At 73.6% G+C, this 57,671-nt stretch carries 48 protein-coding genes and 2 pseudogenes (1 of these 50 running past the window's edge); 22 read left to right on the top strand and 28 right to left on the bottom strand.

The annotated features are described in order from the left end of the window. Window positions 1-2,317, bottom strand: the start of a protein-coding gene (locus BL253_RS24625) for a diguanylate cyclase (protein ID WP_076819510.1). The gene continues 2,618 nt to the left of window position 1, outside the view; 2,317 of the gene's 4,935 nt are visible here — the first part of the coding sequence; its start codon is at window positions 2,315-2,317; its stop codon lies beyond the left edge, outside the window. 612 nt (window positions 2,318-2,929) lie between these two features. Here BL253_RS24625 and BL253_RS24620 point away from each other — a divergent pair. Next, window positions 2,930-4,012, top strand: a complete 1,083-nt coding sequence (locus BL253_RS24620; protein ID WP_076819509.1) for an aromatic ring-hydroxylating oxygenase subunit alpha — start codon at window positions 2,930-2,932, stop codon at window positions 4,010-4,012. Window positions 4,013-4,116: 104 nt separating this feature from the next. Here BL253_RS24620 and BL253_RS24615 read toward each other — a convergent pair whose 3' ends face one another. The 6 genes from BL253_RS24615 to BL253_RS24590 form a co-directional block, all read right to left on the bottom strand. Next, entirely contained in the window at window positions 4,117-4,605 is a 489-nt protein-coding gene (locus tag BL253_RS24615) for an SRPBCC family protein (RefSeq protein WP_241835084.1), read from the bottom strand. Between the two features lie 144 nt (window positions 4,606-4,749). Beyond that, complete coding sequence (locus tag BL253_RS24610) at window positions 4,750-6,141, bottom strand: FAD-binding oxidoreductase (protein WP_076819507.1); 1,392 nt, start codon at window positions 6,139-6,141, stop codon at window positions 4,750-4,752. 153 nt (window positions 6,142-6,294) lie between these two features. Continuing rightward, window positions 6,295-7,185: a cytochrome c biogenesis CcdA family protein gene (locus BL253_RS24605; RefSeq protein WP_076819505.1), complete on the bottom strand. Its 891-nt coding sequence runs from the start codon at window positions 7,183-7,185 to the stop codon at window positions 6,295-6,297. Between the two features lie 73 nt (window positions 7,186-7,258). After that, window positions 7,259-7,849, bottom strand: coding sequence for a redoxin domain-containing protein (locus BL253_RS24600; RefSeq protein ID WP_198946383.1), 591 nt, complete (start codon window positions 7,847-7,849; stop codon window positions 7,259-7,261). Between the two features lie 90 nt (window positions 7,850-7,939). Continuing rightward, window positions 7,940-8,704: an ABC transporter permease gene (locus tag BL253_RS24595; RefSeq protein ID WP_076819504.1), complete on the bottom strand. Its 765-nt coding sequence runs from the start codon at window positions 8,702-8,704 to the stop codon at window positions 7,940-7,942. A gap of 33 nt (window positions 8,705-8,737) precedes the next feature. Next, window positions 8,738-9,697 (bottom strand): ATP-binding cassette domain-containing protein, encoded by a 960-nt coding sequence (locus tag BL253_RS24590; protein ID WP_076819503.1) that lies wholly within the window; start codon window positions 9,695-9,697, stop codon window positions 8,738-8,740. A 238-nt stretch (window positions 9,698-9,935) separates the two neighbouring features. Here BL253_RS24590 and BL253_RS24585 point away from each other — a divergent pair, with 238 nt between their 5' ends. Beyond that, complete coding sequence (locus BL253_RS24585) at window positions 9,936-11,051, top strand: MarR family winged helix-turn-helix transcriptional regulator (RefSeq protein ID WP_076819501.1); 1,116 nt, start codon at window positions 9,936-9,938, stop codon at window positions 11,049-11,051. Window positions 11,052-11,075: 24 nt separating this feature from the next. On the opposite strand, the gene BL253_RS24580 is transcribed toward BL253_RS24585, so the two are convergent. Continuing rightward, a complete protein-coding gene (locus tag BL253_RS24580; RefSeq protein WP_076819499.1) occupies window positions 11,076-12,137 on the bottom strand; it encodes a PaaI family thioesterase in 1,062 nt (353 codons plus the stop codon). A gap of 151 nt (window positions 12,138-12,288) precedes the next feature. Next, entirely contained in the window at window positions 12,289-13,161 is an 873-nt protein-coding gene (locus BL253_RS24575; protein WP_241835083.1) for a DUF5995 family protein, read from the bottom strand. Window positions 13,162-13,950: 789 nt separating this feature from the next. Here BL253_RS24575 and BL253_RS24570 point away from each other — a divergent pair. From BL253_RS24570 to BL253_RS24540, 7 genes are all read left to right on the top strand, one after another. Beyond that, window positions 13,951-16,419: a PAS domain S-box protein gene (locus BL253_RS24570; RefSeq protein ID WP_096336083.1), complete on the top strand. Its 2,469-nt coding sequence runs from the start codon at window positions 13,951-13,953 to the stop codon at window positions 16,417-16,419. A gap of 299 nt (window positions 16,420-16,718) precedes the next feature. After that, on the top strand, window positions 16,719-17,912 hold the full coding sequence (locus BL253_RS24565) for an agmatinase family protein (protein ID WP_096336080.1): 1,194 nt from the start codon (window positions 16,719-16,721) through the stop codon (window positions 17,910-17,912). Window positions 17,913-18,030: 118 nt separating this feature from the next. After that, window positions 18,031-19,197 (top strand): ABC transporter substrate-binding protein, encoded by a 1,167-nt coding sequence (locus BL253_RS24560; protein WP_096336079.1) that lies wholly within the window; start codon window positions 18,031-18,033, stop codon window positions 19,195-19,197. Between the two features lie 175 nt (window positions 19,198-19,372). Next, window positions 19,373-20,293: an ABC transporter permease gene (locus BL253_RS24555; protein WP_076819496.1), complete on the top strand. Its 921-nt coding sequence runs from the start codon at window positions 19,373-19,375 to the stop codon at window positions 20,291-20,293. Further along, window positions 20,290-21,318, top strand: a complete 1,029-nt coding sequence (locus BL253_RS24550; protein WP_198946382.1) for an ABC transporter ATP-binding protein — start codon at window positions 20,290-20,292, stop codon at window positions 21,316-21,318. Before BL253_RS24555 ends, BL253_RS24550 begins: the two co-directional genes overlap by 4 nt. 246 nt (window positions 21,319-21,564) lie before the next feature. Then, entirely contained in the window at window positions 21,565-22,218 is a 654-nt protein-coding gene (locus tag BL253_RS24545; RefSeq protein WP_076819495.1) for a PadR family transcriptional regulator, read from the top strand. A gap of 253 nt (window positions 22,219-22,471) precedes the next feature. Continuing rightward, window positions 22,472-23,761, top strand: coding sequence for an FAD-dependent oxidoreductase (locus tag BL253_RS24540; protein WP_076819494.1), 1,290 nt, complete (start codon window positions 22,472-22,474; stop codon window positions 23,759-23,761). 348 nt (window positions 23,762-24,109) lie between these two features. Here the strand turns inward: BL253_RS24540 and BL253_RS24535 are convergent, their stop codons facing one another. Beyond that, the gene (locus tag BL253_RS24535) at window positions 24,110-24,562 is read right to left on the bottom strand and encodes a hypothetical protein (RefSeq protein WP_076819492.1); all 453 of its coding nucleotides are present in this window, start codon (window positions 24,560-24,562) and stop codon (window positions 24,110-24,112) included. A gap of 10 nt (window positions 24,563-24,572) precedes the next feature. Next, window positions 24,573-24,986, bottom strand: a complete 414-nt coding sequence (locus tag BL253_RS24530; protein WP_158230409.1) for a hypothetical protein — start codon at window positions 24,984-24,986, stop codon at window positions 24,573-24,575. A 151-nt stretch (window positions 24,987-25,137) separates the two neighbouring features. Here BL253_RS24530 and BL253_RS24525 point away from each other — a divergent pair, with 151 nt between their 5' ends. Both BL253_RS24525 and BL253_RS24520 read left to right on the top strand, forming a co-directional pair. After that, entirely contained in the window at window positions 25,138-25,794 is a 657-nt protein-coding gene (locus BL253_RS24525; protein WP_076819489.1) for a response regulator, read from the top strand. 7 nt (window positions 25,795-25,801) lie between these two features. Continuing rightward, a complete protein-coding gene (locus tag BL253_RS24520) occupies window positions 25,802-28,033 on the top strand; it encodes a sensor histidine kinase (RefSeq protein WP_076819487.1) in 2,232 nt (743 codons plus the stop codon). Window positions 28,034-28,166: 133 nt separating this feature from the next. Here BL253_RS24520 and BL253_RS24515 read toward each other — a convergent pair whose 3' ends face one another. The 10 genes and pseudogenes from BL253_RS24515 to BL253_RS45175 form a co-directional block, all read right to left on the bottom strand. Beyond that, on the bottom strand, window positions 28,167-29,129 hold the full coding sequence (locus BL253_RS24515) for an alpha/beta hydrolase fold domain-containing protein (RefSeq protein ID WP_076819485.1): 963 nt from the start codon (window positions 29,127-29,129) through the stop codon (window positions 28,167-28,169). A gap of 6 nt (window positions 29,130-29,135) precedes the next feature. Beyond that, window positions 29,136-29,282: a DUF1059 domain-containing protein gene (locus BL253_RS24510; protein ID WP_007513791.1), complete on the bottom strand. Its 147-nt coding sequence runs from the start codon at window positions 29,280-29,282 to the stop codon at window positions 29,136-29,138. 200 nt (window positions 29,283-29,482) lie between these two features. Continuing rightward, window positions 29,483-29,932 carry a monovalent cation/H(+) antiporter subunit G gene (gene mnhG, locus BL253_RS24505; RefSeq protein WP_241835082.1) on the bottom strand — a complete coding sequence of 150 codons (450 nt, stop codon included), beginning with the start codon at window positions 29,930-29,932 and terminating at the stop codon, window positions 29,483-29,485. Further along, complete coding sequence (locus BL253_RS24500) at window positions 29,929-30,225, bottom strand: MrpF/PhaF family protein (RefSeq protein WP_076819484.1); 297 nt, start codon at window positions 30,223-30,225, stop codon at window positions 29,929-29,931. Before BL253_RS24500 ends, mnhG begins: the two co-directional genes overlap by 4 nt. Then, entirely contained in the window at window positions 30,225-30,860 is a 636-nt protein-coding gene (locus BL253_RS24495; protein WP_076819482.1) for a Na+/H+ antiporter subunit E, read from the bottom strand. The genes BL253_RS24500 and BL253_RS24495 overlap by 1 nt, the downstream gene beginning before the upstream one ends. Then, window positions 30,857-32,476, bottom strand: a complete 1,620-nt coding sequence (locus BL253_RS24490) for a Na+/H+ antiporter subunit D (protein ID WP_076819481.1) — start codon at window positions 32,474-32,476, stop codon at window positions 30,857-30,859. The genes BL253_RS24495 and BL253_RS24490 overlap by 4 nt, the downstream gene beginning before the upstream one ends. Further along, entirely contained in the window at window positions 32,473-33,135 is a 663-nt protein-coding gene (locus BL253_RS24485) for an NADH-quinone oxidoreductase subunit K (protein ID WP_241835081.1), read from the bottom strand. Before BL253_RS24485 ends, BL253_RS24490 begins: the two co-directional genes overlap by 4 nt. Continuing rightward, on the bottom strand, window positions 33,132-36,320 hold the full coding sequence (gene mbhE / locus BL253_RS24480) for a hydrogen gas-evolving membrane-bound hydrogenase subunit E (protein WP_076819479.1): 3,189 nt from the start codon (window positions 36,318-36,320) through the stop codon (window positions 33,132-33,134). The genes BL253_RS24485 and mbhE overlap by 4 nt, the downstream gene beginning before the upstream one ends. A 585-nt stretch (window positions 36,321-36,905) precedes the next feature. Beyond that, the gene (locus BL253_RS45180) at window positions 36,906-37,076 is read right to left on the bottom strand and encodes an alkyl sulfatase C-terminal domain-containing protein (protein ID WP_338013747.1); all 171 of its coding nucleotides are present in this window, start codon (window positions 37,074-37,076) and stop codon (window positions 36,906-36,908) included. Window positions 37,077-37,158: 82 nt separating this feature from the next. Beyond that, window positions 37,159-38,514 (bottom strand): annotated as a pseudogene (locus BL253_RS45175) (alkyl/aryl-sulfatase); the annotation flags it as partial. An 838-nt stretch (window positions 38,515-39,352) separates the two neighbouring features. Between BL253_RS45175 and BL253_RS24470 the strand changes: the two are divergent. Both BL253_RS24470 and BL253_RS24465 read left to right on the top strand, forming a co-directional pair. Next, window positions 39,353-39,748, top strand: a complete 396-nt coding sequence (locus BL253_RS24470; protein WP_076819476.1) for a Zn-ribbon domain-containing OB-fold protein — start codon at window positions 39,353-39,355, stop codon at window positions 39,746-39,748. A gap of 141 nt (window positions 39,749-39,889) precedes the next feature. Then, a complete protein-coding gene (locus BL253_RS24465) occupies window positions 39,890-41,089 on the top strand; it encodes a thiolase family protein (RefSeq protein ID WP_076819474.1) in 1,200 nt (399 codons plus the stop codon). Window positions 41,090-41,101: 12 nt separating this feature from the next. On the opposite strand, the gene BL253_RS24460 is transcribed toward BL253_RS24465, so the two are convergent. Beyond that, complete coding sequence (locus BL253_RS24460; protein WP_420801709.1) at window positions 41,102-41,917, bottom strand: polysaccharide deacetylase family protein; 816 nt, start codon at window positions 41,915-41,917, stop codon at window positions 41,102-41,104. A 367-nt stretch (window positions 41,918-42,284) separates the two neighbouring features. Between BL253_RS24460 and BL253_RS24455 the strand changes: the two genes are divergently transcribed. Beyond that, window positions 42,285-43,697, top strand: coding sequence for a helix-turn-helix domain-containing protein (locus BL253_RS24455; RefSeq protein WP_158230408.1), 1,413 nt, complete (start codon window positions 42,285-42,287; stop codon window positions 43,695-43,697). A 10-nt stretch (window positions 43,698-43,707) separates the two neighbouring features. Further along, complete coding sequence (locus BL253_RS24450; RefSeq protein ID WP_076819473.1) at window positions 43,708-46,527, top strand: toll/interleukin-1 receptor domain-containing protein; 2,820 nt, start codon at window positions 43,708-43,710, stop codon at window positions 46,525-46,527. A 148-nt stretch (window positions 46,528-46,675) separates the two neighbouring features. Here the strand turns inward: BL253_RS24450 and BL253_RS24445 are convergent, their stop codons facing one another. Together BL253_RS24445 and BL253_RS24440 are read right to left on the bottom strand one after the other, a co-directional pair. Continuing rightward, window positions 46,676-47,116 (bottom strand): nitroreductase/quinone reductase family protein, encoded by a 441-nt coding sequence (locus BL253_RS24445; protein ID WP_338013746.1) that lies wholly within the window; start codon window positions 47,114-47,116, stop codon window positions 46,676-46,678. 231 nt (window positions 47,117-47,347) lie between these two features. Beyond that, window positions 47,348-48,322, bottom strand: a complete 975-nt coding sequence (locus BL253_RS24440; protein WP_081438647.1) for a YqjF family protein — start codon at window positions 48,320-48,322, stop codon at window positions 47,348-47,350. 191 nt (window positions 48,323-48,513) lie between these two features. Here BL253_RS24440 and BL253_RS24435 point away from each other — a divergent pair, with 191 nt between their 5' ends. From BL253_RS24435 to BL253_RS24425, 3 genes are read left to right on the top strand one after another with little or no spacing between them, the layout of a single operon-like run. After that, the gene (locus tag BL253_RS24435) at window positions 48,514-49,353 is read left to right on the top strand and encodes an ABC transporter permease (protein ID WP_076819472.1); all 840 of its coding nucleotides are present in this window, start codon (window positions 48,514-48,516) and stop codon (window positions 49,351-49,353) included. A gap of 6 nt (window positions 49,354-49,359) precedes the next feature. Further along, window positions 49,360-50,280 (top strand): ABC transporter permease, encoded by a 921-nt coding sequence (locus BL253_RS24430; RefSeq protein ID WP_338013745.1) that lies wholly within the window; start codon window positions 49,360-49,362, stop codon window positions 50,278-50,280. 17 nt (window positions 50,281-50,297) lie between these two features. Further along, the gene (locus BL253_RS24425) at window positions 50,298-51,458 is read left to right on the top strand and encodes an ABC transporter ATP-binding protein (protein ID WP_081438646.1); all 1,161 of its coding nucleotides are present in this window, start codon (window positions 50,298-50,300) and stop codon (window positions 51,456-51,458) included. Window positions 51,459-52,170: 712 nt separating this feature from the next. Here the strand turns inward: BL253_RS24425 and BL253_RS42430 are convergent. Next, entirely contained in the window at window positions 52,171-52,914 is a 744-nt protein-coding gene (locus tag BL253_RS42430; RefSeq protein WP_158230407.1) for a hypothetical protein, read from the bottom strand. Window positions 52,915-53,249: 335 nt separating this feature from the next. On the opposite strand from BL253_RS42430, the gene BL253_RS24415 reads away from it, so the two are divergent. After that, complete coding sequence (locus BL253_RS24415; protein WP_081438645.1) at window positions 53,250-53,855, top strand: protein kinase domain-containing protein; 606 nt, start codon at window positions 53,250-53,252, stop codon at window positions 53,853-53,855. Here the strand turns inward: BL253_RS24415 and BL253_RS24410 are convergent. After that, entirely contained in the window at window positions 53,852-55,030 is a 1,179-nt protein-coding gene (locus BL253_RS24410) for an ISAs1 family transposase (RefSeq protein WP_198946381.1), read from the bottom strand. The genes BL253_RS24415 and BL253_RS24410 overlap by 4 nt on opposite strands. Window positions 55,031-55,226: 196 nt before the next feature. Here BL253_RS24410 and BL253_RS42425 point away from each other — a divergent pair, with 196 nt between their 5' ends. From BL253_RS42425 to BL253_RS43990, 3 genes and pseudogenes are all read left to right on the top strand, one after another. Then, entirely contained in the window at window positions 55,227-55,382 is a 156-nt protein-coding gene (locus BL253_RS42425; protein ID WP_158230406.1) for a hypothetical protein, read from the top strand. A 221-nt stretch (window positions 55,383-55,603) separates the two neighbouring features. Next, window positions 55,604-56,017 (top strand): annotated as a pseudogene (locus tag BL253_RS43995) (phosphotransferase family protein); the annotation flags it as partial. Beyond that, window positions 55,939-56,520: a phosphotransferase gene (locus BL253_RS43990; RefSeq protein ID WP_241835080.1), complete on the top strand. Its 582-nt coding sequence runs from the start codon at window positions 55,939-55,941 to the stop codon at window positions 56,518-56,520. The pseudogene BL253_RS43995 and the gene BL253_RS43990, both read left to right, overlap by 79 nt. 28 nt (window positions 56,521-56,548) lie before the next feature. Here BL253_RS43990 and BL253_RS24400 read toward each other — a convergent pair whose 3' ends face one another. Both BL253_RS24400 and BL253_RS24395 read right to left on the bottom strand, forming a co-directional pair. After that, window positions 56,549-57,079 (bottom strand): hypothetical protein, encoded by a 531-nt coding sequence (locus BL253_RS24400; protein ID WP_076819469.1) that lies wholly within the window; start codon window positions 57,077-57,079, stop codon window positions 56,549-56,551. Between the two features lie 196 nt (window positions 57,080-57,275). Further along, window positions 57,276-57,671, bottom strand: a 396-nt coding sequence (locus tag BL253_RS24395; RefSeq protein WP_131831556.1) for a transposase, incomplete at its 5' end; no start/stop codon positions are given.

The following is a 57,671-nucleotide window of genomic DNA, read 5'->3' as shown; positions in this document are numbered from 1 at the left end:
GGCCGAGGCTGTACAGGGCGGCGTGCCGGCCGGTGCGGACCGCGACCAGCTGGTCGGTGTCGGCCGGGTCGACGAGCCTGACCGCCGCGGTCAGGAACCGCTCCACCAGCGGGTAGTTGCTCAGCAACCGTGCCTCGTCGGCGGCCTGCCGGAACAGACTGACCACCAGCCGCCGTTCCCGGGTCGCGTGCACGGCGTCGGCCACGTGCAGGTACTGCTCGGCGGCGACGGAGAAGAACTCGGGCCGGTCGGCCAGGCGTCGGGCCAGCCGTAGCCGCATGGTCTGCCGTTCCCGCGGGGTGAGGTCGCCCAGGACGGCCTCCTGCGTCCGGTCGTGGCGAAACCGCATGCTCTCGGGAGCCTCGGACTCCAGCACCAGCAGGCCGTCGGCGAACGCGGGGGCGAGTCGTCGGGAGACCTCGCCCGCCGTCAGCCCGGTCGCGGCCTCGAGGAGGTCCAGTTCCACCCGGCCGGCCAGGCACGCCATCACCGCCAGCATCTCCCTGGTCGCCGGTGGCGACGCGGCCAGACAGGCGGCCAGCAGCCCGGTCACGTCGGCGCGCTTCAGCCTGCGGCGCAGACTGGTCCGGTCCCATCGCCAGCCGCCCTCGCCGCTGGCCAGCACGCCGTCGTGGCGTAGCGCGTTGAGCAGCTCCACCGTCTCGTACGGATTGCCGCCCGTGGCTGGCGCGATCATCTCCGCCAGCTCCGTGGCGGCCTCGGGTGCCAGGTGCAGCAGGTCGGCCACCAGGGCCGCGTGGCCCTCCGGGGGAAGGTCGTCCAGCCGCAGCTGACGCGGACCGGCTGGCAGGCGGCGCCAGCGGGCGATCATCGGCGCCAGCGGATGAGCGGCGTCCACGTCGTGCTCCCGGTAGGCGCCCACGAGCAGCACCCCCTCGACCTGTTCCTCGCCGCCGAGTACCAGGTCGAACAGGCCCAGCGGGGTCCGGCCGGCCCACTGCAGGTCGTCGACGAAGAACACCACCGGCCGTTTGCGAGAGGCGACGGCGCGCAGGATCTCGAGAGACGTGCGCACCGCTCGTGCCTGCGCGGTCATCGGGTCCCCCGGCTTCGGGAGGACCCCGAGCAACGCCGCCAGCTCCGGCACGACGGCGGCGGCCAGCCCGGCGTTGGGTCCCAACCCCCGCAGCATCCGGTCCCGCACGGTCGCCACCTGCTTCTCCGGCTCGGCGAGCAACAGCCGGCCCAGCGCCCGGAACGCCTGCCGGACCCCGTCGTAGTCCTGGTCACGGCGGTACTGGTCGAACTTGCCCGCCACGAACCAGCCGTCTCTGTCGGCCACGATCGGCCGCAGCTCGTTCGCCAGTGACGTCTTGCCCACCCCCGGCGCGCCGTGGACGAGGAGGCCGGTGCAGCGGCCCGCCATCGCCTCGGCGAACACGGCTCCCAGCGTCCCGATCTCCTCCGCGCGCCCGGACAGCCGGGACGGCATCAGCGGCCGCGCCGGGAAATCGCACTCGCCAGGACGCGCGGGCGCGGCGCCGCGGCGTACCAGGGCGAGATCGCGCGTCAGCCCGTCGGCGCTCTGGTACCGATCATCCGGTTCCTTCTCCAGCAGGTGCATGATGATCGCCGACACGGGGGCCGGCACCGCCGGGTTCACCGTCGTCGGCGACGCGGGCCTCCGCGCCAGGTGGTCATGAACGATGCGCAGCGGGTCGCCGGTGCCGAACGGCGGCGCTCCGGTGGCCAGCTCGTACAGGGTGGCGCCGACCGCGTACAGGTCTGCCCGCTGGTCGACCGGGCGACTGGTCCGGCCGGTCTGCTCCGGCGCCAGATAGGGCACCGTCCCGACGATCTCGCTGGGATGGACGAACCCACCCTGGATCGCCGTAAAGGTGGTAGCCAACGCGAAATCGATCACGCATGGCATGCGCAGGTCGTCACTTACCACGATGTTCGCCGGATTGATGTTCCGGTGGAGGACGCCCCGGCGGTGCATCTCCGCCACGGCACGCGCGAGCGATTCGGCCAGATCGACCAGCGTGGCCGGGTCCAGGAGAGCGGTCCGCTCGGACAGAGCCGTGCCATGGATGTCGGCCAGCAGGATCGCCCCCGGGCACAGTGGCGTCCCGTCCGCCAGCTGCGCGACCCCCACGACTCCCGACAGCCGCTGCAGGATGGCCACCTCGTGCCGCAGCCGTTGCCGGGCGTCCGGCCCCAGCGGGTCCTTCCGGATCACACTCCCGGTCGAGGACACCAGCCGCGTCACCCGGGTCCGGTCCGACGCGTGGAGCAGCTCGGCCCGCGCCACCTCCGGTGGATCCCGACCTGGCGTCGCTCGCTGGGCACCCATCTGCCGACCTCTTCATCGCGTCACGCGCGGCTCACATGCGGAGTCTGCCCCGATCGTGTCCAGAGCAACGAAGTAGTCGCCCACCGCTCGCGGCCCCCTGGGTAGTCCTGCGTCTCGGCCTGGCGGCCGGTGGCCGGGATCGTTCGCGCTCCGCGGGCGACCACGAGATCGAGTGGTGATTTTTCTTGCGCTCGGACATGGAACTCGCGGCGGATCGGCTGGCCATGTCAGCTGTCCGACACGGCGGTGAGCCGGGCCTGGGGCCGTCTGCCGGAGCGGGTTCACCGAGAGGGCAGGTGCCCTGGTCGGGCGGCTGGGCCACCTGGACGGGGCAGGCGGGTCGGATGGCCTGGCGGGGAGGGGTGGATGGGCCGGGGACGATGTGTCCGATGCCGGTCAAGCTGGGCATGTGACCTGGCGTTAAGGTAGGGCGTAGGGGGGCAAAGGTGCCGCCGCGAAACGCCAGCAGGCTCGCCGACGGCGTCGGCGGTCATGATCGCTCGCTGATCAGAATTCATCATCGCCGCGCCAGGGAGGCTTCCGATCGACCGCAACGAGCTCATCGACATCACGCGGCGAGCGCTGAAGATCGCAGATGACAAGACGACGGACATGATGCCCAGCGAGCGCATCCTTCCGGCCGCGATCTACACCAGCCAGGAGCTTTTCGAGCGCGAACGCGAATTCGTGCGCAGCTCCCCGCAGCTGGTCGGCTACCGCTCCGAACTGCCCGGCCCGGGAACGTACACCACCAAGACGGTCATGGACGTCCCGGTGCTGCTCACCCGCGACGACGACGGCACCGTCCGGGCGTTCCAGAACATCTGCGCGCACCGGCAGGCCAAGGTCGCCGAGGACAGCGGCGAGGCCACACGCTTCACCTGCCCGTACCACGCCTGGAGCTACAACAACAAGGGTGCGCTGGTCACCTGCCCAGGCCGGGACGGCTTCCCGGCGACGATGGCGGACAAGCCCGGCCTGACCGAGCTGCCAGCCGCCGAGCACTCCGGTTTCCTGTGGGTCGGTCTCGACCCGGACGGCGGCCCCCTCGACATCGACGGCCACCTCGGCGAGCTCGGCCCCGAGCTGGCCTCCTGGGGAATCGGTGACTGGAACCCGGTCGGCGAGAAGGTTCTCGACGCGCCGGTGAACTGGAAGCTCGCGCTGGACACGTTCGGCGAGAACTACCATTTCCCGACGGTGCACAAGAACACGTTCGCACTGCTGGTACGCGGCAACTGCGCACTGTTCGACACCTTCGGACCGCATCACCGGCTGATCTTCCCGATGCAGAACATCACCGAGCTCGCCGACAAGCCGGAGAGCGAATGGGAACCGCTGCACTACTTCGTGGTGATCTATGCGATCTTCCCGAACATCGTCATGTCGGTGACATTCATCAACGGTGAGATCTTCCGCGTCTACCCGGGCAACGGGCCAGGCAATTCGGTGACCGTTCACCAGAACGCCACCACTCTCGACACCTCTGACGAGGCGGGTCGCGCGGGCGCGGACGACATCTTCGAGTACGCCCACGCCAGCGTCCGCGACGAGGACTACCCGCTGGCCGCCAACGTCCAGGCCGGCATGGCGTCCGGCGGGCGGCCTCAGCTCGTCTTCGGCCGCAACGAGCCCGGCCTGCACCACCGGCACGCCAGCATGGAGACGGCCCTGGGGATCAGCCTCGACGCCTGAGCGCCCGCGCCGGCCACAGCCGCGCCCGACGCGCCCCAGGACAGCCCCGGCTGGCCTGGGGCGCATTGGTCTCGGGGCCAACCGGGTTCCGTGGCCCGACAGCGCTAGTCGATCTGCGCGGTGGGCCCGCCGGCCAGGCCGGCGTGCTGCTCAGCCCGGCGACGGGTGGCCGCGAGCAGGCGGCGCAGGCCGACGACGTGGCCGCGGGAGCCGATGACGAGCAACCGGTAGGTGCGGCCGAGCACGCCTGGGAAGGCCGCCCTGGTCTCGGCGCGCAGGCGGGTGCGGCCGCCGCCGGCGTCGTCGAGCCGGAAGGTGAGGGTGTAGTCGGAGTAGCGGTGGCGCCCGGCGAGCATCAGCCAGGAGCCCGGCTCGGCGGCGACAACCCGGAAGCCGACGATCGTCGACCCGGTGGCGAGCGGCCGCGGCCCGGACGGTGCCCATTCGGCGCAGCCGACCGCGCGGGCGTAGCGTTGCGCGCCCGCGCCGCCGAACGACCGGTCCAGCCGCTCGGCGAGCGCCAGCCAGACATCCTCGGCGCCGGCGTCGACGACCGTCGTGTGCTCGTCGACGAACGGCGGCTCGGAGGTCACTTCGGCGATTCTCCCAGCTCCGTGCCCGCCGGGAAACCGTTTCACCGCGGCGGCTTTGCTCGCGGCGGACGCTGCCACGAGAAAGCTCCGCGCGCGGTGAGCTCCGCGCGCGCTGGAGCTCTGCCCGCGGTGGAGCTCTGCCGGTTAGAGGTGTCCGCCGGGCGCGAAGACGGCGCCGGGGTTGAGGATGCCGAGCGGGTCGAGGGCCTGCTTGACGCGCAGCGACAGGTCGAGGACGTCCTGGCCGACCTGGGGGAGCAGCCATGGCCGCTTGAGCCGGCCGACGCCGTGCTCGCCGGTGATGGTGCCGTCGAGGCTGATCGCCAGGTCCATCACCTCGCCGAACGCGAGCCGGGCCCGTTCGGCCGCGGCCGCGTCGGCGGGGTCGACGACGATCAGCGGGTGGGTGTTGCCGTCGCCGGCGTGCGCGACGACCGCGATCGTGACACCGCGGGCGGCCGCGATCGCCTCGACGCCCGCGACCAGCTCCGGCAGCCGGGGCACCGGGACACCCACGTCCTCCAGGAGCACCGGGCCGAGCCGCTCGATCGCCGTGATCGCGGCGCGGCGGGCGACGACGAACGCCTCGCCCTCGTCCGGGTCGTCGGTGGCGAGCACCTCGCTCGCCCCGGCGTCCTCGCACGCGGTGACCATGGCCCGCAGCTCCTCCTCGCCGGCCCGGTGGGGCGCGTCGGTGCGGGCGAGCAGCAGCGCCGCGGCGTCGCGGTCAAGGCCCATGATCAGCATGTCCTCGACCGCGTTGATCGACGTGGAGTCCATGAGCTCGAGCATCGCCGGGCGCAGCGCCGAGGTGATCGACAGGACCGCGGCCGTGGCCGCGGCCATGGTCGGGAAACTCGCGACCAGCGTTCTCGCGGGCGGCTGCGCGGGCAGCAGCCGCAGGGTCGCCTCGGTGACGATCCCGAGCGTGCCCTCGCTGCCGACGAACAGCTTGGTCAGCGACAGGCCGGCGACGTCCTTGAGCCGCGGCCCGCCGAGCCGCACCGCCGTGCCGTCGGCGAGCACCACCCGCAGGCCGAGGACGTAGTCGGTCGTCACCCCGTACTTCACGCAGCACAGGCCGCCGGCGTTGGTCGCCACGTTGCCGCCGATCGAGCAGATCTCGAACGACGACGGATCCGGCGGGTACCACAGCCCGTGCTCGGCGGCCGCGCCCTTCACCTCCACGTTCAGCGCCCCGGGCTGGGCGACCGCGATCCTCGTCACCGGGTCGACGCGCACCGCCCGCATCCGCTCCGTCGAGAGCACGATGCCGCCGGTCACCGCCGTCGACCCGCCGGACAGGCCCGTGCCGGCGCCGCGCGGCACCACCGGCACCCGGTGGCGCGCCGCCCAGCGGACCGCCGCCTGCACCTGCTCGGTCGACTCCGCCCGCACCGCGGCGAGCGGCATCCCGGCGTCGGGATCCGCCGCCCGGTCCCGCCGGTACTTGTCCAGCAGGTCGGGGTCGGTCGCGACGACACCCGCTGGCAGCTCGTCCACGAGCTCGGCGATCTCGGCGACGGTCACGCCCACGGCCTGCCCCCTCCCGCCTCGGCTGTGTCCCGTCAGACGTTAGGTCGCCGGAGGCGCCCTGTCAGACCGTGCGACCGAGCCAGGAAACCTGGTCGCTCAACTGCCCGCACGGGATCCCGGGCGTCGTGTCAGACGTGAGGGGACGGCCGGGCCTCAGCCGGCCGGCGGAGACCCAGGACGGCGGTCGCGGGCCCATGGTCGCCGCGCCGCTGCCGTCAGCGCGACGACGAGGGCGACCAGGACGGCCAGGGTGACGAGCAGGACGGTGGCGCCCGCGGCGCGAACCCAGTCGGCGAGCGTGCCCTGCAGGCGGGTCGCGGCGCGGACCACGGGGTCGGCGGCGTCGGCGCCGCCGAACACACGCAGCTCGTAGACGCCGTAGTAGAGGACGTAGCAGCCGGCGGCGACAAGCAGCGCGCCGCCCGCCCGGCCGGCGTAGGCCTGGGCGTGGCGCAGCCAGCGGGTGGCGCCGTCGCGGGCGAGCGCGGCGGCGACGGTGACGACGCCGACGACCAGGCCCATCCCGGCGGCGTACACGACGAACACCGCCACACCGGCGGCCAGGTTCGCCGAGGAGAAGGTCGAGGTCGTCACCGCGAGAAACGGCCCGACCGTGCAGGACAACGAGGCCAACGCGTACGACACCCCATACAGCGCCGTCGACCAGACCGTCCCGTCGACCCGCGCCGAACGAGGCTTCGGCAGCCGCACCCATGCCTGGCGCCCGGCCGCCATCGCGGCGCCGAGCCCGACCAGCCCGGCACCGATGACGATGGTCACCCACGGCAGCCACCGCCCGACCGACAGCGCCAGCGGGGTCACGACCAACCCGAACAGCCCGAACACCAGGACGAACCCGCCGGTCATCGCCGCGGTCATCCCGGCGGCGCGCCGCAGCGCGCCGAGCCGGGCTGGCGGGGCGCCCGGCCGGGTGTGGTCGACGACGACGAGCGAGACGTAGCCCGGCAGCAGGGCGAAGCCGCAGGGGTTCACCGCGGCGACCATGCCGGCCGTCAAAGCCAGTGCGTAGGGGGCCCCGGCCATCAGTTCGCACCCATAGCCGGCGGCGCCGAGCCGCGCTCGCCGCGCCGGGCGGATCGTCGTCGGCCGGGGTCGGTCAGCTCGTCACCAGCTGCTCGGTGTACATGTTCAGCTCGGCCTCCGACAGCAGGCCCTGCAACGTCCTGACCTCGCCGTCGGCCGTGACGAACGCCAGCGCGGGCTGCTCGTCGACGCCGAACGAGGACCACAGGCGGCCGTTGTCGTCGACCGCGTGCGGGAACGCGCCGAGCCCGGTGTCGGCGACGAACTTCCGCATCTCCGGGACGGTCCCGAGCCCGGCGACGCCGACGAACTGCACCTTGTCGCCGAACTTCTTCTGCGCGCGGGCGATGTCCGGCGCCTCGCCGTGGCAGATCGGGCACCACGGTGCCCAGAACCACAGCACCGCCGGCCGCCCGGCGAGCGACGCCCCCGAGATCCGCCCGCCGTCGACTGTCGCGGCGTCGAACCGCAGCTGCGCGGGCACCGAGCCCCCATCGGCCCGGCCGGCGCCGGCGGCCGCGGGCGTGCCCGTGCCGCCCCCGCCGCACCCCGCCACGGCCGCGAGCGCGGCCACCGCGAGGCCGACGGCCACGAGCCTCGCCCGCGCGAGCCTTCGCATCAGCCTGGCCGGGCGGGCCACCCGCGGGCGCACCTTGAAGTCCACCCGTCCATCGTCGCTCGCGCGGTGGCCCCTGGACTGTCGCCCAGCCGACGCCCCTGTTCACGCCGCGCCGGGCGGTTTGCCGCGAAGGGATCAGGTGATGCGCACGTCCTCGGTGTTGCTGAAGCGGCGGGTGCCGAAGACCACGAGCAGGGCGCTGAGGGCGACGGTGACGACGATGCCGAGCCAGGCGCGGCCGGAGCCGAGCGTCAGGGCGCGGACAGCGTCGACGGTGTGCCGCAGCGGGTTGGCCTCGGCGGTGTTGTCCAGCCAGCCCGGCGCGAGCGTGAGCGGCAGGAACACCCCGGACAGCAGCAGCACCGGCAGCGACACACCCTGGACCACGGGCGCGAGCGCGTCCTCGCTGCGCAGGATCAGCGCGAGGCCGTAGCCGAGGCAGGACAGGCCGATCCCCAGCGTCAGCAGCACGAGCGCGGCGATGATCATCCCGCCGTGGACGTGCAGCCCGAGCGGGACGGCGAGGCCGACGAGGATCCCACCCTGGATGACGACGAGCGTCGCGTCCCGGCAGGCACGGCCGAGCAGCAGCGCGGGCCGGCTGATGGGTGTCACCGACAGCCGCTCCAGCACGCCCTGTCGCATCTCGGAGAGCAGGGCGAACCCGTTGAACGCGCAGTTGAAGAGGACCAGCTRCACCAGCAGGCCGGGGACGAAGACGTCCCAGCTGCTGGTGCCTRCCGGCCAGCCACGGGTGGCGCCGCTGTTGTCGAGCAGCGGACCGAACAGGTAGAGGTAGAACAGGGGCTGAGCGAGCCCGATGATGATCCAGCTCGGCTCCCGCAGCACCGCCCGGCACGCGCGGGCGTAGGTGAGCCGGACATCGGAGAAGAAGCGCATGGGACGGCGTCCTTTTCGGGGTGAGGGCGGTGATTAGACGCCGGYGGTGGCCAGCGGGTGGCCGGTGGCGGTGAGGAAGACGTCGTCGAGGCTCGGGCGGGTCAGCGTCAGCGTGATGACCGGGGTCGACAGGCCGTCGAGCAGGCGCAGCAGGTCGGTGACGGCGCGGGAGCCGTCGTCGACGTAGACGCGCAGCGTCTTCGCGTCGACCTCGTCGACGCCGCGGCACCAGGGCTGCTCACGGACCACCGGGGCGACCGCCTCGGGCCTGCCCGGCGGGAGGGTGACGACGATGCCGTCCCCGGCGACCTGGCTCTTCAGCTCCTCCGGGCGCCCGGTCCGCGCGACCCTGCCCTCGTGGATGATCGCCACGCGGTCGCAGAGCTCGTCGGCCTCCTCCAGGTAGTGGGTGGTGAGCAGGATCGTCGTGCCCGCGTCCCGGACCGCGCGGATCTCCGCCCACACCTCGGCGCGGCTCGCCGGGTCCAGCCCGGTGGTCGGCTCGTCGAGCAGCAGCAGCTCGGGGGAGTTGACCAGCCCGATCGCGATGTCGAGCCGGCGGCGCATGCCGCCCGACCAGGTACCGAGGCGCCTCCCGGCCGCGTCGGTCAGGCTGAACCGGCCCAGCAGCTCGTCCGCCCGCGTGAGCGCGTCGGCCTTCGACAGGCCGAACACGCGTCCCTGCATGACGAGCTCGGCGTGCGCGGTCTCGGCGGAGTCGGTGCCGCCGCCCTGGGCGACGAACCCGATCCGCCGCCGCACCGCGGCCCGTTCGCGCGCCACGTCGTGGCCGGCGACGATCGCGGTGCCGGAGGTCGGCCGCAGCAGCGTCGTGAGCATGCGCATCGTGGTCGACTTGCCGGCGCCGTTCGGGCCGAGCAGCCCGAAGACCTCGCCAGGGTCGACCTTCAGGTCGATCCCGTCGACGGCGACGACGGGCTCGGCGCGCTTCGACCGGCGGAACTCCCGGCGCAGCGCATGGGTGGCGATCATGTGACGTCCGTTCGTCGGGGTGGTGGACCCAGCCGCTCTCCAGGCTCTCGACGCCATCGTGACCGCCACCACCGACAGGCTCGGGGCCGTGACGAGCGGGCGAGACGGCCGGACCGCTCCGCCGGAAACCGCGGGGACAGCGCCGACTTCCTCTGCGCGAGAACTTGTCTGAGCGAGTAAGACAATGCGATAGTGAGAGAGTGACGGTCAAGGTGTCAAGACGTTTCGAGGACCGGCGGTGACGGCCGGCCGCGCGCGGGACGGCGACGGCGCCATCGGCGACGACGTCGACCTGGACGCGCTGCTGCGCGAGCTCGTGTCGGCGGCGCAGCTGTTCCAGGCGGCGGCCGGCGTGCGCGCCCGCCTCACGCCGACCGAACTCGCCGTGCTCACGATCCTGCGGTCCAGCCCGCGCCTGGCCGGCCAGCTCTCGGCGGCCACCCGGCTCACCACCGGCGCGATCACCAAGGTGCTCGACGGCCTGGAACAGCGCGGCTTCGTCACCCGCGCACCCGACCCGGGTGACCGGCGACGGGTCATCGTGACGGCGGTCGCCGAGCGGGTCGCCGCACTCGACGTGCTCCTCGGGCCCATGACCAGCGCCGCCGCGACGATCCAGAGCACGTTCAGCCCCGCCGACCAGCGCACCGTCGCGCGCTTCCTGGCCGCGACCACCGAGATGCTGCGCGACCAGACGCAGTTCCTGCGCGACGGCCCGGGCACCGCGGCCTCGCCCGTCACGCTGGGGGCGCCACTGGGCACGGCCCCCCGGGCTCGGCTGCACCTGGCCGGCGGGATCAGGCACCTGGCGGTCGTGGCCGGCGGCGCGGACCTGCCTGGCGACAGCCTCTACCAGGGCAGCTTCCTGGGGGTGGCGCCGACCAGCCAGGTCACCACCCGCCCGGACGAGAGCGAGGTACGGATCCAGTTCGGCCGCAACCGGTCACTGTGGCGGCCGGGGACCCGTGTGTCGACGCTGGCGCTCAGCCCGCGCGTCTCCTGGTCCGTCGATGTCCGTGGGGGAGCCGAGAACCTCACCGTCGACACCACCGGGCTCACCCTCACGTCGTTCTCGCTGACCGGGGGCGTCAACAACCTGACGCTGCGGCTCGGCGCACCACGTCGGCCCGGCCGGATCTCGGTGACGGGCGGGGCGAAGGGGCTGCGTGTGGAACGACCGGCCGGTGTGCCCGTCGACCTGCGGCTACGCGGCGGCGCGAGCCATGTCGTCGTCGACGGGGAACACCTGGGTCCCCAGGGGACCTGGTCGCGGTCCGGTGCCCTGGGGAAGGACCGCTACGAGCTGGCCCTCACCGGCGGCGTCAAGCACCTCGAGATCGCCCCGCTCGGCTGACGCGAGGCCCTGGCGCGGCCCGCGTCAGGGCAGGCGGGAGCGGGTGACCGTGGCGACGGTGTAGGGACGGCCGGCGGAGCCGTGGGAGACGACCCGGTACACGCTCACCGAGCGGCCGCGGTTGACGACGCTGGCGGTGAAGATCACCGGCTCGCCGAGCAGCGCCGGGCGCAGCAGGTTCAACCGCAGCGACGTCGTGTAGTCCGCCGCGCCCTGGGGGCCGAGCGCGCCGGCGAGCCCCGCCGCGGCCAGGTCCGTGCCGGCGAACAGCAGGCCGCCGTGCATCGTCCCGCTCGCGTTCCCGAACGCCTCCACCGGAGGTACGACCAGCTGGGCGGTCATCGGCGAAGCCGGCGGCGCGGACGGCCCAGGGCCCGCGGCCGGGGCGGTACCCGCGGCCGGGGCGGCACCCTCAGCCAGGGCCGCGCCCGCGGCCTTCCCGTCGTGGGAGACGGCCGCGGCGACCTGCGCCGGCCAGTCGTCGGCGGTCGGGCGCGGGGCGGGGACGCGGTTCTCGGCGCTCGGCTGGCCGATGGGCGGCGGCAGGCGCGGGCCCGTGTCGGCGTCGCCGCCGAAGCCCAGGATCAGCGAGCGCCCCAGGTCCGAGATGTCGAGGACCTCGAGGATGGTGCGGTGGTCCGCCGGCTCGATCCGGTCCGGCGGCTCACGCTCCACCTCGGCGACGTCGGCGTGGATGCCGATCGCGGGAACGAACCGGCTGCGGCCGCTCGCGATCGCCACCACCCGCCCGTCGCCGTCGCGGACCTCGCCGCGCGACACCCCGTCCGCCGGCCCGGCGCCGGCCAGGCGCGACGTGGCCACGAGCTCCGGGCCCGGCCACGGCGGCGGGAACACGACGTCCAGCGACAGCTCGGTGGTGACCGAGTGGGTGCCCGCCGGCCGCTGGTTGTGGACCTCGATGCCGATGGCGTCGTCGACGATGACCCCGAGCGCGGCGGCGGTCTGCTCGCCGCCGGGGGCCGTCATCCACGGCCCGACCGTCATCGGCACCCGCATGCCGTTGCCCCGGTCCATCGGCCCGACCCGCAACCTGGTCTCCGGGTACTCCCGGGCCGCTGCCCTCACCGCCGCTCTCCTCCCACCATCACGCCCACCCGGCCCGGTGACCGCGAGATCGGGCCGTACACGGCGTATCCGTCACCACCAGCTCTATCACCATCGGCGATGGTCTCCCRCTCCCGGCCCCACCGGACGGGCGTGTGCCCAACAACTCACCTCAGCCGTGATGGCTGGCGCAGTAGCTGTCGCGGACGGAMGTCTGGGCCGGCGGGTGGAGGAACACCGTCCGCAGGGCGATGGCGATGGCCGTCGCCGTCTGGTCGATGGACGCCTCGACCAGGGCACGCTGCCCCGGGGCCGAGGCGCCGACCAGCCGCCGGCCATTGATCCAGGCGGCCTCCCGCCAGCCGGCGATGATCTGCATGAACACCTTGTAGGTAATGCCGTGCGGGCTTTTCAGGTCGTTGATGGTCGGGTCGAGCCGTGCGGCGGCCTCGTCGAGCATCGACTCGGCGACCTGGTCGAGGAGGATGTTGACGCGTTCGTGGTCGTCGTGGCGACTTGTTCCGTCCGGCGAGACCAGGCCGAGTCCGGCCAGCACGTAGGGCAGGTCCCGGTTGATGTGGGCGTTCATGCCGAGCAGGATGTCACCGAGCCCGGAGACACTCCTGTCCCKCGCCGCGGAGAATGCCACCTGCCAGGCTCGGGGTACCGCGGACGTGTTGTTCGCGTTCCAGTTGTCATAGGCGCTGAAGAAGTAGGAGGCGAAGAACACGTCCTCGACGTTGACGAACGCCGGGTCCTGGAAGAACCCAGGCGTGGCGGCGGACTGTTGGTACTGCTGGGTCGTACGCAGGTAGGCGAGCGTGAACGGCGCCCGGTGGTCGCAGGTCGCGGCGAGCTGGCTGAGAATCGCGTCCATCCGCGCGACCGTGACGGGGACGCAGTCGGGGTTCCCGCCCAGGCAGTGGTCGATCTGGCCCGGGGTGTACCACGCCGACAGCGATGGCCGGTACGCGGGAACGCCGGTGAGCTCCACGGGCATGTCCGCCCGAGCCGGGCCGCCCCCGAGGGCCGCCGTCGCGGCCATGGTCACTCCGAGAACAAGGGCCGCTGACGCCCGCGCGCCCGGTCGGCGCCCCGGCACCCGGTCTGTTGGAATGTGGCGCTCGCGCCTGGTCGAGAACGGCATGGCGCCACCCTAGGGTCGGGAACGCTTCACCAGAATGCGTCTCGGCCGCGACCACCCGGGGATCACGCTGGCAATTCTCCGCGCATTTACGCGGGACAGGGTGGCCGCCCCCGTGCCTGGCTGGGTGATGTCCACCAGGACCGTGGCATGAATGTGTCCGAAGGTTGTCCGCGAGCGTCGGGGAAAATAATAATCTGTATACAGAATGTGTGTCCGGTACTTGCCGGTCTGTCGGGGAGCGGCAGGGGTGAATTCGACCGGCGGTGAGAATCGTCCGGGTTGTGTCATACCCTTTCGGGCCGGCCGCCGGCCGCCGTGTGGCCTCCGGTGGTGTGYTGCCCGCGCCGGCCCGGGATAAGTCCCGCCTGGCCGGCTCTAAGGTGTGAAACGGGTGTGGTGCCGTACGGATCCGCACCCGTGTCGTGACGGGAGCGGGGTCAGCGCGTACGGTGTCGAACGGTATCGAGACGCGCACTGTCAAGTGCGGCGTCCGGCTGGGGACGACCGCTGGGTGCTGACCGAGACCTTGCCGGGGCCGGGGGGAGTCTGGGGATGGCGTGGGCATGAGGGACGTGGCGCGTGCCGAGGCCGGACGGGCGGACGAGACCGCGGGCCGGCCGGGCCACACGGTCGGCGCGGCTGTGGAGATGCCCGTCAGCCAGGGTGGGCGCGGCTCGGTGCCAGCTCATGAATGACGAGCCCGGCGCGAGAACCGACCACCACGCGGGCGCCGACAGCGCGTCCTCCGACGGCCGCGGCTACGGCGAGGGCGCGGGCCACACCCCGGAGGCGGGCCTCGACTTTACCGGGCCGAACGCCGCCGTCGGTTTCGGCGCCTGGCGGGCCACCATGGCCGACGCGAGCAACGGCCTCCCGGACGGCGGCCAACCCGGCGCGAGCCCAGCTGGCGCGGACCCGCCTGGCGCGGACCCGCCCGGCCGTGACGGGGGCCCTTACCGTGGCCACGCCGAAGGCGCCCGGCCCGGCGGTGGCGAGTACGACCGCGGCCATCCGCTCGGCCACGTCCAGCCCGGCCACGTCGGCGACCAGCTGAGCCAGGACAACCGGCGCGGCGGCCCTGACGCCCGGCCCGGCGGCGCCGGTCGCATGGGCGTCGTGCCCGGCGAGTCCGGCGAGTCCGGCTCGATGACGCCAGCGCCGCTCAGGCACCTCTCGCCGATCCGCCGCCCAGCGCCGCCCGAGGTGAGTTCCGGGCCGACCGGCACCGGAACGGCGCGGCTGGGTCGGCCTACCCCCACGCCCGGCCGGGCACGGCCAGAGGCGGGGCCATACCCGCCTGCCGGCGCCCGCGGGCAGGAGCCCGCCGCTCCGAGCGCGTCGATGTCGCCGGTTCCCCCGCGTCGGCCGTCGGCCCCGGCCGGGCCGCCCGCGTCGACGGTCAGGCACCCGGTCCTGGACGGCCCGACCATGCCGGCCGCCCGTACGTCGATGGCGGCCGGTCTCGACGCCCTGAACCTCCTCGACACCCTTGCCGAGGTCGTGTTCCGCACCGACGCCGAAGGGTGCTGGACCTACCTGAACCCGGCCTGGACCCGGCTCACCGGGTTCAGCATCGCCGAGAGCCTCGGAAACCGGTTCATCTCCTATGTCCATCCCGAGGAGATCGAGCACACCATCGCCCTGTTCATGGCGGTGGTCGTCGGCGGAGCGGACCACTGCCATCACGAGACCCGTTACCGGATCGCCGACGGGACCTACCGCCGGGTGCAGATCCGCGCGCGGGTGCTGCGCGACGACGACGGCGAGGTCGTCGGCAACATGGGCACGATCATCGACGTCACCGACGCCCGCTTCGGCGCGGAGATGGCCGGCGAGCAGAGCGCGCTGCTGGAGCTCGTGCCCACGGGCGGCAAGATCGACGACCTGCCGGTCGGCGTCGTCATCTACGACCCCGACCTGGCGGTGCGCCGCGCGTCCCGGGTGGTCGACCGGCTGGTCGGTACCCCGACCCGGTCCGGCGACCCGGTCGACGAGCTGTCCCTGCGGCTGCGCCCGGCCGCGCCCGGCGGCCCGGCGCTCGGCGGTGAGTGGGGCCTCGTCGCGACGGCCCGCCGCACCCGGCAGGCCCAGATCGGCGACCTCGACGTACTGCCGGCCCGCGCGGCCGCCGCCCAGGACGCCGCCGCCGGGCGGCCCGCCACGGGGGAGCCCCAGGAGGTCTCCCTGGGCCCGGTGCGCTCGCTGCGCGCCACCGTGATCCCGATGCACGACGACAGTGGTACCCAGGTCGCCGTCGTGTTCTCCGACATCACCGACCTGCGCCGTGCCGAGCGTCAGCAGGCGGCGCTCGCCTACCTCGGCCAGCGCGCACTCACCACGCTCGACGTGGCCGCCCTGCTGAACGAGGCTGTCGAACTGGTCGCCTCCACGCTCGCCGTCGAGCGCTGCGACCTCATCGAGTGCATCGAGCTCGCGACCCAGACCGGTGGCCGGGCCAGCCGCGCCGGGTTCGGTGAGGCCCACGACGACGTCACGGCCGTCCCCGATGGCGCCGGCGGCGCCGGCGGTGTCGTGGGCGTCGCGAGGATCGCCGACGTCGGCGGCAGCCCGCGGCCGACGAGTGATGTCCAGGCGCATGTGCGTGCCTGCTACGGGCGCTACGGCGGCTCGTGGAACGCCGGCCTGGTCTCCGCCGCGCCCGGCTCGTACATCTCGAAGGTGCTCTCGTCCTGCCAGCCGCTCGTCGTCGACGACCTGTCCGGCCACCCCGACATCGCGACGGAGCGCTGGCTGCAGGGCGACGGCGCGGTCGCCAGCGTCGGCGCGCCGATCGGCGTCGGCAGCAGGGCGTTCGGCGTGCTGGCCGCGCACAGCGGCACCCGCCGGTGGTTCACCAAGGACGAGGCGCACTTCGTCCAGTCGGTGGCCAACATCATCGCCGCCGCCGTCGAGCTCGCCCAGATGCAGGAGGACCGCGCTCGCCTCGCGGTCTTCGAGGACCGTGACCGGATCGCCTGCGAGCTGCACGACCTCGTCATCCAGCGGCTGTTCTCGGTGGGCCTGCGGCTGCAGTCGCTGACCCGCCTCGTCGCCGAGCCGGGCGTCGAGCGGCTGTCCGCCGCGATCTCCGACCTGGACCAGACCATCGACGAGGTCCGCCGCACCATCTTCGACCTGCGCCCGCCCTACGCCTAGGCGCCGTCGCGACCGCCGCGGGTCCGCGCGGCCGGGATGTTCACGCAGTCGCAACAGTGGTGTTCACGTTCGGTGACACCGGAGGGCTTTGCTGATCTCGACTCACCACCACAGGTGAGGCGCGCCTAGGGTTCCGTCGCGGGAGCGGGCCTGGACCGAGAGGCGAGGCGGGGCGACCGGTCGGCGTCCGGGCGGACGAAGGTATGCCGACGCGGTCGCTCCGTTCCACGGCGGGACAAAAGCCCGGGAGGCCAGCCACGCCTGGCTGCCTCCAGCCGGGCTCCGCCATAAGGAGCTTCGTGGGCCACTCACATCCCCACTCCCATGGGCAGGGCCATCCCCACCGCCATCTCCCGGAAGGCTTCTCCACCGACGCGCTGCACGAGAACTACGGCCCCGAGGCCCGTTACGCGGTCGCCGCCGAGGAGGCGCTGCCGACGACGAAATGGGACGAGGAGATCGCCCGCGGGCTGGAGTTCGGCCTGCAGGGCGCCGACTCGATCGTCGACCGGCGGATCCCGACGTTCTCCCGCGGCGAGCTGCCGCACTTCGCCGGCATCAACACGTTCCTGAAGGCGCCCTACGTCGAGGACGTGCGCAGGTGCGGCGAGTACGACGTCGTCGTGCTCGGCGCGCCGTTCGACGGCGGCACGACCTACCGGCCGGGCACCCGGTTCGGCCCGCAGGGCATCCGGAAGATCTCCGCGCTCTACGGCCCGTACAGCTTCGAGCTCGGCGTCGACCTGCGCGAGTCCATCACGATCGCCGACGTCGGCGACGTGTTCACCATTCCGGCCAACATCGAGAAGACCTTCGACCAGATCACGAAGGCCGTCTCGCACGTCTACGCCTCCGGCGCCTTCCCGGTCGTCCTCGGCGGCGACCACTCCATCGGCTACCCGACGACCAAGGGCGTCGCCGAGAACCTGGGCGGCGGCAAGCTGGGCATCATCCACTTCGACCGCCACGTCGACACCCAGGAGACCGACCTCGACGAGCGGATGCACACCACGCCGTGGTTCCACGCCACCGACCTGCCGAACGTGCCGGCGGAGAACCTGGTGCAGATCGGCATCGGCGGCTGGCAGGCGCCGCGGCCCGGCGTGAAGGTCGGCCGCGAGCGCGGCACCACGATCATGACGGTCACCGACTGCGTGGAGATGGGCATCGAGGCCGCGGCCGAGCGGGCGCTCGAAGTGGCCTGGAACGGCACGGACGCGGTCTGGCTGTCGTTCGACGTCGACTGCCTCGACGCCGCGTTCGTGCCCGGCACCGGCTGGCCCGAGCCCGGTGGCTTCCTGCCCCGAGAGGTCCTGAAGTTCATCCAGCTCATCGCGGACGCGAGGCCGCTCGCCGGCATCGAGGTCGTCGAGTGCTCGCCGCCCTACGACAACGCCGAGATCACCGCGCTGATCGCCACCCGCGTCATCTGCGACACCCTCGGCTGCCTGGTGCGCGCCGGCCACCTGCCCAGGCGCGCGGCGTCCGCCTGACCCCGCTCCGCCGGCCATCGGCCGCGCGACGCCCCGCCCCGTCGCGCGGCCCCGGGTGGCTCGGTCCGACAACAGATCCGCATCCGCACGTCCGCTTGCTTCGAAAGGACACCGGTCCGTGTTTCGCACCGTCCTGCGCGGCCTGCTGGGTCAGGGTAGGCGCAGCAGTTCCGCTTCCGGCCGCCCGGCCGGCTCCGCCAGCCCCGTCGGCTCCGTTGCTCCTCCCGGGTCCGCCATTCCCGCCGGCCCGGTCTTCTCCGCCGGCCGGGCCCACCGCCGGCGGGCGCTCGGCGTCGGCGCGGCGGCGCTTTCCGTGGCGCTGGTCGCCGCGGCCTGCGGCGGCTCCGACGAAAGCTCCGACACGCCGTCCGGTGGTTCCTCCGCCAAGCCGATCACCCTCGCCTTCAGCGCCTGGCCCGGCTGGTTCCCCTGGCAGGTCGCCCAGGAGAAGGGCTTCTTCGAGAAGAACGGCGTCAAGGTCGACCTGAAGTACTTCGACAGCTACACCGACAGCCTCAACGCGCTCGCGACCGGCAACGTCGACGCGAACAGCCAGACGCTCAACGACACGCTCGCCTCGGTCGCCGGCGGCGCCGAGGAGACCATCGTCCTGACGAACGACAACTCCACAGGCAATGACCAGATCATCGCGAAGCCCGGGATCAACAGCGTCGCCGACCTGAAGGGCAAGACGGTCGCCGCCGAGCAGGGCACCGTCGACCACTATCTGCTGCTGCTCGCGCTCGCGAAGGCGGGCCTCACGGAGAAGGACGTCACCTTCCAGCCGCTGCTGACCGACGCGGCGGCGGCGGCGTTCGTCGCCGGCCAGGTGGACGCGGTCGGCGTGTTCGCGCCGTTCACCACCACCGCGCTGGGCCTCGCCGGCAGCAAGGCGATCGCGACCTCGGCGGACTTCCCCGGCGCCATTCCCGACCACCTGGCGGTCTCGAAGAAGCTGGTGTCCGAGAACCCGCAGGGCGTGCAGGGCCTCGTCAACACCTGGTTCCAGACCATCGAGTGGATCCWGGCGAACAAGGCCGAGGCCTACGAGATCATGGCCAAGCGCGCCGGCGTCTCCGTGGCCGACTACGAGACGTACGACAAGGGCACCACGATCTTCACTCTCGACCAGAACATCGCGGCGTTCACCCCGGGCTCGACGGACGCGAATCTCGACTACCAGGCCAAGAAGATCTCCGACTTCCTGGTCAGCACCAAGCTGGTCGACGAGGCCCCGTCGCTCGACGGCGTGCTCGACGACACCTTCATCAAGGCCGTGAAGTAGGCCCGCGAGGCCTCTGAGGGCTCTCGGGGCACGTCAGAGACCGCGGAATCCCGTTGGGGACGACGCTCGGCGCACGCGTCAGGCGTCGTCCCCGCGGGGGACGGTGGCCAGCCGACCAGGGAGAGAAAGTCAGGTCCGACGTGAGCTACGTGAACCGCCGCCCGGGGCGAGCCTCGTGAGCGGCGCCGAGGCGCCGCCGGCGATGGCGCCTGCCCCCGCCTCCGCCGCGGCGCCCGCGCCCGCCGAAGGCACGGACCGGCCCGCGGCGGGCGGGCGGGACTGGGGCCCGCCGCCGCGGCGGCGCCCGGCGCGGCCGAGCCGGCTGCCCAAGCTGGGGGAGGACGTGGCGCCGGCGACGCGGTGGGCGCTGCGGGCGCTGTCGGTCGCCGTGCCGCTGGTGGTGTGGGTGGCGCTGTCCGCCTCCGGCGCCGTCGACGACACGTTCCTGCCGTCGCCCGCGGCGGTGGCCAGGGCGCTGGCCGACATGGCCCGCTCCGGCGAGCTGTTCTCCGACATGGCCTCGAGCGTGCGCAGGGTCGGCCTCGGGTTCCTCATCGCGGTGGCGATCTCGGTGCCGCTGGGGTTCGCGATGGGGTCGATGAGCTGGGCGCAGGCGCTGCTGGAGCCGGTCATCGGCCTGCTGCGCTACATGCCGGCGAGCGCCTTCATCCCGCTGCTCATCATCTGGCTGGGGCTGGGGGAGTCGTCGAAGATCGCGCTGCTGGTGATCGGCGTCGTCTTCTTCAACACCCTGATGACGGCGGACGTCGTCCGCCGGATCCCGCGCGACCTGCTGGAGGTGTCGGCGACGCTCGGGGCGCGCCAGCACGAGATCGCCCGCAAGGTCATCCTGCCGTACGCGCTGCCCGGAATGATCGACGCGATGCGGGTGAACGCCGCCGCGGCCTGGAACTTCGTGGTCGTCGCCGAGCTCGTCGCGGCCACCTCCGGCCTCGGCTACCGGATCACCCGCGCCCAGCGGTTCCTGCAGACGGACAAGATCTTCGCGGTGCTCGTCGTCATCGGCGTGATCGGCCTGGCGATCGACATCCTGCTGCGCGTCCTGCGTGACCAGGTCGGAAGGTGGGCGCCGTGAGCGACACATCCCAGTCCGCGGGCGGCGGCCTCGCGGGGCCCACCGGCCAGCCGGGACCCCTCGACCAGCTCGTCCTCACCAGGGCGACCGAACCTGTCGAGACGCGCAAGTCCGCCGGGCCGCCCGAACCCGCGGCCGGCCCCGCCGCGGCGGGCGGCGCGCTGCGGCTGCGCGGCGTTGGCATGGACTTCCACGCGGGCAGGCGCGGCCGCCCCGGCCGCCCCGGCCGCCCCGGCCGCCCCGGCCGCCCCGGCCGCGGGAGGGGCGGCGCGCCCGCGGAGGCGGCCGTCCCGACGCTCGCCGACATCGACCTGGTCGTCGAGCCCGGCGAGTTCGTCTGCATCGTCGGCGCCAGCGGCTCGGGCAAGTCGACGCTGCTGCGCCTGGTCGCCGGCCTGCTGCGCCCGACGGCCGGCGAGGTCACCCTCGACGGCGGGCCGGTCGTGGGCCCCGGCCCGGAGCGCGGCCTCGTGTGCCAGACCGGCGCGCTGTTCCCCTGGCGCACGGCGGCGGCCAACGTCGCGTTCGGCCTGGAGCTGCTGGCGCTGTCCCGCGCGGACCGGAGCCGCCGCGTCGCCTGGCTGCTGCGTGAGGTCGGCCTGGAGCCCTACGCGGACCGGCTGCCCGGGCAGCTGTCCGGCGGCCAGCGCCAGCGGGTCGCCATCGCTCGGGCGCTCGCCTGCGAGCCGCGGGTCGTGCTGCTCGACGAGCCGTTCGGCGCGCTCGACGTGCAGACCAAGGAGGACATGCAGCTGTTCCTGCGCCGCGTCTGGGCCGACACCGGCACGACGGTCCTCATGGTCACCCATGACGTCGAGGAGGCCGTCTTCCTCGGCCAGCGGGTCGTCGTCCTGGCCAGTGACCCGGGCAGGGTCGTCGCGGACATCCCCGTCCGGCTCCCGGGCGACCGTGACCTCGCGACCCGCCGCGACTCCGCCTTCCTCGCTCTGCGCTCCGAGGTCGAGGACCTCGTCCGGCTCCACCACCGCGCCCACGCCCGCCGCCTCGCCGAAGCCGCCGGCTGACCCGCCGGCGGTCCCGGGCCGCGGGAGGTCCCAAGCCGCGGTCGTTTCGGCGTGCGTGAGTGACGCGGCTTCGCGGGAGCACGTCATCGGCCACGGCTCCTCTCGCGTTGGCCTGGTTCCGTGAGGCGGCGCTTCTTAATAGTTGACTTCGACTAGTCAGTCCTGGATAGTCGGAGTCGAACAGTCGAGGGCGCGCTGACCGGCAGGGCAGGATGGAGGTGACGGACGTGGCGGGAGGAGAACCAGGTGGCGCGGCGCAAGGTCGGCAATCTGCTGGGGCTGGCCGTCCTGGCCTACCTGACGCAGGCCCCGATGCACCCCTACGAGCTCTCCCGCACGCTGCGGGACAACGGCGACGCGCGCAGCATCAAGTTCAACCACGGCTCGCTGTACATGGTCGTCCAGCAGCTCGCGAAGGCCGGCTTCATCGCCGAGGTGGAGACGACGCGCGCGGGCCAGCGCCCTGAGCGCACGGTCTACGGCCTCACCGACGCTGGCCGCGCCGAGCTGCGCGACTGGCTGCGCGAGCTCGTGGCGGAGCCCGAGCACGAGTACCCCAGCTTCGTCTCGGCCCTGTCGCTGATCGGCGCGCTGCACCCGGACGACGCGGTGAGCCTGCTTCGCGCGCGGCTGGACCGTCTCGCCGAACGGCGGGCCGAGATCCAGAAGATGGTCGACGACGCGCTCGCCGCCGGCGTGCTGGAGCTGTTCGTGATCGAGGAGGAGTACCGCCTCGCGCAGACGGCCACCGAGGCGGACTTCGTCGAACGCCTCATCGCTCGCATCACCGGCCCGGAAACCAGCTGGGCCCCTGCCTGGGCCCGGTTCCACGACGACCTGGCCGCGGGCAGGACGCCCGCGCCGCCCGTGCCGGCCTCGGACGCGCCCAGCCGCGGGTAGCGCCGCCTTCGCGCCGCCGGCGCGGCTCGCTCGCGGACCGCGCCGCCCGCTCAGCCCTGGATGTCTGATCGCGGCGAGTGACCGGCTGGTCCGCCGGTCTTCCTGACCAACCTGTGAAGCCCCCGCTGGGCGGGGGCTGGCCCGTCCACGCCTCCAGGCGTTCCGGGCATCCGTCCCGCTGTCGCCCCGGTGGCGACGCGGCGAGAACAACACCTCCCCAGAAACGTCCGCGCCCTGAAAGGCGGAATTCGTCATGTCCAGAATCCGGAGTGCCATCATCATCGGCGGCGGGATCGCGGGGCCGGTCGCGGCCGTCGCCCTCGGAAAGGCCGGCATCGAGGCGACGGTGTACGAGGCGTACGAGACCAGGGCGGACGGTGTCGGCGGGACGTTGAGCATCGCTCCGAACGGGGTCGACGCGCTCGCCGCCGCCGGCCTCGGCGGGATCGTCGAACCCGTAAGCACGCCGATCACCGCGATGGTGATGCGCAACGGCAAGGGGCGCCGGCTCGCCTCGCTTGGCTCGCCGGCGGGCCTGCCAGACCAGCTGCTGGTCTGGCGCCCGGAGCTGTACCGGGCGCTGCACGACGCGGCGGGCCAGCACGGCGCGCGAGTCGAGTACGGCAAGCGACTGGTGGCCATCGAGCAGCACGACGCGAGCGCGGACACGGAGACGGGCACCGGCGGCGGCGTGACGGCGGTGTTCGCGGACGGGAGCCGGGCCAGCGCGGACATCCTCATCGGCGCGGACGGGATCCGTTCGGCGGTCCGCTCGCTGATCGACCCGGCGGCGCCGGCGCCGCGCTACGTCGGCCTGCTCGGTTTTGGCGCCGAGGTGCCGGCCGGGCCGGTGGACCCGAGCCGGCTCGACCCGACCGGCAGCGAGATGCACTTCGTCTTCGGCCGGCGCGCCTTCTTCGGCTATGTCCTGGCGGCGGACGGCTCCGGCGGCTGGTTCGCGAACCTGCCGCGGGCGACGTCGATGACGGCGTCCGAGGCGCGTGCCGTGGGTGCCGACGAGTGGCTGCGGGTCCTGCGGGAGACGTTCGCCGACGACCGGCTGCGCGCCGTCGACCTCATCAGCCGGACCGATCCGGCGCAGCTCGTCACCGTCGGCGGGATGGAGGACATCCCGACGGTCCCGACCTGGCATCGCGGCCGCGTGGCCCTCGTCGGCGACGCCGCGCACGCCACGTCCCCGAGCTCCGGCCAGGGCGCGTCGCTGGCCATCGAGAGCGCCGTGCAGCTGGCCCGCTGCCTGCGGGACCTGCCCTACCCGGAGGCGTTCGCCACCTACGAGGCAATGCGCCGCGACCGGGTGGAACGGATCATCAAGATGGCTCAGCGCACCAACAGCGACAAGGCGGCCGGCCCGGTCGGCAGGGTGCTGCGCGACCTGATGATGCCCATCGCCATGAGGCTCATGAACCCCGAGTCGTTCGCCTGGCCGATGCGTCACCACATCGACTGGTCCGCCCCGGTCACCTCGGCGGGCGCCGCGGGCACGACGCCGCTGGTGTCCGTGGCCTCCTCATCGGCCTGACCACCTGACCAGCCGCATCTCGGGGGTCTGGCGGCGGCGCCGGCTCCCCGCGGGCGCTCGGCCCGCCGCCGCGGTGGGGGAGTCGCGGGCGGCGAGCCGAGCGCGCTCTCCGGGAGGGAGGACCCCGGACGACCCAGGGGCAGTGGGTCGAGGATGTGCCCGCACCAGTCCCCAACGGACGTCCGCCGCCGCCGGTTCCGCGCCGCCGGCGTCGCCTGGATGACATCGGAGCGGCCGCCGGCTCCGCGCTCCGGGCGACCGCCGGCCCGCTCGCGGACCAGGCCAGGGTCGTGGGAGAGGCCAGGGCTGTGGGAGAGGCCGCCGCGACGCGCTCGGGGCCGGTGTCGCTCAGGAGGCGCGCGATCGGCTCGGCGGCGCGATCAGCAGGCAGACCACTGACAGGTTCAGCAGAACCCAGGCCGCGGCGAGCACGACCAGTGTCGGATGGACGCCGGCCGTGAACAGCCCGGGAAGGGCGCCGAGTGCCGACAGTGCCCGGCTGGCCGCGGCGACCCGTACGGTCGCCGGCGACCGCGATGCCCGAGCGATGACCACACAGGCGAGCGTCACCACGCCCATCAGCGCGCCGAAGACCAGCACGCTCGTCGGGGGCTTGGTCCCGTCGGCCGACGAGCCCGGCAGGCCGAGAACCAGCAGGTCACCGACGCCGAGTACGGCGGCGAGGACCAGCCCGGCCCTGGTCCTCCGAGTGAGCGCGGCGCCCGCGCGCCGTGCTCCGTCGAAGTGGGGACGTGAGCCGGCCCGTGCCTGGCCTCCTCGAGACGGTTCGCCGGGTGTCATCGTCGGCCCGTCAGCCGCGCCCAGGCCGGGTGGACGCCTGGCGTGGCTCCACCATCAGCTCGACCGCGAGCAGGTTCAGCAGGACCCACAGCGCGGCGACCACGACCAGGCCCGGGGGGACGACATCGCGGAAGAACGCCGGGATCGCGCTGAGCAGGGAGAACAGCCTGCTCGCCGCGACGACCCGCAGCGCGGTCCGCGACCTGGTGGTCAGCAGCGCGACGGCGCTCACCATGGTGATGGCACCCAGCAGCGTGCCGAACGCGATGGTCGCCGCCACCGGGCCGCTTCTGGCGAAGCTCGGGATGGGCAGCGCGGGGCCGGCGAGCTCGGCGGCCCCGAGCACGACCGCGAAGCCCAGACCGGCCCTGTTGCGCCGTGACAGCGTCGCGCCCATGGGCTGGGGCGAGGTCTCGGCGGGCAACACCGGTCCATGGTCGATCGGCCGGGCACGAGTGTCAGCCCGGTCCGCTCCCAGCGGTCCCGGAATCCGCCCGGCCGGTCTGGGAGCAGGCTCCCAGACGGGTGGGAAGGTTCCCAGGGACAACGGGAGCGCGCGGGCGCCATCATCAGGCATGACCTCTTCCGCCGCGCCGCTGCGGGTGCTGCTCGCCGACGACCATGCCGTGGTCCGCCGCGGGATCGCCGCCCTGTTGTCGTCCGTGGGCGGCATCGAGGTGGCCGGCGAGGCGGCGACGGGCGCGGAGGCGATCCGAGCGGCCCAGCTCACCCGGCCGGACGTGGTGGTCATGGACGTGCGGATGCCGGACATGGACGGGGTCGAGGCGACCCGTGGGCTCGCGGCCGCGCTCCCGGAGTGCGCGGTACTGATGCTGACGATGTTCGACGACGACGAGACCGTGTTCGCCGCGATGCGCGCCGGCGCCCGCGGCTACCTGCTCAAGGGCGCGGCCCAGGACGACATCCTGCACGCGATCCGTTCGGTCGCCGCCGGGCACGTCGTGCTCGGCCCGGGAATCGCGCGCCGGCTGCTCGACCAGGCGGCCGAGCCGCGCGGCCCGGCGCCGGACCCGTTCCCCGAGCTCACCGCGCGGGAGCGCCAGATCCTCGACCTGATCGCCGCCGGGCGCAGCAACGGCGTGATCGCCGCCGAGCTCGGCGTGGCCACGAAGACGGTGGTCAACCACGTCTCGGCGATCTTCGCCAAGCTGCGGCTCGCGACCCGCGCGGAGGCGATCGTGCGGGCTCGGGAAGCCGGCCTCGGTCGGTGACCCGAGCATGACCGGCCAACCGGCGCTCACCGAGCCCGCCGGTGCCGATCCGGCTCGTTCCGGCGCGGCGGGCCTGGCGCCCGCTGACATCGCGTCCGCTGACATCGCGCCCGCTGAGACGCCGCCCGCCGACGTCCCGTCCGCAGGCGGGAATCCCACCGCGCCGTGGCCCCCCGCCGGCGCGGTGGGTTCCGAACCGGCCGGAACCGTTCCCGGCGGCGCCCAGGGCCCGACAGGAGCGTGGGTCTGGCCGAGCGCGCGGCGGGCGTTGCCGAAGGGCCCCGTCGCGGCGGCGGCCGTGCTCGTCGTGCTCGCCGTCTTCGGCCTGTGGGCCCCCGGGGGCGTCGGATGGCGCGGGGTGGGCGCGCTGATCTTCGGAACGACGTGCGCGGCGACGGCCTGGGTGGTCCTGGCGTTCGGCCCGGATCCCCGCAACCGCTGTGGGCTGGCGATGGCCGCGCTCGCGGGCCTCATCCTGGCCAGCGCCGCGGCGCAGACGCTGGCGGGCTGGGGCCTGCCCGGCGCGGACGAAGTATCCGAGGTGGTGTACCTCGTCGCCGTCGGCGTCGTCGCCCCGGTCGCGGCGGTGCTGCACCCGGACGGCCGCCTGCCGGGGTGGGTCCCGCGGGGGTGCGCCGCGCTCGGGATCGCCGCCGCCGCCCTGGCCGCGGCCCTGGCGCGGGTGGACGAGCGCGCGACCATCCCACTCGGCGCCGCCGCCGTCGTACTGCTGCTGGCCGGCGGCTGGGCGCGGTTCATGACGGTGAGCAGCCAGCAGCGCAGGGCGCTGCAGTGGCTGTCATGGAGCTGCGTGGAGACGACGCTGCTCGTGCTGCACGCGATGTTCATCGGTGAGGCGTTCGCGGTCGACCTGCCGCGCGCCTTCTACGTGATCACGTCCGCGCTCGCGGCGCTCCCGCTCCCGGTCTGTGCCGCGATCGGGATCGTCGATCCGGACCTGCTGGACATCCGCTGGCTGCTCAGGAAGTCGTCGGCGTGGACGGTGACGCTGGAGTGCGCGTTCGCGACCACCGCGGGCACGTACGCCGCCCTCGAACTGATCGCCGGCCACCCGCCGGGGCGCAGCGGCGTCACCGTGCTGTGCGTCGTGCTCGCGGTGCTTTTCCGACCGGCGATGCGGGCGATCGAGGACCTCGTCGACAGCGTCCTGTTCGGCGGCCGGGCCGACCCTGTGCAGGCCCTGGCGGGCCTGGGGGAGCGGTTCGACGCGGGCGGTGACCCGGCGTCCTGGCTGCCGGCGCTGCGCGCCGGCCTGGCACTGCCCTATCTGGAGCTGTGGAGCGAGAGCGATCGGGTCGCCACGGCGGGCGTCGCGCCAGGCGCCGCGCACCTGCGTTCACCTTCACCCTTACCCGTGCCCGTGACGCGGGACGCCGAGTGGTCCGGAGGCGCCGTCGCGCCGGACGCGATGACCACGACCACCGTGCCGCTCGTCGTCGGCGACGAGCGGGTCGGCGCGCTGGTCGTCTGCCTCCCGCCGCACGTCCACGCGCTGCCGCCGGCGACGCGCAGCGTGCTGCGGCTGGTGGCGCCACCCCTCGCCCAGGCGCTGCGCGCCGCGGCCCTGGCCGAGCAGCTGCGGGTCTCGCGCGGCCAGCTGGTCGAGGCGCTGGAGGAGGAGCGCCGCCGGCTGCGCCGCGACCTGCACGACGGCCTCGGCCCGATCATGACCGGCGTCGCCTACAGCGCCGACGCCGCGCGCAACCTGGTCCCCGTCGACCCCGACCGGGCGCAGGCCGTGCTCGCGGACCTGCGGTCCGACACCGCCGCGGCGATCACCGAGATCCGCCGGATCGTCTACGGGCTGCGCCCGCCCGCGCTCGACGAGCTGGGCCTTGTCGCGGCCATCCGGCAGGGCTGCAACCGGCTGCGCGCCGCGGACGGCCGCGCGCTGGCCGTCGCGGTCGAGGCGCCGGGGGAGCTGCCGCCGCTGCCGGCGGCCGTCGAGGTGGCCGCGTACCGGATCGTCCTCGAGGCCGTGACCAACGCGGCGCGGCACTCCGGCTCGGCGGACGTCTGGCTGAGGGTCGAGGCGCGGGCGGACCGGCTGGTGCTGGCCGTGCGCGACGGCGGGCGGGGCGCCGCCGCCGACTGGCGGCCCGGTGTCGGGCTCCAGTCGATGCGGGAGCGTGCCGAGCAGGTCGGCGGCAGCGTGACCGCGGGCCCCGGCCCCGCGGGTGGCGAGGTCCACGCCGAGCTTCCACTCGCCCCGGTGTGACCGCCCTCGGCATCTGATCCTCATCGAGGCAGCCGAAACCGGGGCCGCGACCGCGCTTTCCGGCCCAGTTCCAGCTGTCTCGACACGCCGGCCCACCCGGACGATCATCAGCTACTACTCGGTCGAGCGGTGGTCACCGGATGCGGGGCGGGCCGCGCAGGGTCGCGGTGAGGATCGTGCGGGCGGCTCGGGCCTCCGGGATGGGGAACAGGGGGTAGCCGTGCGGGAGGCCGGGGGCCTCGTGGTAGTCGATCTCCAGGCCGGCGGCGGCCGCCCGGGCGGCGAGGCGGCGGCTGTCGGGAAGCAGCACGTCATGGGTGCCGCACAGGACGGTGAGCGGCGCGAGGCCGGTCAGGTCGCCGCGCAGCGGGCTGGCGAGCGGGTCGGCCGGGCCGAGGGCGCCGGCCCAGCACCGGCCGGCCTCGGCGAGCCCCGAGATGCCGAGTATCCGGTCCTTCGCGGCGAGCGCCGGCTGGTCGGGGTCGGTCATCGTCACGTCAAGCCAGGGTGAGATGAGCACGATCCGGTCCGGCTGGGGCGCGCCCCGGTCGCGGGCCACCTGCGCGGCGGCGAGCGCCAGGCCTCCGCCGGCGGAGTCGCCCATCAGAACGATCCGGGCGGTGCCCGCCGCACCCGCCTCGTCGGCCCGAGCCTCGGTCACCAGCTCGGCCAGCAGGTCGGTGACGGCGGGCACGACGTCGGCGGCGAGGCCGCGCGGCGCCACCGGGTACATCGGGATCACGAAGCGTGCCGGGACGGCCTGGGCGAGCCGCGCGAGCAGGTACCAGTGCCAGGGGAGCATCTCGTTCACGTAGCCGCCACCGTGCAGGTAGAGCACGGTGACTCCGATGACCGGTCCACCGCCCGCCGCCTGGGCCGGTGGGCCCTTCGGGGTGAGCTCGTGGACGGGCCAGCCGGCGCGGCCGGCGACGGTGTGACGGGTGCGACGGCCGAGCCAGCGCGGCGCGTCGATGACGGCCGGGGCCGCCGCCTGGGCGGCGATGCGCGCCCGGATGGCCTCGGCCGTCCAGAGGCGGTTCTCGCCCAGAACGGGCAGCGCGACCGACTCGGCGAGCCGCGCCCGCAGGCTCGGCACGCCCGGTCAGAAGGCCATGAAAAGAATGGCGTCGCGGTCGTACTCGAGGTGGGGGTGCTTCTCGGCCAGATGGGCCTGGGCCTTCTCGACGAGGTCGTCCTCGTTCTCGCCCTGGATCCGCGTGCCGCAGGGGCAGTCAAGAGTCGTCTTCACCGGTGCCTCCTTGAGTGCTTCTGGGGACGGGGCCTCCGGAGGCGCGAAGGAGGAGCATTTTCGCACCTCCTCTGGCCCTCTAGGAGCTTTGGCAGCCGCCGCAATCCTAGCCAGCGAGCGGCCGGACGCGCCCGGTCCGCGACCGGGTTCGGGCGCGTTCATCCGGTCCGCGCGGAATCGCCGGCCCCGTCACGTGACGGTCAGTGGGGCGGCTCCTCGTCGCTGGCGTCGGCGTCGGCGGCGGCGTCCTCGCCCGCATCTGTCGCGGCGGGGTCCGCCGGGTGCACGTCGCCGGTCTCGTCGGTGTCCGCGGTGTTCGGGAGACCGTCCGCGAGCTCGTCGGCCAGCAGCAGGTCGCGACGCAGGTAGCCGGTGCGGTGGGCGGCGCGGCTGATCCGCTGGGCGAGGACGGGGGCGGTGACCAGCTGGAACAGGCCGACGAGGACGAGCCCGGAGGCGTACCGCGGGTCGGTCCGCAGCGCGGCGCCGGCGAGGATCGCGAGCAGGCCGATCGTCTGCGGCTTGGTCGCCGCCTGCAGCCGGGCCGGGACGTCCGGGAAGCGCAGCAGCCCCCACGCGCCGAGCACGCAGAACGCCGCGCCGCCCAGCATCAGGACGCTGGTCGCGACGTCGGCGACAAGGCCACTCACTGGTCGGGCCCCGGCCGCCGCGGGCCTGGCCCCGGCAGGCCGCGCAGCTCGACGAGGCGGGCGGCCGTCGCCGCGCCGAGGAACCCGAGGAGGGCCACCGAGCCGAGCAGCGCCAGGTTGAAGCCCTCGTCGAGCCGCGCGACCTCGACCGTGACCGCGGTGAGGATCAGCACGACCAGCACGTCGAGGGCGACGACGCGGTCCAGCTCCGTCGGGCCGCGCACCACCCGGACCAGCGTGAGCAGGCCCGCGGCGGTGACCATCCCCAGCGTGATGGTGTAGACGACCTGCATCACGGCCTCCCGGTGGGGCGCGGGCTCCAGGCGGGATGCGGCCCCGGCGGGACCAGGTCGTGGCCGAGGGCGAGGATCACCCGGCGCGCCACGGCGTCGGCGCGGGCGCGGACGGTCTCGACGGCGTCGGGGCCCGGGGCGACGAGGGCGTGGACGTAGAAGACGCCGTTCTCACGGTCGACCTGGATGACCGCCGAGCCGGGGGCGAGGGAGACCGCGCCCGCCGCCACGGTCGCGGCGACCTCGGAACGGGTCCGCAGCGGGACCGCGACGATCGCCGACGGCATCGCCGGTCCGTACCGGACCAGCTGCGCCGCGACCGTGATGCTCGCCGGCAGCAGCCCGGCCAGCAGCCGGGCGGCCAGCCAGCAGGCCGCGACCGGCCGGATCCGCCGGTCCCCGGTCGCGGCCTCGGGCACCGGTGACGGGAACGCCGCCGGCACGGCGACGGCGACGAGCAGCCCGCTGAGCGCGACGAGCACGCTCAGCCGTCCCCACAGCAACATCCAGACAAGCCACAGCCAGGCGACCTGCCCCGGCCGCCGGACGGCCGCCGCGACCGCGGCCCCCGGCCGTCGCCACGGGCGGCGCGTGCGCGGCGCGGCTGGCGCGGCCGAGGGCCGGCGGGCGCTCATCGCCCGCCGCCCGCGCCGCTGGCGGTTCCATGGCCGCCTGGGTCCCTGTCCGGTTCGCCGCGCAGCACGGCGTGCTCGTAGACCGACGGGGCGAGCAGGTCGGTGGCGGCGCGGGTGGTCAGGCCGGACAGCGGCCCGGCGAGCACCGGGAACGCGAGGCCCACGGCGACCAGGCCGGCGGTGGCGACGATCATCGGGCGGCTGACGGTCTCGGTGCCGACGGCCAGGTGGTCGTCGGGCTCCGGGTCGGGGTGCGCCGGCCGGGGGCGTCGCCAGAAGGCGATCACCCAGACGCGCGCCATCACGTAGAGCGTCAGCAGGCTGGTGACGAGCATCGCGGCGACGGCGACGTACACCCCGGTCCGGAACGCGCCGGTTCCGGGGCCGGACGCGGTGCCCGCCCGGGAGCCTGCCTGCAGGAGCGCGAGCTTGGCGACGAAGCCGGACAGCGGCGGCACGCCGGACAGGCTCAGCGCCGGGATCGCGAACAGGGCCGCGACCACGGGCACGGCGGTGGCCAGGCCGCCGGTACGCCGTGGCATCGACGTGCCCGCGTACCGGGTGATCAGCCCGCTGGCCAGGAACAGCGTCGCCTGCACCACGATGTGGTGAACCATGTAGAGGATGACGCCGGACAGGCCGATCACGGTGAACAGCGACAGCCCGAACAGCATGAACCCGATGTGGCTGACCAGCAGGAACGACAGCGACCGGTTCAGGTTCTCCTGGGCGAGCGCCCCGAGCGCGCCGACCAGCAGCGTCGCGACGGCGGCGGCCAGCAGCAGCGGCCAGGTCCCGCGGTGCGGGAAGGCCAGGGTGTGGGTGCGCACGATCGCGTAGACACCGACCTTGGTCAGCAGCGCGGCCAGGACCGCGGTGATCGGCGCCGGCGCGGTCGGGTAGCTGTCCGGCAGCCAGAAGTGCAGCGGCACCACGGCCGCCTTGATGCCGAACACGACCAGCACCAGCAGGCCGAGCGCCCCCCGCAGCGCCGCCGGCAGTCCCGGTACCGCCGCCGCGAGCCCCACGAAGCTGACCGTTCCCGTCGACGCGTACACCAGCGCCAGCGTGGTCAGGAACAGCAGCKACGACGTCAGGCTGACGATCACGTACGTCATGCCCGCCTGGACGCGCTCCGCGGTCGTCCCCAGCGTGATCAGCACGTACGACGAGACCAGCATGACCTCGAAGGCGACGAACAGGTTGAACAGGTCGGCGGTCAGGTAGGCGAGCGCCACGCCGGCGACCAGCGTCAGGTAGCAGGCGTTGAAGATGGTGCTGTTGCCTTCCGCCCGCTCGTCGACGATGCCCTGGCCGACGGCGTAGCCGAGCACCGCGAGCGTCACCACCGCCGAGGTGAGCAGGAGCAGCGCCGCGAGCCGGTCGGCGACCAGGGTGATCCCGATCTGCGCCGGCCAGTCGCCCAGGTGCGCGACGGTCGGGCCGCCGGTGTCGGCGGCGGCGAGCAGCACGGCCGCGTCCGCCGCGACCGCCGCGACGACGGCGAGCGCCAGCACCCGCTGTGCCTGGAGGTGGGAGCGCAGCAGCAGCGTCCCGGCCGCGGCGAGCAGCGGCCCGACCACCGGCAGCACGACGAGCACCTCCGGCGCGGTCATCCCGGCACCGCGCCGGGGCCGTCCGGGCCGGGGCCGTCCGGGCCGGGGCCGTCCGGGTCATCGCTGTCCGCGTCATCGGTGTCCGCGTCGGGATGGCGATGTCGCGGCGCGTGCGGGCGCGGCAGGGACAGGTGCGGGAAGTGGTAGGCGAACTGGGCCTCCAGGCGCTCCTCCAGCGCGGTGATCCGGTGGTCCTCGACATCGTCGCGGACCTCGGTGTTGCCGAGCATCGTCCAGGCCCGGTAGGCGAGCGTCAGCAGGAACGTCGTCAGCGCGAAGGTGATGACGATCGAGGTCAGCGCCATGGCCTGCGGCAACGGGTCGGACATCCTGTCCGGCGGCACCGTGCCGGACATCGCGGGACGGCCGCTGCGCCCCCCGACCAGCAGCAGGAACAGGTTGGTCGCGTGGCCGAGCAGCACGATGCCGACGAGCACCCGCAGCAGCCCTCGCTGCAGCAGCAGGAACGTCCCGGCCGCGTAGAGGCCGGAGACGACGACCACCGACGTCAGGTTCAGCACGGTGTGGCCCGGCGGCGCCGTCACCGCGGGCGGCGCCGAGCCCGCCGCCACGGCGGCCAGCCGCGCCGGGGCGGCGACCAGGTCGGGGATCGCCGCGACAGCCCGGCTGGCCGCCGTGGCCGCGACTGTCGGGATCACCTCGGGCCGCCCTGGCCCGTCGCCGCGGCGTCGGGAGGGGCCTGCGGCGGCGGGCGGTCCGGACGGGCGCGCGCCGCGGTGCCCGACCCGACACTCAGGTCCCCGGAGGCCGGGCCGGGCGCCGGCCCGCTCTCCTTCTCGATCCCGATGCCCAGGGTGCGCAGCAGCTCCAGGACCACGCCGACGACCACCAGGTAGACGCCGACGTCGAAGAACAGGCTCGTCGCCAGCTCCACGTGCCCGAGGACGGGCAGGTGTGCCTCGGCGACGTAGCCCCGCAGCACGGCGCCGCCGAAGGGCACCGGCGCGAGCGCCGCGCAGGTGGCGACCGCGAGGCCCGTGCCGATCACCAGGGATGGTGGGACGGGGACCGCCGGGCCGACCCGGTCGCGGCCGCCGGAGACGTAGCGCAGCACGAAGGCGAGGCCGGCGACGAGCCCGCCGGCGAAGCCGCCACCGGTCCTCGAGTGCCCGGCGAACAACAGGTAGATCGAGAAGACCAGCACGACTGGGAACACCGCCCGGGCCGTCACCTCCATGAGCACCGACCGGGTCGACGTGCGGCCGCCGCCCGGCGGGTACGCCCGCCCGAACTCGCCGAACTCGCCGAACTCGCCGAACTCGCCGAACTCGCCGAACTCGCCGAACTCGCTCGGCGAGGCCTCGTTCGGCACCCCCTCGTCGGGCGTGCCGCCGTCCGGCATGCCGCCGTCCGGCGTCGGCCCGCCCGGCTCGCTGGCCTCCCGGGCATTCCGACCCGCGGGCCGGGTACCCGGGGCGCGGGCCAGCAGCAGGCCGGTGACGCCGAGCGCGGCGACCGCCAGGACGGTGATCTCGCCCAGCGTGTCGAGCGCGCGGAAGTCGACGATGATCGCGTTGACCACGTTCGCCGCCCCGGTCTGGGACGGCGACCGGGCCACGTACTCCCGGCTCGCGAGGCCCCACTCGGGGTGGACGCCGGCGACGGTCACCGCGAACGCGCCGACGAACAGGCCGACGGCCACCGAGATCAGGACCCGCGGCCAGCGCGGCACCCCGGTCCGGCCCATGGCGGAGAACCGGTCCGGCATCCGGCGCAGCACGAAGACGAACGCGATCAGCGACAGCGACTCGACGAGGAACTGGGCGAGCGCCAGGTCGGGCGCGCCCTCGACGAGGAACAGCGCGCCGCACCCGTACCCGACCCCACCGAGGAGCACGGCCGTGGTCAGCCGCCTGCGGGCGCGCAGCACCGTGGCGGCGCAGGCGAGCACGACCACGGCCAGCGCCGGCTGGATGGGGTAGTCCCAGCGCGGGAGGCCCGTCGGCCACATGAGGCCGCCCACCAGCGCCGCCCCGGGCACGACCACGGCGACCACCATGATCGTCGTCAGGTACATCGGGAGCGACCCGACCTGCGTGCGCGCCGTGACCGCGAGCGCGAGCCGTCCCACGCCCGTGACCGTCCACTCGTAGCCCCGCTGGGCGTCGAGCAGGCCCTTCACCCGCGCCCAGGCGCCCGGCGCCGCTGCCGCCCGCGGCACCGGTGGGACCGGTGGGACCGGCGGAGCGGGCGCCTTCGCCAGCTCCGGGTGCCCCTGGTCGGCCCCCGCCGGCCCGGCGCGGGCCGCCGCCAGCCGGGCCTCGGCGATGACGATGGCGACACCGGCCGCGACGGCGATGGCGGTCAGCAGCAGGGCCGCGCCGACCCCGTGCCACAGCGCCAGGTGGTAGGCGGGGACGCCGCCCGACGGCAGCGTGTCCGCGTAGCCGGCGACGAACTCGTCCACGGCGGGCGCCGCGATGCCCAGGCCGAGGCCGGCGGCGGCGAGCAGGACGACGGGGCCGGTGAACGCCGGGCTCGCCGGCCGCCAGTCGCTCGGCGCGACGTCCGGCTTGGTCGCGAACGCCCCCCACAGGAAGCGGATCGTGTAGCCCATCGTGAGCGAGGCCCCGACGACCATGACCGCGAGCAGCATGGCCTGACCGGCGCCCCGCCCGTGCCAGAGCCCCTCGAGGGCCGCCTCCTTGCCGAGGAAGCCCACCGTCGGCGGCAGCGCCGCCATCGACGCCCCCGCCAGCACCGCCGCCGTCAGCAGCACCGGCGCCCGCCGGCCGACGCCGGACAGCGTCCGCAGGTCACGCCCACCGGACCGGTGGTCGACCACCCCGACGGCCATGAACAGCGCCGCCTTGAACAGGGCGTGCGCGAGGACCAGCGTCACGCCGGCGAGCGCGGCGGTCCGCCCGCCGAGGCCGACGAGCGCGGTGAGCATCCCGAGCTGGCTGACGGTCCCGAACGCGAGCAGCAGTTTCAGGTCGGTCGCCGCCAGCGCCCGCAGGCCGCCGATCAGCATCGTCACGGCGCCGAGCACCGCCGCCGGAACCGTCCAGACGTGCGCGTACCCACCGGCGGCGGCGAACGCGGGCGTGAGTGTCGCGACAAGGAACACACCAGCCTTCACCATCGCCGCCGCGTGCAGGTAGGCGCTGACCGGCGTCGGCGCGACCATCGCGGCCGGCAGCCACGGGTGGAACGGCGCCTGCGCCGACTTCGTCGCCGCCCCGAGCAGGATCAGCGCCGCCGCCGCGGCCGCGAGGCCGCCGGCCGGCGGCGGGTGGGCGAGGATCCCCGAGATCCGGTACGTCCCGGCCGTCTCGCCGAGCAGCACGAACCCGAACAGCATCGCCAGCCCGCCGAGCGTGGTGACCAGCAGTGCCTGCACCGCCGCGCGCCGCGCCGCCGGCGCCACCCCGTCCCCGCCGATCAGGACGAACGAGAAGACGGTCGTCAGCTCCCAGAAGACGTACAGCGTGAGCAGGTCGTCGGCGATCACCAGGCCGAGCATCGACCCGGCGAAGGCGAGCAGCGCGCTCGCCGACCGGCCGAACGCGCCGGCGTCGTGCGCGTGGTACCAGCGGGCGTAGCACAGGACGAGCGCGCCGACGCCGGTCACGAGCAGCGCCATCAGCAACGGCAGCGGGCCCAGCCGGAAGGCCACCTCCAGGCGCAGCCGCGGCGCCCAGCGCAGGACCGTCTCCGGCCGCCCGCCGGACGTCACGTCGCCGAGCCGCGCGACCAGCAGCCAGCAGAAGACGGCGGCCGGCACCGCGGCGGCGAGCAGGTACACCCGGGCACCGAGCCTGCGGGCGGCGATCGGCAGTAGCACCGCGACCCCCAGGTGCGCGGCGATGGCGGCTGGCATCGGCGGCCGTTCGCCGGCTAGGGCAGCCGGCGCCAGGCCCGGCCCTCACGCCAGCCGTGCCCACAGCCGACCGCCATCAGCGCATCCGTCCCGTCATTCGCCGCCCTGGTCCTCACCGTCAGGCCGCCAGCTTCGCCCGGCAGTTCCATTCCGCTCGGCAGCCGGCGAGGTCGGGCGTTTCGTGACCGGTGGGACAAAGAACGAGCCAACCTAATGACTCAGGTCCCTCGTCACTCAGCTTCCTCGTCGGATCCGGTCATGGTTTGTGGGGCGGATCCTGCCTTCCCGCCCGCCACAACCCATGGGTGGAAGGACGGGCAGAGCGGAGCGGCGGCCCGGGTACCTCTCTCCCGCGTCCGTGGCAGGCGCCCGTGGGGTCTCGGGCGTCGTGTCAGACGTCTGGGGTGTGAGACGGCGCTGGTGCTGACTCTGACGTCGGACAGGATGAGCACACGGCCGTCCGCCCGTCCGCCCGTCCGCCCGTCCGCCCGTCCGCCCGGCCGCCCGGCCGCCCGGCCGCCCGGCCGCCCGGCCGCCCGGCCGCCCGGCCGCCCGGGCGCCCGGGCGGACGGCGCCGCGGCTGCCTCAGGGTGTGGCGATCGGCCACCAGAACGTGCTGTCCGTGAGAAGGCCGAACAGCCGTTCCGGCGGTCCAGGGTCGCCGTGGACGGCGGCCCGCCCGTCGCCGCGCAGGTCGGCGAGCGTGGCCTCGCCGGACAGCAGCGCGGCCAGRTCCGCCCGGGCGAGCCGCAGCACGCTCGCACCGGCCGGCTCCTGGCCACCGCGCGCGGTGGCGCAGCACGCCGTTGCGCACCTCGACGCGCTGGCGGCCGGCCGCCACGTCGTCCACCTCGAGGTCGACGGTGAGCGGGTCCTGGCCGGCGGCGCGTGGACCGTCCAGGCGGGTACCGGCGTAGTCGAGCAGCGTGTCGACCGGCATGGCCCGCGCCGTGTCGGCGCTCGCCGTGCTGGTGGTGGGCAGGCCGGGGGGGATGCCGCCGCGCAGCTCGGTGGCCCCGGCGAGGTAGAAGTTCCGCCACGGAGCGTTCTCGGTCTGGTAGGCGAGCTGTTCGCAGGCCCGGGCGGCGAGCTCGCGGGCCGGGTGGTGGCCGGGATGACCGAACACGACGTGGTTGAGCACCTGGAGTACCCACCGGTAGTCGCCGCGGTCGAAGTACCGCCGTGCCTTCGCGACGACGGCGTCCGGCCCGCCCATCATCTCGGTGTAGCGTCGCCCGGCCGGCTCCGGCGGAAGCGGGTGCAGGTTCGCCGGGTTGCCGTCGAACCAGCCGAGGTAACGCTGCCAGACGGCCTTCACGTTGTGGCTGACCGAGCCGTAATAGCCGCGGTTGTACCACCTGGCGGCCAGCACCGGCGGCAGCTCGATCATCTCGGCGCACTCCAGCATCGTGTAGCCGGCGTTCGCCAGCCGCAGTGTCTGGTCGTGCAGGTACTGGTAGACGTCCGCCTGGTCGGTCAGGTACACGGTGAGCGCGTCCGTGCCCCAGCGCGGCCAGGAATGCGTCGAGAACAGGACGTCCGAGTCGGCGGCGAACATCGTGGCGGTCTCGCGGAGGTAGCGCGCCCATGCCCGGGCGTCGCGCACCTGCGCGCCCCGCAGCGTGTAGAGCTGGTGCATGGTCGCGTTCGCCGTCTCGGCGACGAACAGCGCCCGGAGGTCCGGCAGGTACATGTTCATCTCGGCCGGAGCCTCGGTGTCCGGCACCAGCTGGAACACCAGCCGCACGCCGTCGATCTCGGCCCGCTCGCCGGTCGCCCGGACGGYGCGGGTCGGCGGGATCAGCGTTGGTGGCCCGAGGGAGTTGGTCAGGCCCTGCCCCGCGGAGACCTGGCCCGCCGGCCCCTTGGGCAGCAGCGCGCCGTACATGTTGACCGCGCGTCGGCTCATCGCGGTCCCGGCGAAGACGTTCTCGCTGACGGCGTGTTCCAGGAACCCTTCGGGAGCAAGGATCGCCACCCGGCCGGCCGCGACGTCCGCCGGGTCGACGACTCCGGCGACACCGCCGTAGTGGTCGGCGTGGCTGTGACTGTGGATGACCGCCACGACGGGCCGTTCACCCCGGTGGCGACGGTAGAGGTCGAGGGCGGCGCGCGCCGCACCGGCGGTCACCAGGGGATCGACGACGATCACTCCCGTGTCGCCCTCGATGAACGTGACGATCGAGATGTCCATCCCGCGGACCTGGTAGATCCCCTCCGTCACCTCGAACAGCCCGGTGGTGGCCATCAGCCGCGCGTAGCGCCACAGACTCGGGTTGACGGTCTCCGGGGTGGCCGCGCCGTCGCGGAGGAACTCGTAGGGCCTGGAGTCCCAGGCGGTGAAGCCGGAGGGGTCCCGGATGACCAGGTCGGGGACCTCCTCGATCAGCCCGCGCCGGGCGTCGGTGAAGTCGGCCTCGTCTCCGAAGGGCAGCGCCCGTGCCGTCGCCTCGTTCGCAGCCTGGGTGGATGCGGACACCCTCGGCCGTTCGTCGACTCCGACCATCACTGCCTCTCCTCCCAACCGCGTCCGATCTCTGGGATTTACCCTTCGTGATAGATCGGATACCGCCCGAGTAGGGCGGGCCGCGCCCGGCGAACGACGGCAGCGCCAGGCCGACCACGCTGCGGGCGGCCAGGCGTCGTCGGTCGCGTCCCGGTTCGCTTGTCTCGCCGCTGGGTTCGATATATGAACTTTAAGGGGACGTCGGTGGGGGAGCCGGACCGCCCGAGGCGCCGCGGGCCTGGCGAGGGCCGGGACCGAAGCCCGTCGCGGACGCGCGGGACGGCGGTGTCGGAGCCGCGGCCCGGTCGTAGCGGTTGCTGGCGGCGGGGGGCGGGTGGTATGCCGGAATTAGAACCAGGTTTCGCGGTCGCCCCCTGGCGGGCGAGGGGCCGCGCCGCCGCGCGTGGCCGGCCCCCGCTCACCCACCGCACCGCCCGCTCGACAGTCCGTCGTCCCGCGGCTGGCCCCGGCCGGGGCCAGCTCGCTGCCCACCCCATCGGGGCCGTACCGCCTAGGAGCGCCGACCGTGTCGCAGTCGATCCCCTTCGTCGAATACCTGGCTCTCGGCGACAGCCCGCACCTGGTCGCGAACGAGTGCACCGCCTGCGGGGCGCGGTTCTTCGACCGTCGCAACGCCTGCGCGAACTGCTTCGCCACCGGGTTCCGCAAGGTCGACATCGCCACCGAGGGCGAGGTGCGCGCCTTCACGATCGTCTCGCTGGCCGCGCCCGGCATCCCGGTGCCGTTCGTGTCGGCGACCGTCGACTGCGCCGGGACCAGCGTCCGCGCCAACCTGATCAACGTCGACCCGACTCCCGAGGCCGTGCACGTCGGCATGAAGGTGCGCCTGGCGCTGCAGCCCGTCGGCGCCGACGGCAGCGGCGTCGAGGCCGTCAACTTCGGCTTCGAGCCCCAGCGCTGACCCGGCCCGCCGCTCACGCGGGCCGACCCGACCCGGCCAGAACGCCCACGGCCGGGACGGACGCCTCGCGCGGGCAGCGGCCACGGCGGCACCGCCGCCCCACGGACCTTCCATCCACCACGAAGAAGCGGAGCGGCGGACATGGCCAGCGACGACGTCTGGATCCTCGGCATCACCATGACGAAGTTCGGCAAGCACCCCACCAAGGACGTCATCGACCTCGCGGCCGAGGCGACCATGGGCGCGCTCGCCGACGCCGGGGTCACCATGCGTGAGATGGGCCTCCTGGCCTTCGGCAGCCTCATGGGCCGGGCCTCCGGGCAGATGCTGCAGAAGCAGGTCGGCCAGACCGGCATCCCGGTCTACAACGTGTCGAACGCGTGCGCGACCGGCGCGACCGCGCTGCGCGTCTGCCACATGGCGATCCGCGCCGGCGACGCCGACTTCGGCCTGGCCGTCGGAGTGGAGAAGCTCGCGGGCGCCGGCCTGCTCGCCGGCGGCAGCCGTGGCGGCGACTCGGAGAACTGGACGCCCACCGGCCGGTTCGGCGCCGTCGGCCCGATCGACGGCCGGATCGGCACCGAGACCATGCCTGGCGTCTTCGCCCAGATCGGGCTCGAGTACGGGCACAAGTACGGCGGCACCAGCTTCGAGCTGTTCGCCAAGATCTCCGAGAAGAACCACGCGCACTCGACGCTGAACCCCCTCGCCGCCTACTCGAAGCGGTTCTCCCTCGAGCAGATCATGAACGACGTCATGATCGCCTACCCGAACACCCGGCCGATGTGCTCGGCGAACTGCGACGGCGCCGCGGCCGCCGTCCTCGTCTCCGACGCCAAGCTGAAGACGCTTTCCCTGGAGCAGCAGCGCCGCGCCGTGAAGATCTCCGCCTCCGTCCTCACGACCGACCCGTGGGAGGAGGCCTGCCAGGTGCTGCCGAACGTGAACACGCTGACCCGGCAGGCCGCGACGCAGGCCTACGAGAAGGCCGGCATCGGCCCCGAGGACCTCGACCTGGTCGAGCTGCACGACTGCTTCGCCACCGCGGAGCTGGTCCACTACGACAACCTGAAGCTGTGCGAGGAGGGCGGCGCGGTCGACTTCTTCAACTCCGGCGCCACCTGGCGCGACGGCAAGACCCCGGTCAACGTCTCCGGCGGCCTGGAGTCGAAGGGCCACCCGATCGCCGCGACCGGCATCGCCAACGTCTGGGAGGTCGCCACCCACCTGCGCGGGGAGGCGGGCGACCGTCAGCTCCCGAACGCCAGGGTCGGCCTCGCGCACGTGATCGGCCTCGGCAACGCCTGCGGCGTCCACATCCTCGAGCGCGCGGCCGCGTAACCCGCCTTTTCGTCAGCCGGCCTCCGCGGCGGGCCTCGGCCCGGCGGGCGCCGGGCCGAGGTCGAAGTGGTCGCGGAGCGGGCCAACGAGCAGGCCGCGCCCGGCGCACTCGGCGAGCAGGCCGGGCAGGGCGCCCAGCGCCGAGCGCCAGGCCTGGGGGGCCGACGTGCAGTCGGAGTCGTGCAGCAGAACGGTGCCGCCGCCCGTGAGGTCCTCGCGGAYGGCGGCCAGCACCGACTCCGGGGTCGCCCCGCGCCGCCAGTCCCGGCCCCAGGCGGTCCACAGCACCGGCCGCAGACCCAGGCGCCTCGCCGCGGCCAGTGCTCCGGTGCTGAGCACCCCGTACGGCGGGCGGAAGAACACCGGCTGGCACCCGGTGACATCGACGATGAGGTCCGTGGCCCGCGCGACGTCGTCGTAGAGCGCCGAGGGGGTGCGGAGAAGGGTGTATCGATGCCGCCAGCCGTGCACGGCGACCTCGTGGCCGGCCTCGGCCAGCTCCCGGCCCAGCCACGGCGAGCGGGCGAGCATCGAGCCCAGCAGGAAGAAGGTCGCCCGGGCGCCCGCGGCGGCCAGCGCGTCCAGGAAACGGGGGGTCGAGGCCGGGTCCGGTCCGTCGTCGAACGTCAGGGCCACATGGTCCTGGCGGCCGAGACCGGCGAGCCCGGGCGTCAGCCGTGCCCGCAGCGCCGGCCAGGACGTGACCGCGGGACCCGCGTAGCCGACCGTGGCGGCGCCGAGCACCGCCCCGGCGACGCCTCCCAGCATGCGCGGGGCGCCCGCGTGGCGGCCACCGCCGGCCCGTTCGGTACCGCCTTCCACGAGCACGATCCCCCCCTCGCCGCGGGGTGGGAGAGACCTCCCGCCCAGGGCGTGTGCGCTCGGCCTGACGATTGTCTCGCCCAGGTGGGCCGCCGCAAGACAGGCTGCCTTCAGGTCACCGTTGCTCCGGTATGACCCGGGCGGCCCGTCTTCGTGACCAGAGGCCGGGCGTCCCCCCGATGTCACGCCCGGCCTGTCTCGATTCTGGGTGGTCCGACTGCGTAATCTCCCGGGTTGTCCGTGGGCATGTGGGATGGGAAACGGACAACGGCCCATTCCGGTGTTCAGCGGGCCTTGTCGGCTCCGCCGGCCGGTACCATCCGGCACGGAGCCGGCGAAACGCGCCAGACCGGCCGTCGCTTGGGGGGAAACGGTGCCCGGTGGCAATGAGCTGAATGGGCTGGACGGCGGACCAGCGGAACGCGACGACGCACGTGCGGGTATCTCGGACTTCGGCACCGAGCTGCACCGGCGGCGCCTCGCGGCCGGGCTGACGCTCGGGGAGCTGGCGCGCCGGACACATTACAGCAAGGGACACCTGAGCAAGGTCGAGTCCGGGGGCAAGAGACCAAGCGAGCAGCTCGGCCGACAGGTCGACGCCGCCGTCGGCGCCGACGGCGCCCTGCTGGCGCTCGTCCAGCGCCGAGACCGTGGCACCGGTCCGGCCCCGGACACCTCGATGGACGGCCCTGGCCCGGCGGGCCAGGGCGGCGGCCACCCGGCCGGGCCGGGAATGGGTGCCGGTGGCGGGCCGCCGCTGCCCAGCCCGCAGACGTGGGTGCTCGAGCTCGCGCCCGACGGGCGCGGCCGGTTCGCCGAGGGGATCGTGCGGTCGCTCGCCGGCATGGCCGACGGGCTCGGCGTCGTCAGCTTCACCGGCACCTACGCCACGGCCGCCGTCGACGTCGAAGGCCTCGCCGCCGTCGCCGGCTCCCTGCGCAAGCTCGGCCGGACCCTCAGCCCGGCCGCGGTGCTGCCGATGACGATCGGCCTGCTGCACACCGTCCGCGTGCTCGCCGGCGAGGCGCACGGCGGCGACCAGCGGGCGTTGCTGGTGCTGGCCTCCCGCGTCGCGGAGTTCACCGGGTGGATGGCCCAGGAGACCGGCGACGACCGGACGGCGATGTGGTGGACCGAGCAGGCGGTCGTCTACGCGGCGGCCGGCGGCGACGAGACGCTGGGGGAGTACGCCCAGGTCCGGCGCGCCCTGGTCGCCCTGTACCGGGGTGACGCGGGTGGGGCGGTCGCGCTGGTCGCGCCGGTGCGCCGCCGCTCCGGCCTGCCGCCGCGGGTGCGCTGGCTCGCGGCACTGCGGGAGGCGCAGGGGCACGCCCTGGCCGGTGACCACACCCAGGCGATGCGCCTGCTCGACACGGCCGAGGCGTTCGCGGCCCGCGTCCAGCCGGAACAGAGCCCCGACCTCATGCTCGGCCCGAGCACGGACGCCCACACCGCGCTGGTGCGCGGCTGGTGCCTCGTCGACCTGGGGCGCTCGGCCGAGGCGGCCGAGCTGCTGGCCGCCTGGCTCGCCGCCATGCCAGCCGGGCAGGCCCGCGCGCGCGCCCGCTTCGGGGTGCGCCTGGCGCTCGCCCGCGCCATCGAGGGTGACCTCGACGGCGCCTGCCGCGAGCTGGACGGCCTCGCCGAGGAGGTCCGCCGCGCCGACTCGGCGACGATCCGCGCCGACCTGCGCGGCTTCGGGGCGGCTACCCGTCGCTGGCAGCACCACCCGGCGCTGCACGACGTGCGCACCCGGGTCCGCCCGCTGCTGGCGCGCGCCGGCTGAGGGGCCGCCGGTGCCGACCGGGCCGGCGGGCGGCCCGGCCCGAACCAGCGTCTTCCTGAGTTTCCGGGGCCGGGATCCGGGCGCGTACGCGGCGGTGGTGCTGGACCGGGAGCTGTGCGCGCTGGTCGGCGAGCGGCACGTGTTCCGGTCGAGCCGTTCGATCCGGGCCGGTCAGGCGTTTCCCGAGCGGCTGGCGGACGGGCTGCGCCGCTCGGCCGTGACGGTCGTGCTGATCGGGCCGGACTGGCTGACGGCGACCAGCCGGGGCTCGGGCGGGGAGCCGGCGCTGCACCAGCCGGACGACTGGGTGCGCCGGGAGATCGCCGAGTCGCTCGCGGCCGGCATCCCCGTCATCCCGGTGCTGCTCACCGAGACCAGGGCGCCGCGGGCCGACCAGCTCCCGGACGACATCGCGGCGCTCGCGAGCCGGCAGTACCTGTACCTGCGCAACCGGCACATCGGCGGCGACCTGCGAGACCTGGTGGCCGAGCTGCGCGTGGTCGCCCCCGCGCTGTTCGTCAGCCGCCTGCTCACCCCGCCGCCGGACGGCGGTGACCCCGGGGGAGGGCCCGCACCGGCGGAGCTGCCGCCGAGCGCGCTGCTGCGGCCCGAGCTGGGGGTCGTGCCGTTCCGGGGCCGGGACGCGGAGCTGGCGGTGCTCGAGCACTGGCTCGACGGCGCCGCGCCCACCTCGGCGCTGCTGCTCACCGGCGCCGGCGGCCAGGGCAAGTCGCGGCTCGCGCTGGAGCTGTGCGCGCGGCGGCGCGCCCTCGGCTGGGTGGCGGGCCCGCTCGCCGCCGCCCGCCCCGGCCAGCCGTCGTTCGACGACGTCGCCAGGGCCGGCGAGCTCGGCGTCCCGCAGCTCCTCGTCGTCGACTACGCCGAGAGCGACACCGAACGGGTGGGCCGGCTGGCCGAGGCGCTGCTCGCGCGGCGGCCGGGGTCGGTGCCGGCCCGGCTGCTGCTGCTGGCCAGGGCGGGCGGCGACTGGCTGCGGGAGCTTTCCGAGTACCCGGACAGCGACGCCGTCGCCGTGCTCTTCACCGCGGCGGCGATGCCCTGGCACGACCTGACGCTGCCCAGCGGCGGCTTCGACCCCGACGAGGAGTTCCTGCGCGCGGCGGCGGCCTTCGCCCGGCGGCTCGGACTGCGGGCTCCCGGGACGGCACCCGACGTGATGCCGCCGGGCCTCGACGCGGGCGCGGCATCGGGAGGGGCCGCGGCCGGCTCGCTGCTGTCCATCCACGCCGCCGCGCTGAACAGCGTGCTCGACGCGGAGGTCGCCGCGGCGACGGAGCCGGAGCCCGCGGTGCCGCCGGCCGGTGGCGAGCCGGCTTGGCCCTCGCCGCCGAGTCGGCCCCGGCCCGGCGGCACCCGGCCCGGCGGCCAGGGCCCGGCGGGACGGCCGGTTGGCGGACAGGCGGCGGACACCGCCCTGGGGCGGCTGCTGCGGCACGAGCGGCGGTACTGGCGGCGCAGCCTGCGCCAGGCGTCGCTGCCGGAGCCGTTCATCCGCCGCCTCGACGCCGTGGTGAGCGCCGCGACACTGTTCGGCGCCCGCACCGAACCCGAGCTGCACGGCCTGCTCGCCGTCCTGCGGCCCCTCGACGGCGCCGCCCCCTACGCCGTCGACCGCTACCTGCGATGGGTGTGCGATCTCTACCCGCCGGTGCCGCGGCTCGACGACGAGCAGCTGGTCGCGCCGCTGCGGCCGGACCGGGTCGGCGAGGAGCTCGTCGCCCAGACGCTGCTCGCCCAGCGCGGCCTGCTCGCCAAGGTCGGCCGGCTGGTCGGGTGGGAGCAGGCACGCCGGGCGCTGACGACGCTGGGCCGGGTGCTCCCGCGCCACCCGGATCTCGCCGCCGACGTCGCCGAGCTGCTCGCCGGCGACCCGGCCCGGCTCGTCGTCGACGCGGCGATGGTGCTGCCGCGGATCGCCGAGCCGGGGCCGCTCGCGGAGGCGGTCGAGGCGGTGCTGGCCCGCCAGCCGGACCCGACGGCCGCGCTGCAGGTCGTCGGGGTGCTGCGCACGGACATGCCGGCCTGGGCGGGGCTGCACGAGCGGGCCGTGTCCATAGCGCTGGCGGCCGTCGACGGCGACGGCCCGGCCGAGCTCGCCGCGACGGCCGACCTGCTGAACCTGCGCGCCACCCGGCTGCTCACCCTGCGGGGCCCGGCCGCCGCCCGGGAGGCGGAGCCGATCGTGCTGGCGGTGCTGCGCATCCGCCGCCGGCTCGCCGAGGAGGCCGCCGACGACCCGGGCCGGCAGCGTGACCACGCGCGGGCGCTCGCGCGGTGGGGATACTGCCTGGCCGGCGGCGAGGACCCCGACCGGGCGCGTGCGCCGCTGGCCGAGGCGCTGCGTCACCAGCGGCGGCTGCTCGCCTGGTGGCCCACCACGATCGGCGGCTGGTGGCCGGCCGCGGCGGGCCCGGTGCCGCCAGCGCTCGTCGAGGCCGGCCTGAACCTGCTGCGCCGCGACCTGGCCGACACCCTGACGATCGCGGCCACCGGCCCGGCGGCGCAGCGGGCGCTGGCCCAGGTGGGCGAGGTACCCGACCCGGGCGACCTCGACCTGAGCTTCCTCGACGGCAAGCCCGACGGGCCGGGCCTCGCGTCCGGCGGCCTCGACCTCGCGCCGGCGCTGGATCCGGCGCGGACGCTGGTGGAGTCGTTCGCGCTGATCAACGAGTCGAGCGAGCTGCTGGCCCAGATCGGCGACGCGGCGGACTACGTACTGCCAGCCGAGCTCGCCGGGCTGCTGGACCTGATCCGTGAGCGTGACGGCGTCCTGCTGCACGCCCTCGCCGCGCCGGAGCCGGCGGACTGACCGGGTCGGCGCCGCCGGACCGCACCTGGCCCCCCGGCCGTGTTGCCGCCAGCCGAGGCGACCACACGGCCGTGGGGGCGGGGCGGGGCGGTCCGGGGCGGTCCGGGGCGATCGAGGCGACCGGCCGGCGCGGCTGACCGGTGTGGCGCTACTGGGCGGCGCGTTCGACGACGACCAGCGGGATCTCGCGCTCGGTCATCGTCTGGTGGGCGGCCATCTTCTCGTTGAACTCGGCGAGCGCGGTGAGCAGCCGGGCCCGCTCGTCGCCGCTGGCGATGCTCGCCGTCGCCTGGTAGCGGTCGATGCCGTCGGCACCGGGCACCTCGACGGTGACGGACGGGTTCGCCGCCAGGTTGGCGTACCAGTCCGGGTGCTTCGGCGCCGCCATGTTCGACGCCCACAGCACGATCCGGTCCGGGCCGTCGGCGAAGAAGGCGAGCGGGGTGGTGTGCTCGGCGCCGCCGCGCGCGCCGACGGTCGTCAGCAGCACCACGCGCGACCCCTTCAGCATCCCGTCGCTGAGCTCTCCGCCGTTCGCGCGGAAGTCGGCGACGACCGACCGGTTGAACTCCCGCATGTCGCTTGGCATCGTCACGGCTTTCTCCTCGATCGACAGTGATCTGGCCACGCCGGACGCGTCCAGGGCCGGGACATCGGCTGGGTAGGTGCTCGGTTTGCGGCGACAGCACATCACATGGAGCACGCACCCCCACCGGCGGCTCACCGTTGCCGGCCTGCGGCCTTTCCGGGCGGTAACGGTGCGCTGCCGGCGAGAACGTGCGGGACACCCGCCACCGGCGGGAACGGGGCGGCCGGATGCTCAGCTCTCCGGGCGGCCGATGCGGACGTCGACGCCGGGAGAGTAGTGCGCGAGCGGCGCGCCTTCCGGGGCCGGCAGGCCGGCGGTGGTCACCAGCGCGTCGTCGAGGTCGAGCAGCTCGACGCGGTGCAGCGGCCAGGGGCGGTGCCAGGCGCGGGCGGTGCGTGGCGAGCCCGAGCGGACCGGGCTGAACAGGCGGAACCGGGCCGTCAGGAAATGGTCGCGGGCGTCCAGCTCGGCATCCGGGATGCGTTCGCCCGGCCGGACCGCCACGCGGCTCGCCGCCCCGCGCGGGCCGGGCCAGCGCCGCCGACAGGTGTAGGTCGTCGTGCCGCCGCCGGCGCCGCTGTCGGCGCCGGTTCCGCTGTCGGCGCCGTGGCCGGCCTCCTCGGACAGCCGCATCGACGACCAGAAGTACGGCAGCCGGTAGGTCGTCCGGGCGACGGCGACCGCGCCCCACCGCGCCGCGTCCAGCGAGAGGAACCAGATCCCCGGGCGGCCGCGCTCGTCACGGACATATGTCCGCACATTGGTCTCCGGGAAGAAGCTGGCCCAGGGCGCGGCCAGGTCGCGCCGGCCGCTCCGTACCTGCATGAAGAAGGGCACCAGGCTCACCCAGGCCGCCCCGTCGCACGTCTCGGCCGTGAGACCCGTCGGCAGCAGCCGCTGGACGGCGTCCGCCCCGTAGGGCCAGTGCAGGAACGTCAGCCGCTCCCATCGCTGCCGCATGACGGGCCGTTCGACCGTGAACGGGCAGGTCCCGGCCGCCGGGTCACCCGCCGCGACCGGGACGCCGGCCGTCGGCGCGGGCGGGTCGGGCCGGACGGCGGAGCCAGCGGGTCCGGAGCCAGCGGGTCCGGAGTCAGCGAGCCCGGAGGCCGCCCGGCCGGAGCCCGCCGGCCCGGAGCCGTCCAGGACCGGCGGCGAGGGGGCGTCGCCACTCGTCGCGGCCCCGGACCGGTCGTGAGCGCTCATGGCTCCATAGTCGCTCCCCTCGACTCTGCGGGCGCGCGTGGCGACGGGACCACAGGTACGGCACGGGTCCTGGCTGGTTTCGCCACACCGGTGCTCGCCCGCGTTCTACGGTCGATGTCGAGACCTTTCGGCGCAGCCGCTCCAAGTCCGCGCGGCGCCGGGCGGGGCCGGGGACGGGGAGGGGGCCGTTGGTGACCGTCGCCGCCGCCGCGCACCCGCCGGGAGCCCTCGCCGAGCTGCGCGGCTGGGTGGCGGTCGCGGCGGCGAGCGCCCGGGCGAACGTCGCGTACCGGGCGACGGTCGCCGCGTCCGTGCTGTCGAACGTGACGCTGACCGTGCTGCGCGGGTACCTGGCACTGGCGGTATGGGAGGCCCAGCCGGGGCTCGCGGGCTACGACACGCGGCGGGCGGTCACGTTCGTCGTGCTCGGGCAGGCCCTGATGACGACGTTCGCGGCGTTCGGCGGCATGATCGACGTGCCGGGGCGGGTGGAGAACGGCGGGATCGTCATCGACGTGGCGAGGCCGTTCGGGTTCCTGCGCTGGTGGCTCGCGCGGGAGATCGGGCGGGCGGCCGTGTTCCTGGTCAGCCGCGCCGTCCCGGCCGGGGCCGTGGGCGTCGCGTTGTTCGGGGTCGTTCTGCCCGCGTCGGGGGCCGCGGCGGCCGGGTTCGCCGTCAGTCTGGTGTTCGCGCTGCTGGTCAGCTTCGGGATTCGCTACCTGGTCGCGCTCACCGCGTTCTGGGTCACCGACGCGCGTGGGACGCTCGCGGTGTCGTCGCTGACGATGACGTTCTTCTCCGGCGCGGTGCTGCCGCTGACCATCTTTCCCGGCGCCTTCGGCGAGGTCGCGAGGGTGCTGCCGTTCGGCGCGATCGTGCAGGTCCCGATGGACATCTACCTGCGCCCGGCCGGTGGGACGGGGATCGGCCAGGCACTGGCGTTCCAGGCGGCCTGGGCGCTTGTCCTGCTGGGCGCGAGCGGCCTGCTCACCCGCCTGGCGCTGCGCCGCGTCGTCACGCAGGGCGGCTGACGACCGGTGGCCAGCGGGAAGACAGGCCCGGTCGCGGGGGTCCGCCGAGTCCGCGAGGCCCGTGGGGTCCGTGGTGACCGTGGGGCCGGCGCGGTCCGGGGCGTTCGGGGAATCGGCGGGCTGCTGCGGGCGGAGGCGCGGGCGTACATGCTGCTCGTGCGGGTCGCGTTCCGGGAGGCGGCGCAGTACCGGACGTCGCTCGCGCTGCGCTCGCTCACCGAGGCCGCGGCGACCGTTCTCGACCTCGCCGCGATCGGGATCGTCTTCGCGCACCTGTCCGCGCTCGAGGGGTTCTCGCTGGCCGAGGTGGCGTTCCTGTACGGCACGTCGGCCCTCGCGTTCGCGCTGGCCGAGGCGTTCGTCGGCCCGGTCGACCGGCTGGGCTGGCACATTCGCGACGGCCGGTTCGACGTGGTGCTGATCCGCCCGGTCAGCGTGCTGGTCCAGACGGCGACGATGGCGTTCTCCCCGCAGCGCGTCGCCCGGGTGGCCCAGCCGGCGGTGATCGTCGTCGTGAGCTGCCTCGCCCTGCACGTCCACTGGACGCCGGACCGGGTCCTGCTGGTGCCGGCGATGGTCCTGTGCGGCGCTGTCCTGGCCGCGAGCGCCTTCGTCGCGACGGCGGCGGTGCTGTTCGTCGCCCCGGACGCGACGGTCGCCGTCGCGGCGAGCACCCAGGGCTCGGCGCTCGCCGCGCGCTACCCGATGACGGTCTACGGCCACCACCTGGCGCTGCTGCTCACCGTCGTGCTGCCCATCGGGTTCGTGAGCTGGCTGCCGGCGCTGCACGTCCTGTCCCGGCCCGACCCGCTCGGCCTGCCGACGGCGCTGCGCTTCGCCTCGCCGCTGGTCGCGGCCGTCGCGGTCGGCCTGGCCGCGCTCGCCTGGCGGGCCGGCGTGCGGCGCTACCGGAGTACGGGGAGCTGACCCATGACGAGACCCTCATGACCGCGCCAGGCCAGGAGCCGACCCCGCCGCGGCAGCGCCGGCCACCGCCCGACGCGCCCACAGGCGGTCTGACCTCGGGCGATCTGACCCCGGCCGGCCTGGCCCCGGCCGGCCTGGCCCCGGCTGGCCTGGCCGGGGCATCGGCCGGTCCGGGTTCCGAGATCGTGATCGAGGCCGAGCGGGTCAGGAAGACGTTCGTCCAGCGGCGGCGGATCGCCGGGCAGCGGCTGCGGCGTGAGCGGATCGACGTCCACGCGGTGCGGGACGTGTCGTTCACCGTGCGAGCCGGGGAGATCATCGGCTACCTCGGCCCGAACGGCGCCGGGAAGAGCACGACGATCAAGATGCTGATCGGGGTGCTGACGCCGAGCGCGGGCCGGCTACGGGTCGCCGGCCTCGACCCGGCCCACCAGCGGATCGCGCTCGCCCGCCGGATCGGCGTCGTGTTCGGGCAGCGTTCGACGTTGTGGTGGGATCTGCCCCTGCGCGACAGCTTCGAGCTGGTCCGCCACCTTTACCGGGTGCCGCCCGGCCAGTTCCGCGCGAACCTCGCCCGGTTCGTCGAGATGCTGGATCTCGGCCCCTTCCTGGACACACCGGTGCGCCAGCTCTCCCTCGGCCAGCGGATGCGCGGCGACCTGACCGCCGCCTTCCTGCACGATCCGTCGATCGTCTACCTCGACGAGCCGACCATCGGTCTCGACGTCGTCTCCAAGGCGGCTGTGCGCGCGTTCCTGGCCGAGAAGAACCGCGAACAGGCGACCACGATCATGTTGACGACGCACGACACCGCCGACATCGAGCAGCTCTGCCAGCGCGTCCTGGTGATCGACCACGGCCGGCTCGGCTTCGACGGCGACCTCGCGACGCTGCGCGAACGGCTCGGCGGCGAGCGCACGCTCGTCGTCGACCTGGCCGCGCCGATGCCCCCGCTCACCGTCGCCACGCCCGGCGCCCACGTCATCCGCGTCGACGGCCCCCGCCAGTGGCTGGCCTTCCCCGCCCGCGCCAGCGCCGCTCCGCTCGTCGCCGAGATCGCCGCCCGCTACCCCCTCGTCGACCTCGCGATCCGGGAACCCCCCATCGAGGACGTCATCACCCGCCTCTACACAACAGGACCGGAACCTCGCCCTGCCGCCGAACCCGCGGCGAACTAGCGTCGCCGCGGCTGTGATGGGTTGGCTCCCGAAAGTCGGCGGTGCCAGTTCTCATCCACCATCCGCTGTTGGGCTGTCGGAAATCTGGGCCAGAGGGCTCAGCCGCCGGTACCTAGTGGGCCAGACTGACTCTCACAGCTGGCGGCCCGTAAGTGGGTCCGACGCCCGCCGGTACACCGTCAGCCCGTCGACGAAGCGGCGCCAAGCGTTTCGTGCTGGCCCACCACTACGCCGACAGCTATCCGGGGCTTGATGCTGGCAGAGTTGCGTGTTCGACTGACATGTATTCCGCAATCGAGCCTGGTGATCGTAACTCGCAGTGAGATGCGACATCCTCCCGCCTCCCACCTTGGGCCAGCTGACCGCCGATGTCGAGCCGTAGGGGCTTGTCGAAGCAATCAGCTCTTCGCCCTAGCGCAGCGTCTGGGGGTGGTGTTCGGGCAGCGTTCGACGCTGTGGTGGGATCTGCCGCTGCGCGACAGCTTCGAGCTGGTCCGCCACCTTTACCGGGTGCCGCCCGGCCAGTTCCGCGCGAACCTCGCCCGGTTCGTCGAGATGCTGGATCTCGGGCCGTTCCTGGACACACCGGTGCGCCAGCTCTCCCTCGGCCAGCGGATGCGCGGCGACCTGACCGCCGCGTTCCTACAGACCCGGCCGGAGCCACTGACGTCRCAGGAACGTCCCGTGACCGTGACGAATCGCCGACGCGGCCTCATCCGCCCTGGATCTGGCGCGCCCGGCGAAGTTCGGTGCTGCCGAAACGGTATGGATCCGCGCGCAGCTGGCGCAGTCCGTCATCAAGGAGCTGGCGCTCGCARCCCAGGCACACAAGCACGTCGTCGTCGTCCAGATAGGCGCCCTTACCTGGTGCGATGCTGTCGTTGCAATGATCACAGATCGCGTACTTCTTCTCCGTCCGCGACCACCACTCGCGGGCCTTGGCGCGCCWCAGGAGCCCGATGGCTTCGGCATCCTTTTGGTCGATCTCGGCAGGCTCGATGAGGTCGTACACCCAGAGGCTTCCCTCGCCAGCGCAATGTGCGCACGAAAGAGGGCGGCCGGACATTACGGCCGAGAAAAGAAGTCTGCGTGAGAACTCCTGGCGGCAGTCATCGCAGACAAGCGTCGAATGCTTCAAAGCCTTGTGGTGAGCCGTCATCCCGCCGCCGTAGATCGAGTCAAACCTGCCGATTATCCACCGATAGGTGTCGACGTATGTCTCGGTCCGCAGCGGAAAGACGACCTGATTGTTGCTCATGGTTGCCTCAGCGAAGCCCTTGGTGTCCGCCAGAAGAAGGTACCGGCAGCCATAGAGATCGATATACTGGGCGTCCGGCGCCGATCCCCGATCGACCGCATTCTGGAACGGGGTAGGTGACGGCGTGGGCGACGGCGACGGCGTGGATGGCGGGCGGCGACCGAACACAGCGGCGACCCGCGGCGGGATAATGCGCACTGACGATACCTCCACCAGCGAGATTTCCGAAGGCTCCGGGTGGCCTCCGGTGAACGGGTATCACGCGGGTGTCGATTTGCGGCCGGCCAGCCACCGATGTTGGACCTTACACCGCGAAGCCGAGGGCAACCCTGTCGCATGGTTGACACGGCTACCAGTTCCACAAGATGAGCTGGCCATCAAGGAGGGGCGAGCCTCCAGCCGGCCGCTGGGACGCTCGCGGTCGGCGCCGGTGCGTGGGATCGTCAGGTATAGCAGGCGCTGACTGGGGAAGGGACACCACGGACATGGTGAGGTGGCCACACAACCGGGCGCATCGRGGTCAGAAAGGCTCCATGACCACCTTAGCCGTGGATGTTCCTCTGCCAGCGCTGGCGGCCCTCGAAAGGACGCCCATCGCCGCCGCCCCRCTGCCAGCGCGGGCGACGGCCGGGCTCGACGGGACGAGCGAGTCCGCCGCTTTCTGGAAGGTCGGGGACCGGATTCTCGGCCTGTACGAGGTGCTGGAGGTCTTCACAGCGGGCGGAATGGGTCTGGTTTATCGGGTGCATCATCTGGGGTGGGGCGTGGACCTGGCGGTCAAGAGCCCTAGACTAGATCTTCCCGGTGGCGACGCGATACGCGAGAGTTTCCTTCGCGAGGCGCGGCTGTGGGTGTCCCTCGGCGTACACCCGTATGTGTGCACCTGTCATTACGTCCGCACGCTGGACGGGATTCCGCGGGCGTTCGCCGAGTTCGTCGACGGAGGGAGCCTTCACGACTGGATCGAAGACGGGCGGCTCTATTCTGGCGGCCATCGGGCGGCCCTGGCCCGCATTCTGGACATCGCAGCTCAGGTCGCGTGGGGGGTGGCACACGCGCACGAGCGAGGCGTCGTTCATCAGGATCTCAAGCCGGCGAACGTCCTGCTGGACCAGGGCCCCGGCAAAGTTGTCGGTTAGCAAGCAAGTTTCATGATCGTCTCTAGTGGGCGTTCGGGATGGCGGGCGTGGTGGCGGATGCCTGCGGCGATGTTCGTGACGCCGGTCAGGCGTAGGACCGTGATCGCGAGGTTGCGCAGGCTGGCCATGACCTGGGGCGCGTTCCCGGTCCGCACCTGGCTGAGATCCTCACCGAAGGTCACATCGCGGACCCAGTGCAGCCGGTTCTCCACCGTCCAGTGCTGGCGGGCGAACGCGGCGAGCCGGGCCGGGCTGGCGTGGTGGGTCGGCAGGCTGGTGACGAGGTAGACGACCTCGGTCTCGGCCGGCCCGCCGGTGAGTGGCTGGCGGCGGCGGGTGATCTGGACTGCCTGCGTGGCGTGCGGGAAGAGTAGCCCTGCGCGGACCTCGGTGGCTTTCACGGTGCGCCGTTCGCGGCGGCCGTGGCCGCGTTCGGTGGTGCGCGCGGCGGTCTTCACCCGGCGCCAGGGCAGGTCTGTGAGCTGGGCATACAGCCTGGGCTGGTTGGCCTTGGCCGTGAGCACGTAGTGCGCCCCGTGGCTGACCAGCCAGCGGGCGGTCTCGGTCTGGGTGTGCAGAGCATCCGCGGTGATGACCGCGTCGGTCAGGTCGACGTCGGCGAGCAGGACGGGCAGCGCCGGGATCTCGTTCGACTTCGCGTCCACCGCGACCTGGCCGAGCACGACGCCGCTGACGTGGTCGAGCGCGGCGAGCAGGTGCCTACCGGGGACGTCGCCCGTTCGGGAACCGCGCAGGGTCTTGCCGTCGACCGCGAGGCGGCGCCGCGTCCCGGCCGGCGGGGTGGTCGCCGCGGCGGCCCACGCTCCCAGCGCCGTGTCGAGCGCGTCGGCGTCCAGCGCGGCGAACACCCGGCGAAACGTCGACTCGTCGGGCACCCGGACGACACCGAGCAGGTCAGCGACCGACAGGCCGGCGTCGGCGGACCACTCACCGATCGCGGTGAACGACCGTGCGCCAGCGAGCACCGCGCAGGTCGCCAAGGTCAACACCACGGCCAGGCTGTGCCGCCGACCTCGGGGTTTGCGCGGGTCCGACAGCCGGCCGAAGACCGCCAGTAGGCCCGACGCTGACGGCGGCCGGTGGTAGCCGCCGGTGACGGCGGCAGCCAGCTGATCGAGAACAGGGGCAGGCGGTGATACTGGTGCGGCGGGCATGGCACCTCAGGTCGATCATGACGGCGTAGGAACCTCCATGATCTCCAGGTGTCGTGCCCGCACCCACGAAACCCCCCGACACGGCGTCAGCCTCTCGCTACACAGCCCCACCAGAAACCCCAGACAGCGCCGACCACCCGCACATCAGCAAACTTGCCGGGGCCCTGCGTACACCACCGAGCAGGTCCAGCAGGCGTTGAACGACGCGGTCGACGCGATCAGCGAGGACCCACTGCACGACGAACATCGGGACACCCTGCTCAACCTGGTCTGCAACGTCGCCGGTTCCTACCTGACCGGCGATCGCCTCGACCGTGGGCCGGACGGACATGGTCGTGAGACAGCCCGGTGATCCAGCCCTGGGTGCGAGGGATAATCGTGCCCGGGCCCACCCACTGGTCTGGATCTTCGGGGATGTGAGATTACGGCTACGAGTAAGACTTCAATATTTTGATCACCAGTTGCCTCTGACCTGCACGCACTTGAGATTTAGGAGTCTGAGTGGATTTCCGCCCGATTGATCGCTCCCGTAATGCGTTCCAGCAGTCGGTAGATTCTGACCAGATCGAGGTTATGTGTCGACGGGCGTTCGGATCGCGCGTACGTGTCGCGTCGGCAGTCGAGCTCGGCAACGGGATGTACAACAACACCTACYGTGTCGACATCGGCGAGGACCGTCCGGTCATCCTTCGCGTCGCCCCAGAACCCGCCCGCCAGTATAGCGTCGAGCGGCACCTTATGCGCAACGAGCATGCGAGCGTGCCATTCCTCGCGGCGATCGCTCCGATGATCCCGCGCACGCTCGCGGTGGACTTCACCCACGCGGTCATAGGGCGGGACTATCTGTTCCAGACGATGCTCGACGGGATTCCCGGGCCGCAAGGCATCGGCCAGTACCCACGCTCTCAGTGGAAATCGTTCTTTCGGCAGATGGGAGAGATCACGCGCACCATCCACGCCGTGCGAGGAGAACGGTTCGGGCCCATGAGCGGCCCGGGTTCGACACCTGGAGCGATACTCTTGTCGCGTTCTTTACTGATCTCGCCGGCGATTTGGACCGTGCTGGTCTCGACTCCGCCGACGCGCGCGAATTCGCGACCGAGGCKGGTAAGCATCAAGGCGTCCTCGATGAGATCACCGAGCCGCGTCTGCTCCATGGGGACCTGTGGACGGTCAACGTCATGATGGAATCTGGAGCGCCGGAACCCACGATCAGCGGGGTGTACGACAATGACCGGACGCTGTGGGGCGACCCTGAGGCGGACTGGACTATCTTCATGGCAGCCAAGAAGCCGGGCACGGAGCGGGATGCGTTCTGGGAGACCTATGGATCGCGGCCCGCTACACCCAGCGCGGCTCGACGGTCGCTGTTCTACCTGGCCAGGCACATCGGTGCTATCCGCCTGGAGCGACGCCGGATGGGCAACAGCGATGCGGTGCCGGAGACGTACGAACAGATGCGGGACGTGCTCGACCAACTCCAGGCATGAGGTCACGGCACCGGCTGTCCCCACCTGCTCACAGGAGGGAGCCGGCGCTATCCTGTGCTGTCCGCAACTCGTCCACGAATTGCGCTTCTGTTTGGACATAGGCGAGCAGATCGATATCGTGAATCAGTCTCGGTAGGTATTCCAGTAGGCACGCGCCGGCGGCGATGAGGAATGTCCGGATCGTGGCATCAGCGCCGCGTTTTTTGCGTGGTGCCTGAAATAGTAGGTAGGCCGCGCGGAGCCAGAAGTCCAGCGTGGCAGTGCCGGCATGGCCCTGAGCGAGCAGGGTCATAGCGGCGCGGAAAATTTCCCTGCGCTCGGTTTCCGACGCGCTGGCGATGTAAATCAGGTCGCCGTCGGTGACGATGCGGGAGATATCTCCGCCCCGTGAGGATATTCGGGAGGCTATCTCGGTGGCGGCGTGGCGGGCGGTGTTGCCTCGCATCAGCCGCGTTCCACGCACCACGCGACCGTCGGGCAAGTTGACCAGATTGGTCACGACCTCCGAGCCTGACACGTAGCCGAACCGGGCCGCGGCGGCCGCACCGATCTCACGCATAGTTCGGCTGGCCGGGGTCTCGATGCCTCCGACATATGTCCGCGTGCTCGGGTTCCACGTGGCGCCATCCCGCAACCGCTCGTGCTCCCCGACCCGGAACAGGTTCGGGTTGTCGTCGGTGATCGGCGTGCGGAAACGCTCGACATGGCCTGCGCCGTAGCGGCCTGCCAGGTCAGGGCTCCGGCAAAGTTGTCGGTTAGCAAGCGACTTTCATGATCGTCTCTAGTGGTCGTTCAGGACGCCGGGCGTTGTGGCGGATTGCCTGAGCGATGTTCGTGACGCCGGTCAGGCGCAGGATCGTGATCGCGAGGTTGCGCAGGCTAGCCATGACCTGGGGTGCGTTGCGGGTCCGGGCCTGGCTGAGGTCCTCACCGAAGGTCACGTCGCGGACCCAGTGCAGCCGGTTCTCCACTGACCAGTGCTCGCGGGCGAATGCGGTGAGCAGGGTCGGGCTGGCCTGATGTGTTGGCAGGCTGGTGACCAGGTAGACGACCTCGGTCTGTGCGGGGCCGCCGGCGAGTGGCTGGCGGCGGCGGGTGACCTGTACTGCCTGCACGGAGTGCGGGAAGAGCAGCCCGGCACGGACCTCGGT

Origin of the sequence: Pseudofrankia asymbiotica (assembly GCF_001983105.1) — a bacterium.
Lineage (GTDB): Bacteria > Actinomycetota > Actinomycetes > Frankiales > Frankiaceae > Pseudofrankia > Pseudofrankia asymbiotica.
Note: the sequence above shows the minus strand (reverse complement) of the source record. Positions and strands in the feature narration are given on the sequence as shown.

Bases quoted from the DNA above. Each gene is read 5' to 3' on its own strand.
- BL253_RS24440 (WP_081438647.1), bottom strand. From the start codon at position 48,322: ATGAGCGCTCACGACCGGTCCGGGGCCGCGACGAGTGGCGACGCCCCC.
- BL253_RS24570 (WP_096336083.1), top strand. From the start codon at position 13,951: ATGAATGACGAGCCCGGCGCGAGAACCGACCACCACGCGGGCGCCGAC.
- BL253_RS24520 (WP_076819487.1), top strand. From the start codon at position 25,802: ATGACCGGCCAACCGGCGCTCACCGAGCCCGCCGGTGCCGATCCGGCT.
- BL253_RS24400 (WP_076819469.1), bottom strand. From the start codon at position 57,079: ATGCGTGAGATCGGTGCGGCCGCCGCGGCCCGGTTCGGCTACGTGTCA.
- BL253_RS24500 (WP_076819484.1), bottom strand. From the start codon at position 30,225: ATGCAGGTCGTCTACACCATCACGCTGGGGATGGTCACCGCCGCGGGC.
- BL253_RS24535 (WP_076819492.1), bottom strand. From the start codon at position 24,562: ATGACACCCGGCGAACCGTCTCGAGGAGGCCAGGCACGGGCCGGCTCA.
- mbhE (WP_076819479.1), bottom strand. From the start codon at position 36,320: ATGCCAGCCGCCATCGCCGCGCACCTGGGGGTCGCGGTGCTACTGCCG.
- BL253_RS24525 (WP_076819489.1), top strand. From the start codon at position 25,138: ATGACCTCTTCCGCCGCGCCGCTGCGGGTGCTGCTCGCCGACGACCAT.
- BL253_RS24540 (WP_076819494.1), top strand. From the start codon at position 22,472: ATGTCCAGAATCCGGAGTGCCATCATCATCGGCGGCGGGATCGCGGGG.
- BL253_RS24465 (WP_076819474.1), top strand. From the start codon at position 39,890: ATGGCCAGCGACGACGTCTGGATCCTCGGCATCACCATGACGAAGTTC.
- BL253_RS24410 (WP_198946381.1), bottom strand. From the start codon at position 55,030: ATGCCCGCCGCACCAGTATCACCGCCTGCCCCTGTTCTCGATCAGCTG.
- BL253_RS24620 (WP_076819509.1), top strand. From the start codon at position 2,930: ATGATGCCCAGCGAGCGCATCCTTCCGGCCGCGATCTACACCAGCCAG.
- BL253_RS24605 (WP_076819505.1), bottom strand. From the start codon at position 7,185: ATGGCCGGGGCCCCCTACGCACTGGCTTTGACGGCCGGCATGGTCGCC.
- BL253_RS24495 (WP_076819482.1), bottom strand. From the start codon at position 30,860: ATGAGCGCCCGCCGGCCCTCGGCCGCGCCAGCCGCGCCGCGCACGCGC.
- BL253_RS24445 (WP_338013746.1), bottom strand. From the start codon at position 47,116: ATGCCAAGCGACATGCGGGAGTTCAACCGGTCGGTCGTCGCCGACTTC.
- BL253_RS24425 (WP_081438646.1), top strand. From the start codon at position 50,298: ATGACCGCGCCAGGCCAGGAGCCGACCCCGCCGCGGCAGCGCCGGCCA.